Annotated in this window: 50 protein-coding genes and 1 pseudogene (1 of these 51 cut by a window edge); 17 read left to right on the forward strand and 34 right to left on the reverse strand. The window is 73.5% G+C overall.

All coding sequences use genetic code 11. The features are described from left to right. Window positions 1-91, forward strand: a pseudogene (locus ACH4PY_RS31805) (lytic transglycosylase); the annotation flags it as partial. Between the two features lie 70 nt (window positions 92-161). Here the strand turns inward: ACH4PY_RS31805 and ACH4PY_RS31810 are convergent. From ACH4PY_RS31810 to ACH4PY_RS31845, 8 genes are all read right to left on the reverse strand, one after another. Beyond that, window positions 162-2,003: a right-handed parallel beta-helix repeat-containing protein gene (locus tag ACH4PY_RS31810; RefSeq protein WP_398190925.1), complete on the reverse strand. Its 1,842-nt coding sequence runs from the start codon at window positions 2,001-2,003 to the stop codon at window positions 162-164. Between the two features lie 265 nt (window positions 2,004-2,268). Beyond that, window positions 2,269-2,586 (reverse strand): L-rhamnose mutarotase, encoded by a 318-nt coding sequence (rhaM, locus tag ACH4PY_RS31815; RefSeq protein WP_398190928.1) that lies wholly within the window; start codon window positions 2,584-2,586, stop codon window positions 2,269-2,271. Window positions 2,587-2,613: 27 nt separating this feature from the next. Beyond that, window positions 2,614-4,068 (reverse strand): arabinose isomerase, encoded by a 1,455-nt coding sequence (locus ACH4PY_RS31820; RefSeq protein WP_398190931.1) that lies wholly within the window; start codon window positions 4,066-4,068, stop codon window positions 2,614-2,616. 58 nt (window positions 4,069-4,126) lie between these two features. Next, on the reverse strand, window positions 4,127-5,299 hold the full coding sequence (gene rhaI / locus ACH4PY_RS31825) for an L-rhamnose isomerase (protein WP_398190933.1): 1,173 nt from the start codon (window positions 5,297-5,299) through the stop codon (window positions 4,127-4,129). Beyond that, window positions 5,296-6,513, reverse strand: a complete 1,218-nt coding sequence (locus ACH4PY_RS31830; RefSeq protein ID WP_398190937.1) for a glycoside hydrolase family 99-like domain-containing protein — start codon at window positions 6,511-6,513, stop codon at window positions 5,296-5,298. The genes rhaI and ACH4PY_RS31830 overlap by 4 nt, the downstream gene beginning before the upstream one ends. Further along, window positions 6,510-7,325, reverse strand: a complete 816-nt coding sequence (locus tag ACH4PY_RS31835) for an ATP-binding cassette domain-containing protein (RefSeq protein ID WP_398190940.1) — start codon at window positions 7,323-7,325, stop codon at window positions 6,510-6,512. Before ACH4PY_RS31835 ends, ACH4PY_RS31830 begins: the two co-directional genes overlap by 4 nt. Next, a complete protein-coding gene (locus ACH4PY_RS31840; protein ID WP_398190942.1) occupies window positions 7,322-8,410 on the reverse strand; it encodes an ABC transporter permease in 1,089 nt (362 codons plus the stop codon). The genes ACH4PY_RS31835 and ACH4PY_RS31840 overlap by 4 nt, the downstream gene beginning before the upstream one ends. A 145-nt stretch (window positions 8,411-8,555) precedes the next feature. After that, window positions 8,556-9,668 (reverse strand): sugar ABC transporter substrate-binding protein, encoded by a 1,113-nt coding sequence (locus tag ACH4PY_RS31845; RefSeq protein ID WP_398190946.1) that lies wholly within the window; start codon window positions 9,666-9,668, stop codon window positions 8,556-8,558. Between the two features lie 160 nt (window positions 9,669-9,828). Between ACH4PY_RS31845 and ACH4PY_RS31850 the strand changes: the two genes are divergently transcribed. The 7 genes from ACH4PY_RS31850 (at window position 9,829) to ACH4PY_RS31880 (ending at window position 19,503) form a co-directional block, all read left to right on the forward strand. Then, window positions 9,829-10,950, forward strand: coding sequence for a LacI family DNA-binding transcriptional regulator (locus tag ACH4PY_RS31850; RefSeq protein WP_398190949.1), 1,122 nt, complete (start codon window positions 9,829-9,831; stop codon window positions 10,948-10,950). A 225-nt stretch (window positions 10,951-11,175) separates the two neighbouring features. Then, window positions 11,176-12,753, forward strand: coding sequence for a hypothetical protein (locus ACH4PY_RS31855; protein WP_398190952.1), 1,578 nt, complete (start codon window positions 11,176-11,178; stop codon window positions 12,751-12,753). 202 nt (window positions 12,754-12,955) lie between these two features. Further along, window positions 12,956-15,070: a bifunctional aldolase/short-chain dehydrogenase gene (locus ACH4PY_RS31860; RefSeq protein ID WP_398190955.1), complete on the forward strand. Its 2,115-nt coding sequence runs from the start codon at window positions 12,956-12,958 to the stop codon at window positions 15,068-15,070. A 13-nt stretch (window positions 15,071-15,083) separates the two neighbouring features. Next, complete coding sequence (locus ACH4PY_RS31865; protein WP_398190957.1) at window positions 15,084-16,604, forward strand: rhamnulokinase family protein; 1,521 nt, start codon at window positions 15,084-15,086, stop codon at window positions 16,602-16,604. 48 nt (window positions 16,605-16,652) lie between these two features. After that, on the forward strand, window positions 16,653-17,414 hold the full coding sequence (locus ACH4PY_RS31870; RefSeq protein ID WP_398190960.1) for a (Fe-S)-binding protein: 762 nt from the start codon (window positions 16,653-16,655) through the stop codon (window positions 17,412-17,414). Further along, entirely contained in the window at window positions 17,411-18,853 is a 1,443-nt protein-coding gene (locus ACH4PY_RS31875; RefSeq protein ID WP_398190963.1) for a lactate utilization protein B, read from the forward strand. The genes ACH4PY_RS31870 and ACH4PY_RS31875 overlap by 4 nt, the downstream gene beginning before the upstream one ends. After that, complete coding sequence (locus tag ACH4PY_RS31880) at window positions 18,850-19,503, forward strand: lactate utilization protein C (protein ID WP_398190966.1); 654 nt, start codon at window positions 18,850-18,852, stop codon at window positions 19,501-19,503. The genes ACH4PY_RS31875 and ACH4PY_RS31880 overlap by 4 nt, the downstream gene beginning before the upstream one ends. Window positions 19,504-19,551: 48 nt before the next feature. Here the strand turns inward: ACH4PY_RS31880 and ACH4PY_RS31885 are convergent, their stop codons facing one another. Further along, a complete protein-coding gene (locus ACH4PY_RS31885; RefSeq protein WP_398190969.1) occupies window positions 19,552-19,872 on the reverse strand; it encodes a hypothetical protein in 321 nt (106 codons plus the stop codon). Window positions 19,873-20,347: 475 nt separating this feature from the next. Here ACH4PY_RS31885 and ACH4PY_RS31890 point away from each other — a divergent pair, with 475 nt between their 5' ends. Continuing rightward, window positions 20,348-20,743: a hypothetical protein gene (locus ACH4PY_RS31890; protein ID WP_398190971.1), complete on the forward strand. Its 396-nt coding sequence runs from the start codon at window positions 20,348-20,350 to the stop codon at window positions 20,741-20,743. Here the strand turns inward: ACH4PY_RS31890 and ACH4PY_RS31895 are convergent. Further along, a complete protein-coding gene (locus tag ACH4PY_RS31895; protein ID WP_398190974.1) occupies window positions 20,737-21,918 on the reverse strand; it encodes a hypothetical protein in 1,182 nt (393 codons plus the stop codon). The two genes, ACH4PY_RS31890 and ACH4PY_RS31895, sit on opposite strands and share 7 nt — an antisense overlap. A 47-nt stretch (window positions 21,919-21,965) precedes the next feature. Beyond that, window positions 21,966-22,142: a hypothetical protein gene (locus ACH4PY_RS31900; RefSeq protein WP_398190976.1), complete on the reverse strand. Its 177-nt coding sequence runs from the start codon at window positions 22,140-22,142 to the stop codon at window positions 21,966-21,968. 208 nt (window positions 22,143-22,350) lie between these two features. Here ACH4PY_RS31900 and ACH4PY_RS31905 point away from each other — a divergent pair, with 208 nt between their 5' ends. Then, complete coding sequence (locus tag ACH4PY_RS31905; protein WP_398190979.1) at window positions 22,351-22,674, forward strand: hypothetical protein; 324 nt, start codon at window positions 22,351-22,353, stop codon at window positions 22,672-22,674. A gap of 142 nt (window positions 22,675-22,816) precedes the next feature. On the opposite strand, the gene glnA is transcribed toward ACH4PY_RS31905, so the two are convergent. After that, window positions 22,817-24,226: a type I glutamate--ammonia ligase gene (glnA, locus tag ACH4PY_RS31910; protein WP_398190982.1), complete on the reverse strand. Its 1,410-nt coding sequence runs from the start codon at window positions 24,224-24,226 to the stop codon at window positions 22,817-22,819. Window positions 24,227-24,423: 197 nt separating this feature from the next. Between glnA and ACH4PY_RS31915 the strand changes: the two genes are divergently transcribed. Beyond that, the gene (locus tag ACH4PY_RS31915) at window positions 24,424-24,891 is read left to right on the forward strand and encodes an RDD family protein (protein ID WP_398190985.1); all 468 of its coding nucleotides are present in this window, start codon (window positions 24,424-24,426) and stop codon (window positions 24,889-24,891) included. A 101-nt stretch (window positions 24,892-24,992) separates the two neighbouring features. Here ACH4PY_RS31915 and ACH4PY_RS31920 read toward each other — a convergent pair whose 3' ends face one another. From ACH4PY_RS31920 to lipB, 4 genes are all read right to left on the reverse strand, one after another. Then, window positions 24,993-25,670, reverse strand: coding sequence for a DUF4191 domain-containing protein (locus ACH4PY_RS31920; RefSeq protein WP_398190988.1), 678 nt, complete (start codon window positions 25,668-25,670; stop codon window positions 24,993-24,995). A gap of 66 nt (window positions 25,671-25,736) precedes the next feature. Further along, window positions 25,737-26,015: a hypothetical protein gene (locus ACH4PY_RS31925; RefSeq protein ID WP_398190991.1), complete on the reverse strand. Its 279-nt coding sequence runs from the start codon at window positions 26,013-26,015 to the stop codon at window positions 25,737-25,739. A 250-nt stretch (window positions 26,016-26,265) separates the two neighbouring features. Further along, window positions 26,266-27,243 carry a lipoyl synthase gene (gene lipA, locus ACH4PY_RS31930; protein ID WP_398190994.1) on the reverse strand — a complete coding sequence of 326 codons (978 nt, stop codon included), beginning with the start codon at window positions 27,241-27,243 and terminating at the stop codon, window positions 26,266-26,268. Window positions 27,244-27,302: 59 nt separating this feature from the next. After that, entirely contained in the window at window positions 27,303-28,106 is an 804-nt protein-coding gene (lipB, locus tag ACH4PY_RS31935) for a lipoyl(octanoyl) transferase LipB (RefSeq protein WP_398190997.1), read from the reverse strand. 289 nt (window positions 28,107-28,395) lie between these two features. Between lipB and ACH4PY_RS31940 the strand changes: the two genes are divergently transcribed. Next, window positions 28,396-30,222, forward strand: a complete 1,827-nt coding sequence (locus ACH4PY_RS31940; protein ID WP_398191000.1) for a regulator — start codon at window positions 28,396-28,398, stop codon at window positions 30,220-30,222. Window positions 30,223-30,707: 485 nt separating this feature from the next. Here ACH4PY_RS31940 and ACH4PY_RS31945 read toward each other — a convergent pair whose 3' ends face one another. From ACH4PY_RS31945 to ACH4PY_RS32005, 13 genes are all read right to left on the reverse strand, one after another. Further along, on the reverse strand, window positions 30,708-31,976 hold the full coding sequence (locus ACH4PY_RS31945) for an NAD(P)/FAD-dependent oxidoreductase (protein WP_398191002.1): 1,269 nt from the start codon (window positions 31,974-31,976) through the stop codon (window positions 30,708-30,710). Window positions 31,977-32,142: 166 nt separating this feature from the next. Then, entirely contained in the window at window positions 32,143-33,039 is an 897-nt protein-coding gene (locus ACH4PY_RS31950; protein WP_398191005.1) for a TIGR01777 family oxidoreductase, read from the reverse strand. Between the two features lie 124 nt (window positions 33,040-33,163). Then, window positions 33,164-33,676, reverse strand: coding sequence for a DUF4240 domain-containing protein (locus ACH4PY_RS31955; protein ID WP_398191297.1), 513 nt, complete (start codon window positions 33,674-33,676; stop codon window positions 33,164-33,166). A gap of 186 nt (window positions 33,677-33,862) precedes the next feature. After that, window positions 33,863-34,861 carry a GNAT family N-acetyltransferase gene (locus tag ACH4PY_RS31960; protein WP_398191008.1) on the reverse strand — a complete coding sequence of 333 codons (999 nt, stop codon included), beginning with the start codon at window positions 34,859-34,861 and terminating at the stop codon, window positions 33,863-33,865. 166 nt (window positions 34,862-35,027) lie between these two features. Next, the gene (aceE, locus tag ACH4PY_RS31965; RefSeq protein WP_398191011.1) at window positions 35,028-37,727 is read right to left on the reverse strand and encodes a pyruvate dehydrogenase (acetyl-transferring), homodimeric type; all 2,700 of its coding nucleotides are present in this window, start codon (window positions 37,725-37,727) and stop codon (window positions 35,028-35,030) included. A gap of 244 nt (window positions 37,728-37,971) precedes the next feature. Beyond that, a complete protein-coding gene (locus tag ACH4PY_RS31970; RefSeq protein WP_398191014.1) occupies window positions 37,972-38,610 on the reverse strand; it encodes a GntR family transcriptional regulator in 639 nt (212 codons plus the stop codon). A gap of 149 nt (window positions 38,611-38,759) precedes the next feature. Then, complete coding sequence (sucB, locus tag ACH4PY_RS31975) at window positions 38,760-40,544, reverse strand: 2-oxoglutarate dehydrogenase, E2 component, dihydrolipoamide succinyltransferase (protein WP_398191017.1); 1,785 nt, start codon at window positions 40,542-40,544, stop codon at window positions 38,760-38,762. Window positions 40,545-40,596: 52 nt separating this feature from the next. After that, window positions 40,597-41,985: a dihydrolipoyl dehydrogenase gene (lpdA, locus tag ACH4PY_RS31980; RefSeq protein WP_398191019.1), complete on the reverse strand. Its 1,389-nt coding sequence runs from the start codon at window positions 41,983-41,985 to the stop codon at window positions 40,597-40,599. Window positions 41,986-42,273: 288 nt separating this feature from the next. Continuing rightward, complete coding sequence (locus tag ACH4PY_RS31985) at window positions 42,274-43,782, reverse strand: leucyl aminopeptidase (protein ID WP_398191022.1); 1,509 nt, start codon at window positions 43,780-43,782, stop codon at window positions 42,274-42,276. 384 nt (window positions 43,783-44,166) lie between these two features. Further along, entirely contained in the window at window positions 44,167-44,958 is a 792-nt protein-coding gene (locus tag ACH4PY_RS31990) for an adenosylcobinamide-GDP ribazoletransferase (RefSeq protein ID WP_398191025.1), read from the reverse strand. Continuing rightward, window positions 44,955-45,650, reverse strand: a complete 696-nt coding sequence (locus tag ACH4PY_RS31995; protein ID WP_398191028.1) for a hypothetical protein — start codon at window positions 45,648-45,650, stop codon at window positions 44,955-44,957. Before ACH4PY_RS31995 ends, ACH4PY_RS31990 begins: the two co-directional genes overlap by 4 nt. A 59-nt stretch (window positions 45,651-45,709) precedes the next feature. Further along, the gene (gene cobT / locus ACH4PY_RS32000) at window positions 45,710-46,813 is read right to left on the reverse strand and encodes a nicotinate-nucleotide--dimethylbenzimidazole phosphoribosyltransferase (RefSeq protein ID WP_398191030.1); all 1,104 of its coding nucleotides are present in this window, start codon (window positions 46,811-46,813) and stop codon (window positions 45,710-45,712) included. A gap of 488 nt (window positions 46,814-47,301) precedes the next feature. Further along, window positions 47,302-48,507 carry a bifunctional adenosylcobinamide kinase/adenosylcobinamide-phosphate guanylyltransferase gene (locus ACH4PY_RS32005; protein ID WP_398191032.1) on the reverse strand — a complete coding sequence of 402 codons (1,206 nt, stop codon included), beginning with the start codon at window positions 48,505-48,507 and terminating at the stop codon, window positions 47,302-47,304. A gap of 130 nt (window positions 48,508-48,637) precedes the next feature. Here ACH4PY_RS32005 and ACH4PY_RS32010 point away from each other — a divergent pair, with 130 nt between their 5' ends. Continuing rightward, entirely contained in the window at window positions 48,638-48,844 is a 207-nt protein-coding gene (locus ACH4PY_RS32010; RefSeq protein ID WP_031520807.1) for a hypothetical protein, read from the forward strand. A 41-nt stretch (window positions 48,845-48,885) separates the two neighbouring features. Here the strand turns inward: ACH4PY_RS32010 and ACH4PY_RS32015 are convergent, their stop codons facing one another. The 3 genes from ACH4PY_RS32015 to ACH4PY_RS32025 all read right to left on the reverse strand — a co-directional run bounded on the left by ACH4PY_RS32015 (window position 48,886) and on the right by ACH4PY_RS32025 (window position 51,575). Continuing rightward, window positions 48,886-49,977 (reverse strand): S1C family serine protease, encoded by a 1,092-nt coding sequence (locus tag ACH4PY_RS32015; RefSeq protein WP_398191037.1) that lies wholly within the window; start codon window positions 49,975-49,977, stop codon window positions 48,886-48,888. Window positions 49,978-50,151: 174 nt separating this feature from the next. Beyond that, entirely contained in the window at window positions 50,152-50,928 is a 777-nt protein-coding gene (locus tag ACH4PY_RS32020; protein ID WP_398191300.1) for a class I SAM-dependent methyltransferase, read from the reverse strand. Window positions 50,929-50,990: 62 nt separating this feature from the next. After that, complete coding sequence (locus tag ACH4PY_RS32025; protein ID WP_398191040.1) at window positions 50,991-51,575, reverse strand: DUF3043 domain-containing protein; 585 nt, start codon at window positions 51,573-51,575, stop codon at window positions 50,991-50,993. Between the two features lie 196 nt (window positions 51,576-51,771). Here ACH4PY_RS32025 and ACH4PY_RS32030 point away from each other — a divergent pair, with 196 nt between their 5' ends. The 3 genes from ACH4PY_RS32030 (at window position 51,772) to ACH4PY_RS32040 (ending at window position 54,037) form a co-directional block, all read left to right on the forward strand. After that, window positions 51,772-52,563: a PspA/IM30 family protein gene (locus ACH4PY_RS32030; protein ID WP_398191043.1), complete on the forward strand. Its 792-nt coding sequence runs from the start codon at window positions 51,772-51,774 to the stop codon at window positions 52,561-52,563. A gap of 207 nt (window positions 52,564-52,770) precedes the next feature. Continuing rightward, window positions 52,771-53,049 carry a hypothetical protein gene (locus tag ACH4PY_RS32035; protein WP_398191045.1) on the forward strand — a complete coding sequence of 93 codons (279 nt, stop codon included), beginning with the start codon at window positions 52,771-52,773 and terminating at the stop codon, window positions 53,047-53,049. A 13-nt stretch (window positions 53,050-53,062) separates the two neighbouring features. Beyond that, window positions 53,063-54,037 carry a sensor histidine kinase gene (locus ACH4PY_RS32040; RefSeq protein WP_398191048.1) on the forward strand — a complete coding sequence of 325 codons (975 nt, stop codon included), beginning with the start codon at window positions 53,063-53,065 and terminating at the stop codon, window positions 54,035-54,037. A 244-nt stretch (window positions 54,038-54,281) separates the two neighbouring features. Here ACH4PY_RS32040 and ACH4PY_RS32045 read toward each other — a convergent pair whose 3' ends face one another. After that, window positions 54,282-55,154, reverse strand: coding sequence for a GNAT family N-acetyltransferase (locus ACH4PY_RS32045; RefSeq protein WP_398191051.1), 873 nt, complete (start codon window positions 55,152-55,154; stop codon window positions 54,282-54,284). A gap of 38 nt (window positions 55,155-55,192) precedes the next feature. Next, on the reverse strand, window positions 55,193-56,365 hold the full coding sequence (nadA, locus tag ACH4PY_RS32050; protein WP_398191053.1) for a quinolinate synthase NadA: 1,173 nt from the start codon (window positions 56,363-56,365) through the stop codon (window positions 55,193-55,195). 246 nt (window positions 56,366-56,611) lie between these two features. On the opposite strand from nadA, the gene ACH4PY_RS32055 reads away from it, so the two are divergent. Continuing rightward, a protein-coding gene (locus tag ACH4PY_RS32055) for an iron-sulfur cluster assembly accessory protein (RefSeq protein ID WP_031520826.1) crosses the window boundary here: on the forward strand, window positions 56,612-56,746 show its 5' end (the start). 219 nt of this gene lie beyond the right edge of the window; only the first 135 of its 354 coding nucleotides appear in the window; it begins with the start codon at window positions 56,612-56,614; its stop codon lies off the right edge, out of view.

Consider the following 56,746-nt stretch of genomic DNA (forward strand, 5'->3'; position numbering starts at 1 on the left):
CATCTACGACCCGGTCGCCAACATCACCGCCGCCTGCAATTACGCGGCCGACCGTTACGGCACGATGGACAACGTGGACTCCGCGTACTGATCCGCCACCGTATGTGAAAGGGCGGCGGGGCCGATTCGGCCCCGCCGCCCTTTCGCGCTGCCCCGTGGGGTCAGGAGGTGTAGGAGACGCTCGGGCTCCAGCTCGTCGTGTCGCCCGTGCCGGAGAAGCCGGGGTCGGAGGTCAGGACGAAGCGGATCACGTCGCCGGCCGTCACCTGGAGGGTGACGTCGGTGGCGTAGCCGGAGCGGTCGGTGGGGGCGAGGGTGCGGTAGGTGACGTAGTCGGGGGCGGACGGCCAGACGGCGGTGCCGTTGTGCTCGATCAGGGCGTGCACACCGTCGGTGTCGGCGGCGTTGTCCGCGTCGTCCTTGAAGATCCGGCCGTGCACCGTGACCGTGCCGGTGGCCGGGGCGGTCCAGGTGCGGGCGACCCACGCGTCGGAGGTCTGCCCGCTGCCGGGGCGGAGCTGGAAGGCGTTGACGAAGGAGCCGCCGAGCCCGGACCAGGTGTTGGTGGCGGCGTCGTACGCGGTCAGGTTCTGCCAGCTGCTGAGGTCGTAGGCCTGCTGGGACCAGCCGCCCCGGCCCTGCTCGCCGTTGAAGGGGAGCGGGGCGACGTACTGCGCGGTGGTCACGGTGTTGCCGGACTGCGTGATGTTCGCCAGCTCCGGGGAGCCGTCCACGTCGTTGACCAGGCCCTGCGGGGTCGCGTCGTAGGCGTTGTCGTGGATCGAGGCGGCGGGCGGGGTGGTGCCGCCGTCGGCGTGCACGGCGATCTGGCCCTTCATGCTCTGCGCGCCCGCCGTGCCGTTGCCGGCGAAGGTGTTGTCGGATATCTCCGTGCCGGTGCTGTAGTCGCCTGAGCGGCCGCCGAGCTGGAGCATCTCGATCGCCGAACCCGCGTTGTTGCCGAAGTAGTTGTCGCGGATCGCGGCACCGTTGATCTTGTACTCCAGGTCGATCGCGGTCTCGTCGTGGCTGCCGGTGTCGGGCATGTTGACCAGGACGTTGTTCTGGATCGTCGGGTGGTCGCTCTTCGTCACGAAGAAGCAGGTGGTGCCCTGCGGGAACCACACCGAGCCCGAGCAGTCGATGTAGTTGCTGTCCACGTGGGCGGTGTCGGAGGTCTCCAGGGAGACCGACGGGCCGGTCATGTGGTGCAGGTAGTTGTGCACGACATCGACGCCCGTGAAGGTGGACGGCGCCGGGTCCGGGGTGCCGGTGACGCCCGGGTCGTCGTTGACGTGGATCGCGGCGACCGCGTCGCCCACCTCGTTGTCGCGGATCGACACCCCGTTCACGACCGTCTGGCCCGCGGCGGTCACGGGGGCGGACGAGGCGTCCACCAGGATGCCGGTCGAGTACTGCAGCTGCGGGAAGTCGCTCTGCACGGGGCTGCGGTTGACGATGCCGGCCAGGTCGTGGGCGTAGACGCCGTGGACGTCGAGGCCCTGGTGTCCGAGCGTGCTGTACATGACGAGCAGGCCCTCGCCCGCGTTCCTCAGCTCCAGGTCCTGCACGTGCCAGTGGTCGGGGTCGGTGAGCACGACCGTGCGGTCGGTCGCGTTGCCGCTCCCGGAGATGACAGGGCGGTTGCCCGACCCGTACGCGCCGAGCGTGATCCAGGCGGCGGCCGTACCCGAGCCGCTCAGACGCAGCGGCTGGGTCCAGGTGTCGCCGCGGGCCAGCAGCACCTGGGTGCCCGCGGTGAGCGAGGTGCCGTTGATCGGCGCGAAGTCGCACCAGGGCCGGGTGGGGCTGGTGCCGGGGCCGGTGTCGGAGCACTGCGAGGACGCGCTGTTGTCGATGTAGTACGTCGGGGCGCCCGCGGCCCCGGCGGTGTGCGCGCCGGCCAGCAGCGCCGCGGCCGGCAGCGCGGCCGTGAGCCCGTACGCCAGCCGCCGGACGGCGGTGCGCGCGGCTGCGGTGGAGCGTGAGCGTGCTTCTCCCATTGCGTGATCCCTTCCTTGGCGCCCTCCCGGACGGAGGGCACCGGCTCAGGACGTGCGTGAACAGGACGTGCGTGAACAGGACGTGCGTGCACAAGACGTGCGTGAACAGGACCTGCGTGAAGTGGGCATGCCAGAACAGCGCATGCGGGAAGCGGGGATGTGCGGGAAAAAGAGGGACGTGCGTCCGGCGGGTGGCACGGGAAAGGGCGCGCCGGACCGGGCGGTACCGCCCCCACAGCGGTACCGCCCTGCTCAGGGGGGCGGCTCAGGCCTGGTGGAACACCTCGAACAGCGGGGTGTCCAGCGGCGAGCCGTCCGGGTTGGTCGGCATCAGGTCGGCCATGTGCTGCCACCAGCGGTGGGTCAGCTCGCTGCCCGCGCCGGAGTTCCAGCGGTCCAGGTCGTCCACTTCGAGGTAGCCGAAGACCCGGTCGATCTCCGGGGCGGCGAAGATGGAGTAGTTGCGGCCGCCCTGCTCGCGAATCGCCTCCCGCAGCTCCGGCCACAGCGCGTCGTGGCGGCGCCGGTACTCGGCGGCGTTCTCACCCGGCAGGCCCAGGCTGAACGCGATCCGGTGCGTCATCGGCGGCTCCTCGTTCCGGGCACCGGCTCAGACCACCGTCAGGCCCAGGCCGAGCAACTCGGCGACGGCCTTCAGGTCGGGGACGCGGTGGCCGGTGCCGAGGGCCCAGTGGTGGCCGATACCGGTCGCGGACCAGGCGTCGGTCCAGTCGCCGGGGTCGATGCCGAAGTCCACCCGGCTGGTGGTGTTGCCGATCTGGAGCAGCGGGCCGTCCACGACCGTGCCTTCGCTGGCCACCAGGTGCAGGGTGCCGTCCCGCAGCTGGGCCAGGCCCAGCGCGGTCACCGGCCCGTGCGCCACGTCGAACTCGACGGAGACGCCCCAGCCGCGCTTGCCGTGGTAGGTGCCCAGGCCCCGCAGCAGCGGGCGGCCGTCGCTGATGGCCAGGTGCGCGGGACCGTCGTGGCCCATCTCGACATGGCCGCGGTCGAAGTCCAGCGCCTGCAGCTCGGTGAAGGAACCGCCCGCGCCGAGCCGGTCCATGACGAGCATGGCCAGGCTGGTGCGCAGCTCGTACTCGCCGGCCGCGGGGATGCCGCGGGCGGTGAGCAGCGACGAGCCGAGGATCATGCCCGCGCCCAGCCGCTCGTGCAGCTCGCCGGCCAGTCCGCGGTGGTAGTACGCCAGCGAGTCCAGGCCGAACTGCTCCACCAGCCGGTCCAGGCCCGCCGCGACGGACGCGCCCCACCGCAGGTCGCCGGGATCGACGGAGTCGTCGAGGTCGAAGACCTCCCGGGTCCGCTCCAGCACGGCCTCGACCTCGTCGTCCCCGGCGGCGTTCACACACTCGCGCAGGTCGTCGAACTCGATCACCTCGACGTGCCCGCCGAGCCGCGCGGGGATGAGGGTGAGGTCGGTGGAGACGTCGAGCATGCCCGGGTAGAGGTTGCCCATCAGGCCGAACCGCCCGGTGCGCAGCGCCCGCGCCACCCCGGCGGCCCGCACCCAGCGGCCGATCTTCGCCCAGGCCCGCTCGTCGCGGAGGTGCCCGGAGACCGAGCGGAAGGGGATGCCGGCCCGTACGAAGGTGTTGCCGATCTCCGGCAGCGGGCAGGCCCCGCAGTACGCCAGCCACTTGCCGGTGTCGAAACCGGCGTGGTCCATGCTCGCCGTCGGCTGGAGGTTCAGCACGAGCACGGGGGCACCGGCGCGCTGGGCGACGGGCAGCACCATCGAGGACGTGAGGTACGTCGGCACGAAGAACACCAGCAGGTCGCACCCGGCGGCCCGGAGCCGGTCCCCGGCGGGACCGGCCTGCGTGGCGTCGTCGATGAATCCGGCGTCCACGACCTCGGCGCCGAGCGCGGCGAGCCGGTCGGCCACCTCGCGGGTCGAGGCGAGCAGGCTCTCGCGCAGCCCCGGGTACTGCGGCCAGTACGCGGCGAGCCCGCCGCCGATCAGGCCCACCTTCGGCGGCCTGGCGGCGATCCGCTCGTGCCCGCTTCCGGCGCTGACGGCACGGTTGAGGACGTCGCTGCTCATACGGGGTTCTCCGTTCCGGGGTGCGGGTGCGGGTGCGGGTGCGGGGTCTGCGGGGCCGTCACGTCCACCCCATCTGGTTGCCGCCGACGCGCTCACGGCGGATCGCCTCGGTGTAGCCGCTGCGCCGGAAGGCGGCGATCGGGTCCGGGTCGAGGCCCGCGTCCTCGCGCATCTCGGCCAGCAGCGGGCGCACATCGGTGTTGTACGCGTCCATCAGCACCGCGTTCGCGGCCAGTACGTCACCCTCGCGCTGCGCGGTGGCGAGCGCGCCGGTGTCCACCAGCAGGGCCTTGGCGGTGGCCTCCTGCACGTTCATGACGCTGCGGATCTCGGCGGGGATCTTCTCCTCCAGGTTGTGGCACTGGTCGAGCATGAAGGCCACCCCCGCCCCGGCGTTGGCCGCCGCTTCCAGACCGCCGCCCCGGACGACCTCCAGCATGATCCGGAAGAGCTGGAACGGGTCGGCGGAGCCCACGATCAGGTCGTCGTCGGCGTAGAAGCGGCTGTTGAAGTGGAAGCCGCCGAGCCGGCCGGTGCGCAGCAGGTTCATCACGATGAACTCGATGTTGGTGCCCGGCGCGTGGTGCCCGGTGTCCACCAGGACCTGCGCCTTGTCGCCGAGCCGCAGGCAGTGCATCAGCGAGGTGCCCCAGTCGGGCACGTCGGTGGCGTAGAAGGCGGGCTCGAAGAACTTGTACTCCAGCAGCATCCGGGTGTCGTCCGGCAGCGCCTCGTACACCTCGGTGAGCGCCTCCTCGAAGCGCTCCTGGCGGCCGCGCAGGTCGTCCTGGCCCGGGTAGTTGGTGCCGTCGGCGAACCACAGCGACAGGATCGTCGAGCCGGTCTGCCGCATCACCGCCACGCAGTCCAGCAGGTGGCCGATCGCCTTGCGGCGCACGGCGGCGTCGGGGTTGGCGACGCTGCCGAGCCGGTACTCCTCCTCCTGGAAGGTGTTGGGGTTGATCGCGCCGATGCGCAGCCCCAGGTCGTCCGCGGCCTTCGCCAGGTGCCCGTAGTCGTCCACCCGGTCCCACGGGATGTGCAGCGCCACGCTCGGCGCCGCGCCCGTGAAGCGGTGCACCTGGGCGGCGTCGGCCAGCTTCTCGTACGGGTCGCGCGGGATGCCCTGCTGGCCGAAGACCTTGAACCGCGTGCCCGAGTTGCCGTACGCCCACGAGGGCGTCTCGATCTGCAACTGCCGGACGGACTGCTTGACCTCGTCGCGGTTCACGCCGCTCCCTCCACTGTGGTGTTCTTGTGTGCCCCGACCGCGTCCCGTACGGCTTCGAGGTAGCCGTTGCCGTACTCGTCCCCGGGTTCGAGGCAGCTTCCCTCGGTCCACTCGTTCCAGGCGTTGACCGTCACCACGGGCGGGCGTCCCGGCCCGGCCGCGAAGTCCAGCGCGTCGCAGAGGGCGCCGCCGACCTGCTCGGGGGTGTTGCCGGTGAGGATCGACGTGAAGGGGTAGCCCTCGTCCTCGCGCATGGCCCATTCGACCGTGCGCGGGCTGGGGTCCCAGCCGACGGTGACGTTCGGCAGGTAGTCGACCGGCAGCGTGTCGCCCATCCGCCGCCAGGTGTCCCTGGCCTCGGCGCGGGCGGCGTCGTAGCCGGTGGTCGGGAAGCTGCTGAAGGCGCTGCCGGGGTGGTGCCACCAGGTGTAGTGGGTGGCGCTGTCCAGGCCCAGTTCGCGGACCAGCAGTTCGGGCTGCGGCACGCCCGGGTTGATCGCCCCGTTGACGTGCAGCCCCGGCAGGCCGGCGGCGCGGGCGCGCTCGCGGAAGCCGTCGAGCAGCGCGGCCGTACGGGCCACCCCGCCCATGCCGCGGATGAGGCCCGGCAGGTCGTACACGGAGAAGTACGGGCCCTGCGGCATCCGCCAGTACGAGGGGTGGGTGAGGTAGTTCTCCAGCACGTGCTCGAAGGCGCAGGTCGCGTGGTAGCGGGTGTTGGGCGCCGGGAGCAGCGCGGTGAGCTGCGGGCCGCGCGCCGGGTAGAGGTCGTCCCATTCGTGGTTGGCCCACATGACGGCGAAGCGGAACTCGTCGAGGCGGTCGGCCTGGAGCAGGCCGCGGTCGAGGTAGCCGTTCAGGAAGGGCGCGTTGTCGAACCAGTACCAGTCGACGATGAAGCCGTCGACGCCGTGGTCGAGGGCGGCGGCGACCGCCCGGGAGGCGGCCCGCGGGTCGCTCTCGTCGTACTCGCCCCACACCGGGCGCTTGGGCTGCACATGGCCGGGGAAGCGCGGGGTGCCCGCGCGGAGCACGTCCCACTCGGTCCAGCCGGGGCCGAGCATCGCGTCGTTGCGCGGGTCGGCGTGCCACTGCGGGAAGTAGTACGCCATGACCTGCGCGCGAGCGTCCTGCGGCCAGTCGGGGCGCTGCCGCTGCGGGGCGGTGCCCTCGCGGGGCACGGCGACGGGTTCGAGACCGCTGGGCAGGGTCATGACGCCTCCTTGGCGAGCGGGTCGTGGGCGGGGGAGGGGGCCGGAGCGTCGGCGGGCCCGGTGGAGCCGCCGGTCTCTCCCGAGCCGTAGACGATGAGCTTCACGATCTCGTCCACCGTGCTGTCCTGGGTGCTGCGGATGCCCGCCACCCGGCCGAGGTGCATCACCATCACCCGGTCGGCGGTCTCCCACACCTGCTGGAGGTTGTGGCTGATGAGGATGACGGCCTTGCCCGCGTCGCGCAGGTCGCGCACCAGCGACAGCACCCGCGCGGACTCCTGCACGCCGAGCGCGGCGGTCGGCTCGTCCATGATCACGATCTCGGCGCCGCCCAGCAGCACCCGGGCGATCGCGACGGCCTGCCGCTGCCCGCCGGACAGCTGGTGGACGGGCACACGGACGCTCGGCAGCCGGATGGTCAGCCCCGCGAGCAGCTCCTCGGCCTCGCGGTAGATACGCCGCCGGTCCACGAAGGGCCCGCGGCGGTACTCCCGGCCGAGGAAGAGGTTGGACGCCACGTCCCGCTGGTCGACCAGCGCGAGGTCCTGGTAGACGGTGGCGATGCCGGCGGCGGACGCGTCGGCCGGTCCGGTGAAGGTCTGCGGCTTGCCGTGGACGAGGAGTTCGCCCTCGGAGGTGTCGTAGACACCGGACAGGATCTTGATGAGGGTGGACTTGCCCGCGCCGTTGTCGCCGAGGACGGCCAGCACCTCGCCCGGACGCACGTCGAAGGTGACGTCCTGCAGCGCGCGGACATGGCCGAAGACCTTGCCGACACCGCGGGCCTGGAGGATCGGTTCCGTGCTGCTCATCGGGCCCTCCGGCGTTCCGAGACGGCGCCCAGGATGACGGCGAGCACGAAGACCGCGCCGCGGGCGAGCTGCTGGTAGTAGGTGTCGACGGACAGCAGCGTCAGACCGTTGTTGAGGATGCCGATGACGAGCACGCCGGCCAGCGTCCGGGCGATCTTGCCGCTGCCGCCGTTGAGCCCGATGCCGCCGAGCAGCACCGCGGTCAGGACGTCGAACTCGGCGCCGTTGGCGTAATTGGGGCCGCCGCTGCCGGAGTTGCCCGCGGTGATGATGCCGCCGATCGCGGCCAGCACGCCCGTCGTGACGAACACCGCGGTGTAGACCCGGCGCACCTTGATGCCCGAGCGCAGGGCCGCGCTCGCGTTGCCGCCGACGCCGTAGATGTGCCAGCCGGAGCGGGTGAAGCCCATGACGACCCAGGCGGCGACGTAGACCAGCACCAGCACCCACACCGAGACCGGTACGCCGATGAAGCGCTCGGTCACCGCGTCCTGCAGGGCGGTGTTGGTGAGCGGCTTGACCTGGCCGTCGGTGAAGATCAGCGCCAGGCCGCGCAGGGCGATGGAGAACGCCAGGGTGGCGATGATGGAGTTGATGCCGAGCACCACCACCAGGGCGCTGTTGAGGAGCCCGATGAGCGCGCCGACGAGCAGCCCGCCGATGACGGCCACCGGGGTGGGCAGTCCGCTGGACTCGATGAGCAGCGCCACCACGACGCTGACGATGCCGACGTTCGCGCCCACCGTCAGGTCGAGCTGGCCGGCGATCAGCGCGATCGTCATACCGGCCGCGAGCACGCCGGTCACGGCGACCGCGGAGCCGACGTTCAGCAGGTTGCGCTGGGACAGGAAGTAGGGCGAGGCCACCGCGAAGTACACGAACAGCGCCACCAGCGCCGCGTAGACGCCGAGGTCGAGCAGCCGGTCCACGACCGTGTGCCGGCCCTCGCGTCCGGCGACCGACGCCGCCGGGGTGGACCGGCGCAGCCAGGTGCGCGGGTCGAGCACGCCGAGCGGGCTCGCGGGCGTCTCGGGGGCGGGGTCACCGCCAACCGGCGGCGCCTTTGCCGAGCTGGTTGTTGTCATCAGGAGCTTCCTCGGTTCGGTTCCGGTCGGGTCCAGGGGCGGGCCGACCGCGGCCCGCGTCAGGTCCGGGGCGGGGTCCCGGCGCCGGGGTCCGCCCGCCGGGTCAGGCGGCGGGCGGGCCGGGGCGCCGGGGCCCCGCCGGCCGTTACTTCTTGTCGTCCGGGTAGAAGGTGTCCACGTTGGCCGCGGTCAGGACCCGGCTGACGTCGTAGGCGTCGAAGCTCTTGCCCATCGCGGTGGCGATGGCGGCCTCGATGTAGTTCCACCCCTCGGCGTAGGGCTGGAAGTCGATCGAGCCGATGAGCATGTCCTTGTTGCTGGTGTCGCGCACCGCGGCGCGGGCCGCCTCGTCGCCGCCGGAGGTGACGGCCAGCAGGTCGCCGGTGCGGTTCGCCGCCTTCGCCGCGTTCAGCGCGCCGAGCACCGGCTCGTCGCCGTACGACATGACGATCACCGGGTCGTGCGGGTGGGCGGTCAGGAAGTCCGCGAAGGTGGACTGCGACGAGGTGGTCGGGTCCTGGCCCTGCGGGGTGAGCATCGTGGTCTGCGCGTCGCTGACCCCGAGGTCGGTCTTGGCCTGCGCGAAGGCGGCCTTGACACGGGCGTCGCAGGGGCCGCAGTTGGGCGCGGACATGCCGACGACCTGGAGCGTGCGGCCCTTCCAGGTGGTGTCCAGCTTCGCCTTCGCCGGGCCTTCGAGCTGCTTGATCGTGAGCTGGCCGACCGCGTCGTCCGGCACACCGAAGTGCGGCGCCTTCTCGTACGTGCCGTCGACCATGACGACCTTGGCGCCGTCCCGGGTGATGGCGTTGTAGACGGGGCCGTTCATGACCTGGGAGCCGACGACGTCGGGCTGCTTGACGGCGAGCTGCTGGTAGGCCGACAGCTCGTCCTCGTACTTGAAGTTGAGGTCGGCGTCCTGGAAGTCCACGCCGTAGAACTTCGCGGCGTCCTGCATGCCCTTGGACCAGGTGGCGAAGAAGGGCAGGCTCTTGCCCGGGCTGAGGAAGGTGATGCGGTACTTCTTCGGCAGCTTCTTCGGCACCGCGAAGAGCGGCTTCACCTTGTACGAGCCGGTGGCCGCGGCCACCTCCTCCGGGGTGAAGGTCGCGCCGGTCGCGGTGGTGTCACCGGAACCGCTGCCGGTGTCCGCACTGCTGTTGGAGGATGTTCCGGACGAGCAGGCGGCGGCGAGCAGCGCCGACGCCAGGACGACCGCGGCCACCCGGCCGCGGCGCAGGGCTATGGGGGTATCCACAGATGGCTCCCATGAGATTCATCGGGTTCGAGGTCCGGGGGGCGCGGTGTTGCGAGGCTGGACCCCGCCCGGTTAACGGCCTGTGAACTTGTACCGTTTCAATTGCTCGTAAGCTAGTCTCGCGTCCACACAGCAGTCAATAGGGTTGCCGGGAGATTTCATGGGCCAGCCGTCTCACCCGCGTAACGGGAAACAATCCCTGGTCAAGAGCGGTTCGCCGACGATCAGAGAGGTGGCCGCCGCCGCCGGGGTGAGCCTGGGAACGGTCAGCAACTACTTGAACCGTCCGCACTCCGTGGCCGCGCGCACCCAGGTGCGCATCCAGGCCGCGATAGACGAGCTGGGCTTCGTGCGCAACGCCGGAGCGGCCCTCATCCGCAGCGGCCGGGCCCGCACCATCGGGCTCGTGGTGCTCGACGTGTCCAACCCGTTCTTCACCGAACTGGCCCGCGGCGCCGAGGAGGCGGCGTGGGAGCACCAGCACCTGATCATCCTGTGCAACTCCGACGAGGACCCGGCCAAGGAGCAGCGCTACCTGGAGGTCCTGGAGGAGCAGCGTGTCCTCGGCATGCTGATCAGCGCGGTCGACGTGGAGGCCGCGGGCGTGGACTGGCTGCGCCAGCGCGGCACCGCCGTGGTCCTGGTGGAGGGCACCCGGCCCAACTTCTGCTCGGTGCGCGCCGACAACGCGTGCGGCGGTGAACTGGCCGCCGAGCACCTCATCGAGCTGGGCCACCGCGAGCTGATCTACGTCAGCGCCTCCCTGGCCATACGGCAGTACGCCGAGCGGCTCACCGGGGTGCGGCGCGCGATGGCGCGGCACGGGCTGCCCGAGGAGGCGCTGACCGTCATCGAGCGGGGCCTGAAGGGCAGCACCGCGGACGGCAGGGTGGCCGGCGAGGAGATCGTCGAGCGCAAGCTGTCCGGCACCGGCGTGGTGTGCGGCAACGACATGGTCGCCTTGGGTCTGACCACCGCGCTGACCAGGGCGGGAGTGCGGGTGCCGCGCGACATGTCGGTCATCGGGTACGACGACGTGGAGCTGGCCCAGCAGGGCCCGCTGGCGCTCACCACGGTCCGTCAGCCCAAGCAGAGCATGGGCCGTACCGCCACGCAGCTGCTCATCGAGGAGGCCGAGCAGGCCAAGCACGCCCACCAGCAGGTGGTCTTCCAGCCCGAGCTGGTGGTGCGCGAGTCCACCGGGCGGGCCCCGGGGGCCCGCCGTTCGGCGCGCTCCGGGAAGGCGCCGCGCAAGCCGGCGGCCGGTGCGCCGCTGAGCTGAGCCGGGGCGGGTCCCGGCGGGGGCCTGCCGTGCGCGGGGCCGGCGGGGGGCGGTGGAGTGGACCGTGCACGCCTCTTGTCGGCCTCGGAGCGGCTCGCTACACTCCCGACTTGAAACATTTCAAGTTCCGGGCCGCGCTTTCCCCGCGCCGCCCGACGCTTCCCAGATCCCGCGCCGTCGCGCGCACCGGGCAGGACGAGCCCACTTCCTTCACGGGAGCCTGAAATGAACCTTCGCAACAGAGCGGTGTCCGCCGCCGGGGCGAGCCTCGTCGCCGTCTCGGCGCTGACCCTCTCCGCCGCACCGCCGGCCGCCGCCGGCAACCCGCAGCACGTCGCGGTCGGCGCCATCCGCTGGGACGGCCAGGTCGGCGACTCCGCCGTGGGCGAGCTGGCAGGTGTCGGCCCCGACGAGGAGCGGGCGCTCGGCCCGGCCAAGTGGCGCAGCCACGCCCCGTACTACGCGGTCGACACCGGTACCGACTCGATCAGCATGAACGGCGCCACCCAGCAAGTGGTGGACCAGGAGATCGAGATGGCCAAGGATGCCGGGATCGACTACTGGGCCTTCGACTGGTATGGCGACGAGACCGGCCTGCAGACCGCCCGCAAGCTCTACCTGCAGAGCGCGCACCGCAACGACGTCAACTGGAGCGCGATCCTCTTCACCCACCCGCTGTCCGCGCCCGACCTCGACACGCTGGTCACGCAGTTCCAGGCGCAGAACTACCAGAAGGTCGACGGCGGGCGCCCGCTGCTGTACGCCTTCGACTACCCCGACCTGGTGAACACGGCGCAGATCAGCGAGCTGCGCACCAAGACCCAGCAGGCGATGGGCGTGACCCCCTACGTCGTCGGCCTCGACACCACCGTGGCCGAGCAGATCGGCGCCGACGCGGTGAGCAGCTACGTCACCGGCGGCAGCGGCCACCAGGCGTACGCCCCGCACGCAGCCGCCGAGCAGGCCGCGTGGAACAGCGCCAAGGCGAGCGGCCGCGACGTCATCCCCTGGGTGACCTCCGGCTGGGACCCGCAGCCGCGCGTCCAGCTCTCGCCGCCCTACCCGTGGGCGTCGTACCCGGGCAACGAGGGCATCACCCAGGCCACCCCGGGCGAGCTGGCCCAGCACCTGCAAGGTGCGATCGACTGGAACGCCGCCAACGCCTCCTCGGCGCCCGCGCAGTCGGTGCTGATGTACGCCTGGAACGAGTTCAGCGAGGGCGGCTCCATCGAGCCGGTGCGGTCGGGCCCCGGCTCGTCCTGGGACCTGCTGGACGCGGTCGCCACCGTGACGAAGGGCGGTTCGGCCGACAACGGCGCGAGCAGCGGCACCCCGCTGGTCACCTCGGACACGCCGGGGACGCTGCGCAACGACTACAGCGACTTCGTCGGGATGAGCTTCACCACCGGCGCCTCGCCCGTCACCGTCACCGAGCTGGGCCGCAAGTACGTGCCGGGCAACTCGCAGGTGCACGTCGTCAAGCTCATGAAGGCCGACGGGTCCGAACTGGTCAGCGTCCACCTGGACATGGCGGCCGGGTCGCCGGACGCCGCCGGGTACACGTACACCCCGGTGCCCGAGCAGATGACGCTCGCCCCGCACACCACGTACTACGTGCTGTCGTCCGAGCTGTCGGGCGGCGACCGGTGGTACGACGCCGACTCGGCGGTCACCACGAGCGGCGCCGCCACGGTCGGCGGCGGTGTCTACCGCCAGCTCGACGCGGACAACAACCCGGTCTACCACCCGTACGGCACGGCGGGCCACGGCTACGGCCCGGTCAACCTGCGGTACACCAACTAGCGCCCACCCGGCCTCCGGTGGGGGCCGGCGCGGTCCCCACCGGAGGCGTCACCGCTTTCACCGCTTCACCACTCTCATCGTTTCTCATCGTTTTCACCGCGCTCATCAGTGAAATGATTCAACACCAGTCGCACGCACGCGGCCGGTACGGACGGACGGACGACAGGCCCGCGGCAGGCGGGCCGGCTAGGGGCAGGACATCATGACGGCACAGGACGCCCACGGCGGGCAGCAGCGCCGCGACAGCCACGACGGCGCGACCGGCGGCAGCGGCAGCGGCGACGGCGGCGAGACGGTCGCGGCCCTGCTGGCGCGCTCCCGCCGGCTCGGCGCCGACCCGCGCAACACCAACTACGCGGGCGGCAACACCTCCGCCAAGGGCACCGGCACCGACCCGGTCACCGGCAAGGACGTCGAGCTGCTGTGGGTCAAGGGCTCCGGCGGCGACCTCGGCACCCTCACCGCCGCGGGCCTCGCCGCGCTGCGGCTCGACCGGCTGCGCGCCCTCACCGAGGTCTACCCCGGTGTGGAGCGCGAGGACGAGATGGTCGCCGCCTTCGACTACTGCCTGCACGGCCGCGGCGGCGCCGCCCCCTCCATCGACACCGCCATGCACGGCCTGGTCGGGGCCGCGCACGTGGACCACCTGCACCCGGACTCCGGCATCGCGCTGGCCACCGCCGCCGACGGCGAGCGGCTGACCCGCGAGTGCTTCGGCGACCGCGTGGTGTGGGTGCCGTGGCGCCGCCCCGGCTTCCAGCTGGGCCTGGACATCGCCGCGATCCGCCGGGACAACCCGCAGGCCGTCGGCTGCGTCCTCGGCGGGCACGGCATCACCGCGTGGGGCGACACCAGCGAGGAGGCCGAGGCGAACTCGCTGCACATCATCCGCACCGCCGAGGCCTTCCTCGCCGAGCACGGCAGGCCCGAGCCCTTCGGCCCGGTCCTGGACGGCCACGCGCCGCTGCCCGAGGCCGAGCGCCGCGAGCGGGCCGCCGCACTGGCCCCGCTGATCCGCGGCCTGGCCTCCACCGACGCCCCCCAGGTCGGCCACTTCACCGACTCCGAGGCGGTCCTCGACTTCCTGGCGCGGAGCGAGCACCCGCGGCTGGCGGCGCTCGGCACCTCGTGCCCCGACCACTTCCTGCGCACCAAGGTCCGCCCGCTGGTCCTCGACCTGCCGCCCGCCGCCCCGCTGGAGGAGGCCGAGGCCCGGCTGCGCGAGCTGCACGCCGCCTACCGCGCCGACTACGCCGCCTACTACCAGCGGCACGCCGTGCCCGAGTCGCCCGCGATGCGCGGCGCCGACCCGGCGATCGTGCTCGTGCCGGGCGTCGGCATGTTCTCGTTCGGCAAGGACAAGCAGACCGCGCGCGTCGCCGGGGAGTTCTACGTCAACGCGATCAACGTCATGCGCGGCGCCGAGGCGGTGTCCTCGTACGCGCCCATCGAGGAGTCGGAGAAGTTCCGCATCGAGTACTGGGCGCTGGAGGAGGCCAAGCTCCGGCGGATGCCGCAGCCCAAGCCGCTGGCGACCCGGGTGGCGCTGGTGACCGGGGCGGGCTCCGGCATCGGCAAGGCCATCGCGCACCGGCTGGTGGCCGAGGGCGCGTGCGTCGTCGTCGCCGACCTGGACGCGGGAAGCGCGGCCGCCGTGGCGGACGAGCTCGGCGGGCCCGACCGCGCGGTGCCGGTCACCGTGGACGTCACCGACGAGGCGCAGATCGCCGCGGCCTTCCGCGCCGCGGCCCTCGCCTTCGGCGGCGTGGACCTGGTGGTCAACAACGCCGGGATCTCGATCTCCAAGCCGCTGCTGGAGACCACCGCCCGGGACTGGGACCTCCAGCACGACATCATGGCCCGCGGCTCCTTCCTGGTCTCCCGCGAGGCCGCCCGCGTCATGCTGGCGCAGGGGCTGGGCGGCGACATCGTCTACATCGCCTCCAAGAACGCCGTCTTCGCCGGGCCCAACAACGTCGCCTACTCCGCCACCAAGGCCGACCAGGCCCACCAGGTGCGGCTGCTGGCCGCCGAGCTGGGCGAGCACGGCATCCGGGTCAACGGCGTCAACCCCGACGGCGTGGTCCGCGGCTCCGGCATCTTCGCCAAGGGCTGGGGCGCGCAGCGGGCGGCGACCTACGGGATCGACGAGAGCGAACTTGGCGCCTTCTACGCCCAGCGCACCCTGCTCAAGCGGGAGGTGCTGCCCGAGCACGTGGCCAACGCCGTCTTCGCCCTGACCGGCGGGGAGCTGAGCCACACCACCGGCCTGCACATCCCGGTGGACGCGGGTGTCGCCGCGGCCTTCCTGCGCTGAGAGGTCCGTACCCGTGCCCTCCCCTTCCCCCGCGGCTTCCCCCGCGGCTTCCCCCGCGGCTTCCCCCGCGGCCTTCGCCGCCGCCGACCTCGGCGCCACCAGCGGCCGGGTCGTCGTCGGCCGCGTCACCCGCGACAGCCTCGCGTACGAGGTCGTGCACCGCTTCCCGAACACCCCCGTCCGGCTCCCCGACGGACTGCACTGGGACGTGCTCGGCCTGCACCGCGAGGTCGTCGCCGGCCTCGGCAAGGCGCTGCGGCAGACCCCGCTCGCCTCCGTCGGCATCGACTCCTGGGCCGTCGACTACGGGCTGCTCGACGCCGACGGCGCCCTGGCCGGCGCCCCCTTCCACTACCGCGACCGGCGTACGGAGGGCGCGCCGGAGCGGGTGTGGGAGGCGCTGGACGCGGCCGAGCTGTACCGCGTGACGGGTTTGCAGCACCTGCCGTTCAACACCGTCTTCCAGCTCGCCGCCGCCCGCGGCACCTCCGCCCTGTCCAGGGCCCGGCACCTGCTGCTGCTCCCGGACCTGCTCACCCACTGGCTCACCGGCAGTATCGGGGCGGAGGCCACCAACGCCTCCACCACCGGCCTGTACGACGCGCGGGCCGCCGACTGGTCGCCGCCGGTCCTGGCCGCGCTCGGCCTCGACCCCGCGCTGCTGCCGCCGCTGCGCGACCCCGGGGACCCGGCGGGGGTGCTGCTGCCGCACGTCGCCGAGGAGGTGGGGGCGGCGGGGCCGCTGCCGGTCACCGCGGTGGCCTCGCACGACACCGCCTCGGCCGTCGCGGCGGTGCCCGCGCAAGGGGACGGCGCGGTCGCGTACGTCTCCTGCGGCACCTGGTCGCTCGCCGGGCTGGAGCTGGAGCGGCCCATCCTCACCGAGGCCGCGCGCGGCGCCAACTTCACCAACGAGCGCGGCATCGACGGCACCGTGCGCTTTCTGCGCAACATCATGGGCATGTGGCTGCTGGAGGAGTCCCGCCGCACCTGGGCGCTCCAGGACGGTACGGCCCCGGGCCACGAGGAACTCGTCGCGCGGGCCGCCGCCGCGCCTGCCTTCGCCGCCGTCATCGACCCGGACGACCCGGACTTCGCCGCGCCCGGCGACATGCCCGCCCGCATCGACGCGTACTGCCGCCGCACCGGCCAGCGCCCGCCCGCCGACCGCGGCTCGCTCGTCCGCACGGTGCTGGAGGCACTGGCCCTGGCCCACGCCCGCACCCTGCGGGCCGCCGCCCGGCTCGCCGGGCAGGAGATCCGCACCGTCCACCTCGTCGGCGGCGGCGCCCGCAACGACCTGCTGTGCCGGCTCACCGCCGACGCGACGGGCCTGCCCGTGGTGGCGGGCCCCGTCGAGGCCACCGCGCTGGGCAACCTCCTGGTCCAGGCCCGCGCCCGCGGCCTCGTCCACGACCGCCACGACCTGCGCCGCCTGGTCGCGGCCACCCAGCCGCTGCGCCGCTACGAACCCTCGGGCCCGCGCGGCCCGTGGGACGCGGCGGCCGCCCGGCTCGGCCTCGGCCTCGACTGACCCGGACCGCCCGCACCACCGCGACCACCCCCGGAAGGACAACCCCCTGTGCGCGTCGCCCTGTTCGCCACCTGCGTCAACGACGCCGTGCTGCCGCGTGCCGCCGTCGCGACCGTCCGGCTGCTGGAACGGCTCGGCGTGACGGTGGACTTCCCCGCCGCCCAGTCGTGCTGCGGCCAGCCGCAGTTCAACACCGGCTACCGGCGGATGACCGAGCCCCTGGTGCTGCGGATGGCGCGGGCCTTCGAGGGCTACGACCACGTCGTCACCCCCTCCGGGTCCTGCGCGGCCATGGTCCGCGAGAACTACCCGCGGATCGGCGCCCGCGCGGAAGGCGAGGGCCGCGGCCCAGAACTCGCCGCCGCGGCGGGGGAGATCGTGCCCCGGGTACGGGAACTGACCGAATTCCTGGTCGACGTGCTGGGCGTCACCGACGTCGGCGCGTACTTCCCGCACCAGGTCGCCTACCACCCCTCCTGTCACGGCCTGCGCACCCTCGGCCTCGGCACCCGGCCGCTCGCCCTGCTCGGTGCCGTACGCGGCCTGGAACTGGCCGAGCTGACCGGCGCCGAGGAGTGCTGCGGCTTCGGCGGCACCTTCGCCGTCAAGAACCCGGACGTCTCCGCGGCCATGGGCGCCGACAAGGTGCGCAGCGCCCTGGACAGCGGCGCCGACGTGCTGTGCGGCGCCGACAGCTCCTGCCTGCTGCACCTCGAAGGCCTGCTGCACCGGCAGGGCGCCGCCCTTTCGGCCGTGCACCTCGCGGAGATCCTCGCCGCCACCGAAACCGACCCCTGGAGCCCCGCATGAGCGGTACGTACCTGGGCATGCCGGCCTTCCCGAAGGCCGCGAAGACCGCCACCAAGGACGCCGGGCTGCGCGCGAACCTGCGGCACGCCACCCACACCATCCGCGACAAGCGGGCCCGCGCCGTGGGCGAACTCGACGACTGGGAGGAGCTGCGGCAGGCCGGCCGCCGGATCAAGGACCACACCCTGCGCCACCTCGGCACCTACCTCACGCAGCTGGAGTCCGCGGTCACCGCCGCCGGCGGCACCGTGCACTGGGCCGCCGACGCGGACGAGGCCAACCGGATCGTGGCCGGCCTGGTGCGGGCGACCGGCGAGACCGAGGTCGTCAAGGTCAAGTCGATGGCCACACAGGAGATCGGCCTCAACGCGGCCCTCGCCGAGCAGGGCATCACCGCCTACGAGACGGACCTCGCCGAGCTGATCGTCCAGCTCGGCGACGACCTGCCCTCGCACATCCTGGTGCCCGCGATCCACCGCAACCGCACCGAGATCCGCGACATCTTCGCCACGAAGATGGCCGAGTGGGGCCGCCCCGCCCCCGAGGGCCTGACCGACCGGCCCGCCGAACTCGCCGAAGCCGCCCGGCTGCACCTGCGGGAGAAGTTCCTGCGGGCCAAGGTCGCGGTGTCCGGCGCCAACTTCATGATCGCCGAGACCGGCACCCTGGTGGTCGTCGAGTCCGAGGGCAACGGGCGGATGTGCCTGACGCTGCCCGAGACCCTGATCTCCGTCGTCGGCATCGAGAAGGTGCTGCCGCGCTGGGAGGACCTGAACGTCTTCCTCCAGCTGCTGCCGCGCTCGTCCACCGCCGAACGGATGAACCCGTACACCACCATGTGGACCGGCACCACGCCGGGCGACGGCCCGCGCGACTTCCACCTCGTGCTGCTCGACAACGGCCGCACCGCCACTCTCGCCGACGACGTGGGCCGCCAGGTGCTGCGCTGCATCCGCTGCTCGGCCTGCCTCAACGTCTGCCCCGTCTACGAGCGGGCCGGCGGCCACGCCTACGGCTCCGCCTACCCCGGCCCGATCGGCGCCGTCCTCACCCCCCAACTGCGGGGCACCGAGAGCGAGGTGGACGCCTCACTGCCCTTCGCCTCGTCACTGTGCGGGGCCTGCTACGAGGTGTGCCCGGTGGCCATCGACATCCCGGAGGTGCTGGTGCACCTGCGCGAGCGGGTCGCCGAACAGCCCGGCCACCGCGCCGAGCGCGCCGCGATGCGCGCCGCCACGTGGCTGCTCGACCACCCCGCCGCCCTGGCCGCCGCCGAACGCGCGGCCTCCGCGACCCGTGGCCTGCACCCGCGCTCCCTCCCGCTGCCCGGCCCGGCGGGCGCCTGGTCCGCCGAACGCGACCTGCCCCGGATGCCGGCCCGGCCCTTCCGCGCGTGGTGGCGGGACCACGCCGCGTCCCGTGAGGAGCAGACCCCGTGACCAGCAGCCGTGACGCCGTCCTGGCCCGTATCCGCGAGGCGACGCGCAACGCCCCCGACCCCGCGATGCCGCCGACGGCGGGCGGGGCGCCCGCCGCTCCGCCGCCGGCGTCCCCGGAGAGCCACCGCGCCCTCGTCGCCGTGCTCGCCGAGAACCTCGCCGACTACCGCGCCCACGTCCACCACGCCGCCGAGGCCGAGGTGCCCGCGGTGGTGGCACGGCTGCTCGCCGCCCGCGCGGCGCGCAGCGTCGCCGTGCCACCCGGGCTGCCCGCGGGCTGGCTCGCGGCCGCGGACGGCGTCGAGGTCCGGCAGGACACCCCCGAGCGGCCGCTCACGGCCCTGGAACTGGACGGTGTGGACAGCGTGCTGACCGGCTGCCGGGTGGCCGTCGCCGTGACCGGCACGATCGTGCTGGACGCCGGCCCCGACCAGGGCCGCCGGGTGCTGACGCTCGCCCCCGACCACCACATCTGCGTCGTCCGCACGGCCACCCAGACCGTCGCCACGCTCGCCGAGGCCCTCCCGCGCCTGACCCCCACCCGCCCCCTCACCTGGATCTCCGGCCCCTCCGCCACGAGCGACATCGAACTCGACCGCGTCGAGGGCGTCCACGGCCCCCGCACCCTGGACGTCATCCTGACCGACTGACCCCCCGCGGTGACGGCACCGGCCGGGCGGCACCTGCGCCGCGCACCCTCAGCTCCCGTCCGGCTCTCCCTCCGCCTGCTCCCGGTCGGGCGGCCCGGCAGCCGAAGGGCCGTGGCCGCTGTGGCTGCCGTGGCGCAGCTCGTCCCGCACCCGCCGCCAGGCCCGGATGGCGGACTGCCGGTCCAGCGCGGCGAGACGCTCCAGCGCGGCATCCACGACGCCGGGCCAGCCGGGCATGCCGAAGTGGTGCGAGGCCCTGAAGACGGCGGTGAACGCCCGGTGCAGCAGGGCGTCACGCCACCCCTGGCCGCGCATCAGGTTCTCGGTGATCCAAACCTGCTCCCCGACGTTCCGGACGAAGTCGGCCACCGGTCCGCCCGCGGCCCGCAGCGTGAAACGGGAGCCGCCCGCCCACGGGAGGTCCGGATCCGAGGCGACGACCGTGAACGCGCCCAGCCGGTCCGGCCCGCCGTCACGGGCGGCGGCGAGCGCCTTGCGGGCCCGGCGGTACAGGTCGGCGCCCTGCGCGAGGACGTCACCGGCTCCGCGGGCTGCGCCTCGTTGACCAGGTGATGGGCGAGCCTGTCGGCCACGGCGCCGCGGGCGGTGATCATGGCGCCGCTCAGCAGCATCTCCGCGTGCGCCAGCGGACGGTCCGCACGGTCGACCGAGGGCGGAGGCTCCGGGGCCTCGGGGATCCAGGTGTGGGCCGACTCCAGCGATATCGACAGCCACGCGGTCCGCGACGTACGCGCTGAGGATCCTGCTGCACACGCTGAAGGGCGACTACATCGGAGCCACCGAGGGCACGCCGTTCGGCTACCAGGACCTGGACCGTGAGGCGATGGACGCGTACGCGGCCTTCCAGCACGGCTGCCGGGAAGCGCGCCGCCGCCTGCGGGCGGAACCCAACCTCCTCGCGGAGTCCATCCGCGCGATGCGGGCCGACGAGACGACGGACCGCGACGACCGGGCGCAGATGCTGGAGAACGAATCGGATCTGAGCCTGATGCGAGTGATCATGATCGTGACCCCCGACCCCTGGGACGACGTCTCCGAGGAGGCCCACCGCACGGTCCTCGGCCACCTGATCCAGCAGACAGGCCCACCCGGCCCCCTCAGCCTGCCCGACGCGGACCGCTTCCCCATCCTCCGGCGCGTCCCCGAACCCTCCCCGCCGCCCGGCGCCGCCGCCCCGGGCGACGGGACGGCGGGCACCGGACCGTCTCCGGCTCAGTAGCGCAGGACGGCCGCGACGCCGCCCGCGGCGAGCAGGGTGTCGTCGGGGACGAAGAGCACCTCGGACTCGGCCTCCACCGCGTTCTCCACGAGCTGCTCGACGATGTCGGTGGCCAGGCCCTCGGTGTCGGCGGGGGCCTGCGCATCGCGCCGCGGGTCGGGGAGCGTGACGGGCTCCGGGTAGGGCTCGACGGCCAGTTCGCGGCCGTCGTCGGTGATGTGGCCCGCCACCGCGAGGCTGTCCTCGACCACCAGCAGCTTGACGCGGTTGTCGGCGGCCGCGGTCCATACCTCCTGGGGGCCGCCCGCGTACTTCTGCTGCGCGCCCGCCGTGCCCAGGTCCTCCAGGACGTCTGCCACCTGCCGGTCGTGGAAGTCCCGAAGCAGCGGCTCGACCCGCTCGGCCAGGACGGACGCCGGGTCGTTGTCCATGCCGGTCAGCGGGAGGGTGCCGGCGATGCGGCCGCGGTGGGAGGTGAGGCCGGTGAAGACCGACAGCGCCTTCTCGCTGCCGACGACGAACAGCGGCGCACCGTGGTGCTCGTCCAGCACCGGCGTCAGCCGGGCGTCCACCGTGCGCAGATACTGCTTGACCCGCTCGCCGTGGCTCTCGTACGGGGCCGCGTGCGGGATCGGCCCGGGGAGGGCGTCCTCCGGTGACGGGATCTGCGGGGCTTCGGGGAAGCCGTGCCGCGTCACCTCGACCAGCTCGCGTACCGAACCCTGGTAGAGACGGCACGTGCCCTGGTCGAGGACGAGCACGAGGTACGGCCGGGCGCGCTGCTCGGCCGCCACCGCGTACCGCGTCAGAAAGGCCGTCGCGAACTCCACCCGCGGCACGACCGCGGGCGAGGTCAGCTGCCACAACTGCACCGGCTCGCCTGCCGCAACGTGTACGACGAGCGCGCCCGCGGGGTGGAAGGGCGCGCCCGCCTCCTCGATCGCCTCCGGGTCCAGGATCCGGTCGCGCAGCTCCAGCCGTGCGTCGCGGGGGACCTCGGGGTCGTCCGCCAGCTGCCTTCTGGCCTGCACGACGAGGTCGCGCAGGAGGATGCGGTCCTTCTCGCCGAACGGGCGGTCGGGATCGGTCGGCATCGCCAGCGTGATCGCGGGATAGGGCCGCGGCCTGCGCAGGCCGTCCAGGGTCTCGGGAGTCAGGTCGGACGTGTGCACCATGCCACCTTCACTGGTTTACGGCGACTTTTCGGGCAGCTGGGCGGGCTCTACGGGGCCCAGTGGCCGTTCGGTCCGCGGCGCTCGCGCGGCTGCTGCCGCTTGGCCTGGACAGGGTCCGTGGGCTGCCGCTCCGCATGCGGGATCTGCGTGTGGAAGTAGAGCTGCTTCCCCTGCCCCCGCGCTCCCAGACCGTGATGGCCCTTGACCGGAGAGTTCTTGCGCATGGCCCTCAGCTCCTCAACAGGCTTCCTCGCGTACGGGGAGCCGAGCTGACGGGCACCCCGTCTCTTCCCTTCACGCTACGCCGCAGCCGCGGGTGGTGCGACATGGCCGCGGGTCGTCATGGCACCTAAAATGATGATGTACAGGGGCAATTCGCTTGCGCCTACCCTGCCCCTACGGATGACGCGCTGGTGAGCGAGGGGAGCAGCCATGGCACACCACCACAAGTCCAACCGCGCGGTCGAGGGCGACCCCGACACGGGTCACAGCCGCGGCCTGCCGGAACGCCCTGACGCGGACCGCCTGCAGACGCATACCGAAGCAGACCGCCGCGCCGTGGCCGACGCGGAACCTCCCTCCGCCGAACAGGCCGCCGCGGACGGCGACATCGCCGCCTGGACCCGCCGACTCCGCAGCGAGGCCCCTGCCCTGCCGCCCGAGCAGGCGCAGAATTTCGTCCACGACCTCTACTTCGGCGCCCAGCGCGCCCTCGACCGAAAGGTCTGGGAGGCCGACTTCGAACGCGACGAGTAAGGGCTGTGCCCTCCGATGCTCCCCCTCGCACGTGAGGCGTGAGGGCGTGGACGGACGCGCAACGACAAGAGCCTCTGAGCCGCGGTTTCGCAGCTCAGAGGCTCTGTAGTGGCCCCTCGCACAGAGGGGCCGAGGTCCCGGTTTAGAGGTCGAAGTAGAGCTCGAACTCGTGCGGGTGCGGGCGGAGCTGGATCGGGGCGATCTCGTGGGTGCGCTTGAAGTCGATCCAGGTCTCGATCAGGTCGGCGGTGAAGACGCCGCCGGCCTGGAGGTACTCGTTGTCCTCCTCCAGGGCGGTGAGGACCGCGGGGAGGGAGGTCGGGACCTGGGGGACGCCGGCGTGCTCCTCGGGGGCCAGCTCGTAGAGGTCCTTGTCGATCGGCTCGGCGGGCTCGATCTTGTTCTTGACGCCGTCCAGGCCGGCCAGGAGGAGGGCGGAGAAGGCCAGGTACGGGTTGGAGGACGGGTCGGGGGCGCGGAACTCGACGCGCTTGGCCTTGGGGTTCGAGCCGGTGATCGGGATACGCATCGCGGCCGAGCGGTTGCGCTGCGAGTAGACCAGGTTGACCGGGGCCTCGAAGCCGGGGACCAGGCGGTGGTAGGAGTTCACCGTCGGGTTGGTGAAGGCCAGCAGCGACGGGGCGTGCTTGAGGATGCCGCCGATGTAGAAGCGGGCGGTGTCGGACAGGCCCGCGTAGCCCTGCTCGTCGTAGAAGAGCGGGTTGCCGCCCGACCACAGGGACTGGTGGACGTGCATGCCGGAGCCGTTGTCGCCGAAGATCGGCTTGGGCATGAAGGTCGCGGTCTTGCCGTTGCGCCAGGCGACGTTCTTCACGATGTACTTGAAGAGCATCAGGTCGTCGGCGGCGGCCAGCAGCGTGTTGAACTTGTAGTTGATCTCGGCCTGGCCCGCGGTGCCGACCTCGTGGTGCTGGCGCTCGACCTGGAGGCCGGACTTCTCCAGCTCCAGGCTGATCTCGGCGCGCAGGTCGGCGAAGTGGTCGACCGGCGGGGTCGGGAAGTAGCCGCCCTTGTAGCGGACCTTGTAGCCGCGGTTGTTCTCCAGGGCGCCGGTGTTCCAGGCGCCGGCCTCGGAGTCGATGTGGTAGAAGGACTCGTTCGACGACGTCTGGAAGCGGACGCTGTCGAAGACGTAGAACTCCGCCTCCGGGCCGAAGTACGCGGTGTCGGCGATGCCGGTCGACGCGAGGTAGGCCTCGGCCTTCTTCGCGACGTTGCGCGGGTCGCGGCTGTACTGCTCACCCGTGATCGGGTCGTGGATGAAGAAGTTGATGTTCAGCGTCTTGTCGCGGCGGAAGGGGTCCACGCGCGCCGTGGACAGGTCGGCGCGCAGCGCCATGTCCGACTCGTGGATCGCCTGGAAGCCCCGGATGGACGAGCCGTCGAAGGCGAGTTCCTCGCTCGGGTCGAACGCCGATGCCGGGACCGTGAAGTGCTGCATGACACCGGGCAGGTCACAGAACCGGACGTCGACGAACTTGACGCCCTCGTCCGAGATGAACTTGTTGACGTCGTCGGCGTTCTGGAACATCCCACTCCTCCTAGGCCCGGCCGACCGGCCGGGGCTGGCGATCGAGGTGCGGCCACTGGGCGCGCCCACACTGCCATGACCTTAAGGACCTGGCATTTCTCAAGCATGACCCATTTGTTTCGTAGGTGTTAACCGGGTGGTGGCGCACCGGGTCCCCGGGGCGCGGCGCTGGGCCGTCCGGGGGTTACCGTGGTCGGGTGGACAACAGGGAAGTCATCGGATCGTGGCTCTCGGGGCCCCGTGCGGCAGCCGAGAAGATGGGCGTGGAATTCGGGTACCGCGGTGAGCGCCTCGGGCTCCCGGAGAACGGGCCCGGCTCCATCGCCTCCGTCGGCCGGCGTATCGCCGCGCTGTTCATCGACTGGTTCCTCAGCGTACTGATCGCATACGGTCTGCTCGCGCACCGTCACGCCCATCTGGCGAACAACTGGGCGCTGTTGGTGTTCGGCGCGGTGAGCATGATCGGTCTCGCGCTCGTCGGCGCGACGCCCGGCAAGCTCATCATGCGGACCCGGGTCGTGCAGATCGACGGCAAGCGCCTCACCCCGCTGGGCGCGGTCCTGCGCACCGTGCTGGTGCTGCTGGTCGTCCCGGCCGTCGTCTTCGACCGCGACACCCGCGGCCTGCACGACAGGGCCGTCAAGACCGTCCAGATCCGCGTCTAGCCCGCCGGCCGGTCCGGCCCGGCCCACCCGCGGCAGGGCCCGGACGCCGGAAAGGGCGCCCCCGTGACGGGAGCGCCCTTCCGGGTCAGGTGAGGGAGAGGTCAGCGGCCCTTGGGCATCCGCATGCCCTTGGGGAGCGGGCCCTTCGGGATGGGCAGCTTGGACATCGGGTCGCCCAGCGCGCGCAGCCGGTCGTTGACCTGGGTGGTCTGCGGGCCGGTCAGGGTGCGGGGGAGACGCAGCAGGGTCGTCCGCAGCTTCTTGAGGGACAGCTCGCCCTCGCCCGTGCCCACGATGTAGTCGTGCACCGGCACGTCGTAGACGATCCGGGCGACCTTCTTCTTCTCGTTGGCCAGCAGGCTCTTGACGCGGTTCGGGTTGCCCTCGCCGATCAGCACCACGCCGGCCTTGCCGACCGCCCGGTGCACCACGTCCTGGCTCTTGTTCATGGCCACCGCCGGTGTCACGGTCCAGCCGCGGCCCACGTTCTGGAGCACTGCCGCGGCCGCGCCGGGCTTGCCCTCCAGCTGCCCGAAGGCGGCCTTCTCGGCGCGGCGGCCGAAGATCACCGCCATCGCGAGGAAGGCCAGCAGGAAGCCCAGGATCCCGGCCCAGATCGGATGATCGATCAGGAATCCGAGTGCGAGGATGACACCGAAGGTGACGATTCCCACAGCCGCCACGATCAGCCCGACCTTGGGGTCGGCCTGCCGGGTCATCTTGTACGTCTGAGCGATCTGTGCCAGTCGCCCAGGGTTCTCGGATGTCTTCCTCGCCATGGGGCAAAGGATACGTGGCCGCGAGCTCGCCCGTCACGGCGACCACCTGCTGTGCCGGGGTCCGGCTCAGTCGCGTACGGCGTCCTCGCGTGCGGCCGTGGCCAGGGCCGCCGCCGGGTCCGGGACGGCGCCGGTCGTCAGGGCCGCCATCTCGTGCTCGGCCTCCCGGCGGTCCCGGGCGCGCTGCCGGTCGGCGACGACGGACGCCCAGGCGTTGCGCCGGGCGGTCTGCTGGCCACCACGCAGCAGAAACGATTCGACAGCTCGCAGCGCGCCGGCCACCGGCGTGTGCGTGGGCAGGTGCAGATGCAGGTGCGGACGGGCGTGGACCGACTCGGACGGCATGGCGTCCCCCTCAGAGGCAACGAGACGAACCGGAGTGCGCGGTGCTGTGTCGTACGTGGCGCGGACGGGGTGGGCGGACTCCCGTACCGGCCGTGAGAACCAGGCTCGCGACAACGTGTTACCAGCCGGTGACCACCCGGTCAATCTCACATGAAAGCCCCACCCCCGCCCGCACCCCGCCCCGCCAGGTCACTCTTCCGGCAGCCCGGCAGGGCCAGGTGAGGGGACTCACACCCGAGCCCCCGGCGGCTCAGCCCGCGTGCACCGCGCCGGGCACCGCGCCCAGCCGCGCGCGGCGGTCGACGGCCTGCTGGAACAGGCGCCCGGCGCGGTAGGACGAGCGGACCAGCGGGCCCGACATGACACCGGCGAAGCCGATCTCCTCGGCCTCCTCCTTCAGCTCCACGAACTCCGCGGGCTTGACCCAGCGCTCCACCGGGTGGTGCCGCACGGAGGGACGCAGGTACTGCGTGATGGTGATGAGCTCGCAGCCCGCGTCGTGCAGGTCCTGCAGCGCCTGGCTGATCTCGGCGCGCTCCTCGCCCATGCCCAGGATCAGGTTCGACTTGGTCACCAGGCCCGCCTCGCGGGCCCGCGTGATCACTTCCAGGGAGCGCTCGTAGCGGAAGCCGGGGCGGATCCGGCGGAAGATCCGCGGCACCGTCTCGACGTTGTGCGCCAGCACCTCCGGGTGCGCCCCGAAGACCTCGGCGAGCTGCTCGGGCACCGCGTTGAAGTCCGGGATGAGCAGCTCGACCTTGGTCCGTCCGGCGGCCCGGTCGGCGGTCATCGCGTGGATCTGCCGCACCGTCTCGGCGTACAGCCAGGCGCCGCCGTCCGCCAGGTCGTCGCGGGCGACACCGGTGATCGTGGCGTAGTTCAGGTCCATCGTGACGACGGACTCGCCGACGCGGCGCGGCTCGTCCCGGTCCAGCGCCTGCGGCTTGCCGGTGTCGATCTGGCAGAAGTCGCAGCGCCGGGTGCACTGGTCGCCACCGATCAGGAACGTCGCCTCGCGGTCCTCCCAGCATTCGTAGATGTTGGGACAGCCGGCCTCCTGGCACACCGTGTGCAGGCCCTCGCGCTTCACGAGCGACTGCATCTGGGTGTACTCGGGGCCCATCTTCGCCCGGGTCTTGATCCACTCGGGCTTGCGCTCGATGGGGGTCTCGCTGTTGCGGACCTCCAGGCGCAGCATCTTGCGTCCGTCGGGTGAGACTGCGGACACGACCGGCTCCCTAAAGCTGAGATTGTGCCTGAGGCTTTGATTCTTCGGTGAACGCCAGCTTACGCCGCGGAATTCCTGGACGGCTCGTCGATGACCCGGGGCAGCGGGACGGCCGTGGTCAGGACGTCCGCGAGGTGCTTCTCGACGACCGGCAGCACCTCGGCGACGGTGACGTCCCGGCCCAGCTCCTCCGCGAGCGAGGTGACACCGGCGTCCCGGATGCCGCACGGCACGATGCGGTCGTACCAGGTGGTGTCGGGGTCGCAGTTGAGGGCGAAGCCGTGCATGGTCACGCCCTTGGCGACGCGGATGCCGATCGCCGCGAGCTTGCGGTCCTCGCGCCGCTGGCCGGCGTTGGAGGGCGCGTACTCCGGGCCGTTGAGCCGCGGGTCGAACTCGTCGTCGGTCAGCCGCGGGTCGAAGTCCAGCGTCAGCCCGCTCGGCCGCTTCTCGACCGGGTCGCCCAGCACCCACACCCCGCTGCGCCCCTCCACCCGGGAGGTCTCGACGCCGAAATCGGCGGCCACCCGGATCAGGGCCTCCTCGATCCGGCGGACGTGCGCCACGACGTCCACCGGGCGCGGCAGCTTCAGGATCGGGTAGCCCACGAGCTGGCCGGGGCCGTGCCAGGTGATCTTGCCGCCGCGGTCGACGTCCACCACCGGGGTGCCGTCCAGCGGGCGCTCGCTGTCCGCGGTACGCCGCCCCGCGGTGTAGACCGGCGGGTGCTCCAGCATCAGGACGGTGTCCGGGATCTCGTCGGCGAACCGCGCCGCGTGCACCGTGCGCTGCTGCTGCCACGCCTCCTGGTACTCCACGGCGTCGGGCCCGAAACCCAGGTGAACGAACTTCAGCTCACTCACGGCGACTCCTTCGCGGTGCGGCGGCGCGGCCGACGCGGGTTGTCGTGAGGCGCCCCGTCAACTGTACGGCGGACGCGCGGAGCAACCCTGCGCGGGGCGGGCCCGCCGGGCGTGCGACGGCGTGACCCATACCACGGTGACCACCACCGGCGCGGGTTGCTTACCCGGCAATGCGGACCGTTGTCGCTCAATCGGACGAATACGGGGCTCTTGTGGCGAGCCGGACGGCCCCGGCCGTTACATTCGCGCCGATCCGACGTTGCCGCATGGGAAGAGGGCCGTACCGCCGATGGCCGACAGTGTCACGCCGCGCACCCCGAACGCGCCCTCCGCAGTCCCGGCCCCCGGGCCCGGACGCCCCACCGCCACCGGCCACCACCCGCCGCCCGCGCAGTCCGCACCGGACACGGCGGACGCGGCGGAGGAGACGGCCCTGGACACCGACCCCGAAACCGGCCAGGACCCGCGGACCGGCCCCGCCGAACCCGGCGGGCCCGCCGGTACCGGCCGCGGCGAACGCACCCAGCACCGCAACGCCCGGCTCGCCGCGCTCATCGCCGAAGCGGGCTTCTCGCACGCCGGCCTCGCCCGCCGGGTCGACCGCCTCGGCCAGGAACACGGGCTCGACCTGCGCTACGACAAGACCTCCGTGACCCGCTGGCTGCGCGGCCAGCAGCCGCGCGGCACCACACCCGCGCTCATCGCCGAGGTCTTCACCCAGCGCCTCGGCCGCCGGCTGTCCGCCCAGGACCTCGGGCTCGACGCGTGCGCGCCCGTCTACGCCGGACTCGAATACGCCGCCGGCGCCGCCGAGGCCATCGACATCGTGAGCGGCCTGTGGCGCAAGGACACCGGCAACCAGGCCGAACTGCGCAAGATCGCCTTCTCCCCGGCGGGTCTTGTCGTCCCCAGCCGCGACTGGCTCATCGGCGCCGCCGACGACTCCGTGAGCCGCCTGTCCACCCCCGTCCCGCAGTCCCGCACCACCGCCGTCCCGCGCACCCCGCCGCCCGGCACCGCCACCGCCGCACGCCCCCCGGGCCTTCTGCCCGGAGGAACGTACGGCGGCCCCGCGCGCGGACCCGTCGCCGCGTACGGCCCGGCCCGTCCGGGAGCCGACGGCGGGGCGCGGGTGCCCGCGCAGAGCCGCGGCCCGCAGCGCGGCGCCGGACCGGACGGCCGCGCCCTCCCGCCCGCCGCCGTGGGCCGCGTCGGCGCCGGGGACATCGCGGCGCTGCGCGCCGTCGGCGACCTCTTCCGCACCCTCGACCACGCCTACGGCGGCGGCCACGCCCGCCAGGCCCTCGTCCGCTACCTCGAACACGAGGCCGAACCCATGCTGCGCGGCAGCTACGGCGAGACCCAGGGCCGTCGGCTCTTCGCCGCCGTCGCCGACCTCACCCGGCTCGCCGGGTGGACCTCCTACGACATCGGGGCGCACGGCCTCGCCCAGCGCTACTTCGTCCAGGCGCTGCGCCTCACCCAGGCCGCGGGCGACCGCGTCCACGGCGGGTACGTCCTCGTCACGATGAGCCGCCAGGCGGTCTACCTCGGACACGGACGCGAAGCCGTGCAGCTCGCCCGGGTCGCCCAGCAGGGCGTCGGCACGTCGGCGCCGCCCGCGGTGCGGGCACTGCTGCACGCCGCCGAGGCACGCGGACACGGCGTCCTCGGTGAGACCCGCGCCTGCACCGCCGCACTCGCCCGCGCCGAACGCGCCTACGCCGCAGCCCGCCCCGGTGACGAACTGCCCCCCTGGGCGCGCTTCTTCGACGAGGCCCAGCTCGCCGACGAGTTCGGCCACTGCCACCGCGACCTCGGCCAGTACCGGGCCGCGGTCGCGCAGGCCGAACGCTCCCTCCAGCTGCGCGCCGCCGGATACGCCCGCAGCCGGCTCTTCTGCCGCGCCGTCCTCGCCTCCGCGCGGCTCGCCCTCGGCGAGGTGGACGCGGCGTGCGCCCTCGGGGCGGAGGTCGTCCGCGGGGCCGCCGACATGCGGTCCGCTCGCGCGGCGGATTACGCGCGGGACTTCGCGCGGCGTCTCGACCCCTACCGCGACACCTCCGCCGCCCGCGCCTTCTTCACCCGCACATCCCCCGCGGGCCTCCCCCTCTGACCCCGCGCCTGCGTTGCCGCGCGGGCCGGTGGGACGGTTCGGTTTCGCTCCGGACCACCGGCCGGTGGTGGGCTGCTCGCTCCGTTCTCCCCCAGAGCTTCGCCTGGGGGTACCCCCACGCGCCCCTGCGGGGCGCTGCTTCTGCTCGGCGGGGCACCCGTTTTTTAGGGGCGCGGGGAACTGCGCGCTCAGCCACCAACGTGGCGCGGGTCGTCACCGGCCCGAAGGGGCAGTTCGGTCCGCTCCGGACCACCGGCCGGTGGTGGGTTGCTCGCTCCGTTCTCCCCCAGCGCCTTCGCCTGGGGGTACCCCCACGCGCCCCGGGTGGTGCCCGGCGGGGCATCGCAAAGCTCCCGCGCTCCGGGTGGTGCCCGGCGTGGTAGCGCAAAGCCCCCGCGCCTCTGGTGGTGTCCGGCGTGGCAGCGCAAGGCTCCCGCGCCCCGAGGGGCTGCCCCGCGCGGCAGCGCAAGCCCCCCCGGGTGGGGTCAGGCCGCGGCCTGGTGGGGGGAGGGGGAGGGGAGGGCGTCACGGGCCACCGTGGAAGCGGCGCGGCGCGCGGAGATCAGCGCGCCCTGCACCGTGCTGGAGGTGCGGTGCGAGCCGCAGACGTAGAGGCCGTCGAGGAGCCGCACGGGCCGGTGCAGGTCGTGCGGCGCGGGCATCGCGGCGACCGCCTCGGGGTCGGTGCGGACCCCGAGCAGCTCCCACTCGTCCGTCGGCGTGTCGTACAGCTCCGCGAGATGCGCCCGTACGGTCTTGTCGGAGTCGCCGTCCGGCGGCGGGCCGAGGACGACCGAGGTGATCAGGGGGCGTCCGGCGGGCGCGCGGGTCGGGTCGATCGCCGAGGCGGGCAGCGAGTGGGAGACGGGCCCGAGCCGGTCCGCGTCCAGGACGAGCACCGGTTCCCGCAGCGGCGCGGTCGGCGCGGTGTGGTGGTAGACCGTCACCTGGTGGAAGCCCGGCACCCGGAGCCCCGGCAGCAGTTCCGCCGCGGCCCGCGCGCCCGTGGCCACGAGCACCGCCCGGCAGGGCAGTTCCGTGCCGTCCGCGGTGCGCACGCTGTGCACCGCGACCCGCTCCGCGCGCGTACCCAGCCGTACCGTGCCCGGCGGCAGCGCGGCCGCGAGGCGTTCGGGCAGGCTCGCCGCGCCCCCGGCCGGTACGCAGGTGCGGCCCCGGGCGAAGCCGCGCAGCACCAGGTCGGCGACCCGGCTGGACGTTTGGAGCTCGGGGTCGCACAGCAGCGCGGCCAGCAGCGGCCGCAGGAAGCCCTCGACGCTGCGCGGCGCGAAGCCGCGCCGGGCCAGGGCCTGCGCGGCGGTCGTCTCGGGACGCGCGGCGAGCCGCCCGTCGGGTGCGCCGGCGAGCCGTCCGAGGGTCGCGGCGAGCCGGGCGCGGTCCAGCGCGGAGCCGAGGCCCGCGGCCCGTATGCCGCGCGGGTCGCCGACCCGGTAGCCGCGTCCCCCGGCGCGGACGAGCGCGCCGGGCGCGAGCGCGGCGAGCGGCAGTCCGCGCAGGCCGGGCACCCGGTGGAATTCCGGGTAGGAGGTGTTGAGCAGTTGCGGCCTGCGGTCGAGCCGGAAGCCGTCGACGGTGTCGGTGGCCATCCGGCCGCCGACCCGTTCCGTGGCCTCCAGCACGCCGACCGTCAGGCCCGCGTCCAGCAGATGGTGCGCTGCGGCCAGGCCCGCGAGGCCCGCTCCGATCACGATGACGTCCACAGGTGCTGTGGTCTTGCCGCGTGCTGACAGCACGATGTCCCTCCCCGAGGTTCGGGTCGACTCCCCGCTCGTAAGGCGCCCGCGCGGGGCGCGCGACCGGTGCGGCTCGGTCGGTGGGGCGCGCGCGGCGCGGAACGCTGGTAAGGGTCATGCCCTCATCAAAGGTCCTTGATGCGGGCGCAACCGGCCTGATCCGGCCTTATCCGGTACGCAACGCCGCCCGGATCGCGTCGTCGATGCCGGGGTGCGCGAAGGTGAAGCCGGACTCCAGCAGCCGCGCGGGCAGCACCCGCTGGCTGCCCAGCACGTCCCCGGCGAACTCGCCGAGCGCCGCCCGCAGCACCGGTGCCGGTACGGCCGCGAGCGTCGGCCGGTGCAGGACGCGGCCCATCGCCGCGGTGACCTCACGGTTCGTCAGCGGCTCGGGCGCGGTCAGGTTGACCGGGCCGGTGAGGGCGGCCGTGTCGAGGATGTGCCGCAGCGCCGCGAGCTCGTCCCGCAGCGAGATGAAGCTCCAGAACTGCCGCCCGTTGCCGAGCCGGCCGCCCAGGCCCGCCGTGAAGATGGGGAAGAGCCGCCCCCACGCGCCGCCCTCGCGCGCCACGACCAGGCCCGTACGGGCGAACGCGGTACGGATCCCCGCCGCCGCGGCCGGCTGCGCGGCGGCCTCCCAGTCGCGGACCAGCTCCGCGAGGAAGCCGTGCCCGGCGGGGGCGGACTCGTCGACGGGCCGGTCGCCCGTGTCGCCGTAGTAGCCGATCGCGGAGCCGCACACCAGGACGCGCGGGGGGACGTCCATCGCGGCGAGCGCTTCGGCCAGCGTCCGGGTGCCGACGACCCGGCTGTCGTACAGCACCTTCTTGCGAGCCGCGGTCCAGCGCCGGTCGCCGACGCCGGCGCCCGCGAGGTGGACGACGGCCTCGACGCCGGTGAGGTCCCGCGGGTCGAGCCGGCCCGCCGCCGGATCCCACCGCACCTCGTCCGGGCCCGCCGGCTCGCGCCGGACCAGCCGTACGACCTCGTGCCCGTCGCGCTCCAACCCCGCGCGCAGCGCACCCCCGATGAGTCCCGACGCACCTGTGACGGCAATCCGCATGCCCTCATCCTCTCCCGGAGCGCTCGCCCCCGCCGCCGGGCGCGCGGTTCTGCTGCGTCGTTCCGTTCCGTCGTCCGCTCCGGACGGGCCCGCGCCGCCACGCGGGGCGCCCGCCGGGGGAAGCTCAGGCGTACGCGTCCCACAGACGCGGCAGCCTCGCCGCCATCGCCGTGGAGTCGTCGAAGTCGAGGGCCTCGCCCTCGGGGTCCTCCTGGGGCGGCAGCCCCAGGTCGGGCAGCGGGAGCGCGGTGAGCCGCTCGTACGCCTCGTCGGCGGCGTAGCCGACGTCCTCCGCGTCGCCGTCCGTGTCGGGGTCGAAGCCGGGGACCAGCTCGGCGAGGTCGTCGGGCGCGGCGAGGGCGCCCTCGAAGACGTGCCGGCCCTGGGAGATGAGCCAGCAGCGGAAGTAGTCGAAGGACTCCTCGTCGGCGCCGCCGAGCATGATGTCGGCGGCGGCCCACAGGTCCCAGTGGAAGGCCCGCAGGAAGCGGGTCTCGAAGTGCCGTGCGAAGTCGAGCACGGCCTCCGGGTCGAGCCGGGTGAGGCGCTCGACGAGCAGGTCCGCGTGCTCGTCCGGATCGCCGCCCGCCGCTTCGCGCGTGCTGTCGACGATCTCCCAGAACTCCGTCTCGTCCATCACCGGTCCAGCTTCCCGGTTGCCGCGGGCGCATGCACGCGATCTCCGCCGGACGCGTCCGTGTCGTTACGCACACCGGTGCGCGGCACGGCGCGCGGTCCCGGCCCCGCGCCCGGCCGGCACGCCCGAAAGGCCCGCCCACGGGGCGTACGCCCGAAAGGTGCGTGCGCCTGTGGGGTGTGCGGCTCAGCGACCGCGCAGCCGGTGGCGGTAGCGGACGGTGCGGCGCAGCGGACGGAAGCCCAGCGTCGCGTTGACGGTGAGCAGGTGGCGGTTGTCGTCGGGAACGGCGGTGTACAGCTCGGTCAGGCCCGGCTGCGCGGCGGCGGTGCGGCGCAGCAGCTCGGCCGTCATCCACAGGGCGAGGCCGTGGCCGCGGTGGTCGGGGACGACCGCGGCGTCGTACTGGCGGGCGCGGCGCGCGCCGTCGCCGGGGAGCAGCACGGTGGCGTAGCCGACGAGGTCGCCGGTGTCGTGCAGCGCGGCGACGGTGAGCAGCCGGTCGCCGCGGCGGGCGGCCAGCTCGGCGGTCTCGTGGACGCACGAGGGGTCCCAGCGGGTCGCGCCCGGGGCGAGTCCGGCCTCCGGGGGGAGCGGCGGGAGAGTGCGCAGGGCGGCGGTGAAGCCGTCGGCGAGGGTGTCGGGGGCCGCGCCCTCCCAGGCGGTGAGCCGGTAGCCGGGGTGCGGTACGTCGGGGAGCTTGGCGACGGCGGCGGGCAGGTCGTCCAGCGGCAGCCGCTGCCAGGTGCGGCGCAGGACGGGGACGAAGCCGCGGGTGGCGAGGAAACCCTCGCCGGAGGTGCCGGACGTGACCTCGCCGACGAGGCTGCCGCAGCCCTCCGCGGCCGCCGCCTCGGTGACGGTCGCGAGCAGCCGTGAGCCCGTGCCGAGCCGGCGGTGCGCCGGGTGCACGGTCATCCGGATCTCGCCGACGGCCGCGGTGCCGTCGGTGTCCGCCGGGAGGCGGAGGGACGCGGTGGCCACCGGGTCGGAGGCCGCGCCGCGCAGCAGCCACAGCACCTGCCGGCGGCCGCTGCCGGTCGTGGTCAGCCGCGCCCGGACCGCGGCGTGCGAGGGCACCGGCTCACCGGGCCGGTCGTGCGCGAACGCGGCCGACTGCACGCGGTACCAGGCGTGCAGGTCCTCCGCCGTGGGGGCGGCCAGCGGGGTGGGGTTGGCAGGCATCCGGGGCAAGCTAGCGGGTACGTGTAACACCCCGCAATCCCTTTCGGGCCAACAATGCTGCCCAATTCCCCCAAGCGTCAGGGCACTTGGGCCAGGACGGGCCGCGGCCCGCCGAACGGCGCGGCGCGGGTACGGGGCCACGCGCCCCGTACCCGCGCCACGGGGCTCAGAGGCCGTAGCGCTGCGCCGCTTCCTTGACCTTCGACGGCTCGATGTCGCCGCGGCGGGCGAGTGCCGCGAGGGCCTGGACGGTCAGGGACTGCGGGTCGACGCCGAAGTGGCGGCGGGCGGCGTCGCGGGTGTCGGACAGGCCGAAGCCGTCCGTGCCGACCGACGTCCAGTCCTGCTCGACCCACGGGGCGATCTGGTCGGGCACCGCCCGCATCCAGTCGCTGACCGCGACGACCGGGCCCGGCGCGCCCTCCAGCGCCCGCGTCACGTACGGGGTGCGCTCCTCGCCGCGCAGCCGCGCCGCGTCGCACTCCATGGCCTCGCGCCGCAGCTCGGTCCAGGACGGCGCGGACCACACGTCGGCAGCCACGCCCCAGTCCTCGGCGAGCAGCCGCTGCGCGTCGAGCGCCCAGTGGATCGCGGTGCCGGAGGCGAGCAGCTGGAGCCGCGGGGCGCCGGTCGCGGCGCCGGCGGCCTCCTGGTAGCGGTAGAGGCCCTTGAGGATGCCCTCCTCGGCGCCCGCGGGCATCGCGGGCTGCACCTTCGGCTCGTTGTAGACCGTCAGGTAGTAGAAGACGTCCTCGGCGTCGGGCCCGTACATGCGCCGCAGGCCCTCGCGGACGATCACCCCGACCTCGTACGCGAACGCGGGGTCGTAGGAGAGCGCCGCCGGGTTGGTGGAGGCGAGCAGGTGGGAGTGGCCGTCGGCGTGCTGGAGGCCCTCGCCGGTCATCGTGGTGCGGCCGGCGGTCGCGCCGATCACGAAGCCGCGGCCCAGCTGGTCGGCGAGCGCCCAGAACTGGTCGGCGGTGCGCTGGAACCCGAACATCGAGTAGAAGATGTAGAACGGGATCATCGGCTCGCCGTGCGTGGCGTACGACGTGGCCGCCGCGGTGAAGTCGGCGAGCGAACCGGCCTCGGTGATCCCCTCGTTGAGGATCTGGCCGTCCTTCGCCTCCTTGTAGTACAGCAGCTGGTCGCGGTCGACCGGGTCGTACGTCTGGCCCTTGGGCGAGTACAGGCCCGCGGACGGGAAGAGCGACTCCATGCCGAAGGTGCGCGCCTCGTCGGGGACGACCGGCACCCAGCGGCGGCCGGTCTCCTTCTCCCGCATCAGGTCCTTGACCAGCCGGACGAAAGCCATCGTGGTGGCGATCTCCTGCGTGCCCGAGCCCTGCTCCAGCGCCTTGTACGCCTTGTTGTCCGCGGCCGGCAGCGGCAGCGGCCGCGCGGTGACCCGGCGGGCCGGGGCCGGACCGCCGAGCGCGGCGCGCCGCTCGCGCAGGTAGCGCATCTCGGCGGAGTCCTCGCCCGGGTGCCAGTACGGGACGGTGTCCCCGGCCAGCGCGCTGTCCGGGATCGGCAGCTCCAGCAGGTCGCGCATGGTGCGGAACTGCGTGAGCGTGAGCTTCTTCATCTGGTGGTTGGCGTTGCGCGACTCGAAGCCCGCGCCGAGGGTGTGGCCCTTGACGGTCTGGGCCAGGATCACCGTCGGGGCGCCCTTGTGCTCGACGGCCGCGCGGTAGGCCGCGTAGACCTTGCGCGGCTCGTGCCCGGCGCGCGAGGTCTGGAACAGTTCCAGCAGCTTGGCGTCGGCGAGCGTGCCGCCGAGCGCGCGCAGCGCCGGGTCGGCGCCGAAGAAGTGCTCGCGGATGTAGGCCGCGTCGCGCGTGGCGTACGTCTGGAACTGCGCGTCCGGCACCTCGCGCAGCCGCCGCAGCAGCGCGCCCTCGGTGTCCTGCGCGATGACCGCGTCCCACGCCGAGCCCCACAGGGCCTTCACGACGTTCCAGCCGGCGGCGCGGAACTGCGCCTCCAGCTCCTGCACGATCTTGAAGTTGGGGCGGACCGGGCCGTCGAGGCGCTGCAGGTTGCAGTTGACGACGAAGGTCAGGTTGTCCAGGCCCTCGCGCCCGGCGAGCGCCAGGGCGGCGGTCGACTCGGGCTCGTCCATCTCGCCGTCGCCGAGGAAGGCCCACACGCGCGAGTCGGAGGTGTCCTTGATGCCGCGGTGCTCCAGGTAGCGGTTGAAGCGCGCCTGGTAGATCGCGGACAGCGGGCCGAGGCCCATCGAGACGGTGGGGAACTCCCACAGCCACGGCAGCCGCCGCGGGTGCGGGTACGAGGGCAGGCCGTCGCCGCCGGCCTCCTGCCGGAAGCGGTCGAGCTGCGCCTCGGAGAGCCGGCCGTCGAGGAAGGCGCGGGCGTAGATGCCGGGGGAGGCGTGGCCCTGGATGTAGAGCTGGTCGCCGGAGCCCCCGCCCTCCTTCCCGCGGAAGAAGTGCTGGAAGCCCGTCTCGTACAGCCAGGCCGCCGACGCGAAGGTGGCGATGTGGCCGCCGAGGCCGAGCTTGCTGCCGCGGGTGACCATGGCTGCGGCGTTCCACCTGTTCCAGGCGGTGATCCGGGCCTCCAGCGCCTCGTCGCCCGGGTAGGCGGGCTCGGCGGCGGTGGGGATGGTGTTGACGTACTCCGTCTCCAGGAGGGCGGGCAGCGCCGGGCCGCCGCCGGGGCCGGAGGTGTCGCCGGCCGAGGCGTGGTCGAGGACGCGCCGCATCAGGTACGCGGCCCGGTGCGGGCCGGCGGCCTGGGTGACCGCGTCGTACGACGCGAGCCATTCCGCGGTCTCTTCCGGGTCCCGATCGGGGATCTGATCGAGCTGACCTGGCCGGGTACGGCCTACGGCGTCAGGCATGGGGTGCCGCCTTCCGGACGGAGGGAGGTGATGAGGAGCGAAGGGGATTCGTCGGCAGACAGGGCTCGCCCTCTGGCATCGACGATACCTCCGCGATCGATGATCGATCAATGCTGGTCAGGGGGTGAATCCAAAGTCGGCACGGGGTGCCAGCCTTCAAGGCACGCCGTGCCGTCACGGCTCCGCCTTCGAATCGTGCCGGACCCTCCGCGGACCTCGGACGATTATGCGGCCGACGGCATGCCTATACCTGCGGAGCGCAGCTCATCACATGCGATTTGATGAGCGCGCAGATCTCCGGGTCGCGCCGCGTGAACGCGTCCACGATCTCCTGGTGCTCGGCGGCGTACGCCCGCGGCGCGGGGCTCAGCCAGCGGATCGACAGCGTCGTCCACACCTCGATGCCCAGCGCCTCCCACGCGTGCAGCAGCACCTTGTTGTGGGTCGCCCGGACGATCTCGTGGTGGAAGGCCACCGTGTGCCGGGCCTGCGCCTCGCCGTCCAGCTCGGCGTCCGCCACCCGCAGCGCCTCGACCTCCCGCTCCAGCGCCGACGGGTCCGCCGCCAGCCGCGGGGCCGCCAGCTCGGCCGCCACCTGCTCCAGGCCCGCCCGCACCGGATAGCTCTCCCGCAGCTCGGCCGCCGTCAGCCGGCGCACCCGCACGCCCTTGTTCGGCGCCGACTCGATGAGCCGCAGCGTCTCCAGCTCGCGCAGCGCCTCGCGCACCGGCGTCTGGCTGACCTGCAGCTCGGTCGCGATCCGGCGCTCCACGATGCGCTCGCCCGGCTTCCAGCGGCCGCTGACGATCCCCTCCAGGATGTGCTCGCGGATCTGGTCGCGGAGGCTGTGCACGACCAGGTGGGGGACTGCGGCATGGGTCATGGGGCGCGCTCCTTCACGGGTGGCGTGCCTTAGACGATACGACGCGGAAGCAACCCTGCCTCTCACCGGACCGCATGTCAGACGGCTGCGCCCCCGCCCCGGAAACCGGGACGGGGGCGCAGCCGTGTGCTGTCGGCCGTGCGGGGCCCTTACAGGCCCAGCTCGACCTCGAACTCGCCGGCCTCCAGGATCTCCTTGACCGCCGTCAGGTAGCGGGCCGCGTCGGCACCGTCCACCAGCCGGTGGTCGTAGGACAGCGACAGGTACGTCATGTCGCGGACGCCGATCGTCGTGCCGTCCACCGTCTCCAGGACCACCGGGCGCTTGACGGTGGCGCCGATGCCGAGGATCGCGGCCTGGTTCGGCGGCACGATCACGGTGTCGAAGAGCGCACCGCGCGAACCGGTGTTGCTGATCGTGAAGGTCGCGCCCGCCAGGTCGTCCGGGGTGATCTTGCTGGCCCGGACGTTGGCCGCGAGCTCCGCGGTCTTCTTGGCGATCCCCGCGATGTTGAGGTCGCCCGCACCCTTGATGACCGGGGTCATCAGGCCTTTCTCGGAGTCCACGGCGATGCCGATGTTCTCGCTGTCGAAGTAGGTGATCGTGCCCTCGTCCTCGTTGATCCGGGCGTTGATCACCGGGTGCGCCTTGAGCGCCTGCGCGGCGGCCTTGACGTAGAACGGCATCGGCGAGAGCTTGACGCCCTCGCGCTGCGCGAACGCCTCCTTGGCCTGTCCGCGCAGCCGCATCAGCCGCGTGACGTCCACCTCGACGACACTGGTCAGCTGCGCCTGCGAGTGCAGGGCCTTCATCATGTTGTCGCCGATGACCTTGCGCATCCGGGTCATCTTGACCGTCTGACCGCGCAGCGGGGAGACCGCCGGGGCGGCCTTCGGCGCGGCGGCGGGCGCGGCCGGGGCGGCAGCGGCGCTCGCGGCGGCCTTGGCGGCCTCCGCGGCGGCGATGACGTCCTGCTTGCGGATCCGGCCGCCGACGCCCGTGCCGCGCACCGAGCCCAGGCTCACACCGTTCTCGGCGGCGAGCTTGCGCACCAGCGGGGTCACGTACGCGCCCTCGTCCACCGGGGAGGTGGCCGCGGGAGCGGCGGGAGCGGCCTGCGGCTGGACGGGAGCCGGCGCGGGGGCCGGAGCCGGAGCCGCGGGGGCCGGAGCGGGCGCGGCGGCAGCCGGGGCCGGCGCGGGGGCCGGGGCGGCGGGAGCCGGAGCCGGGGCGGCCGGGGCGGGCGCGGGAGCAGCCGGGGCCGGTGCGGGCGCGGCAGGCGCGGGGGCGGCGGCGGGCGCGGCGCCGGCAGCGCCGACCACCGCGAGCCGGGCGCCGACCTCGGCCGTCTCGTCCTCCTGGACCAGGATCTCCAGCACCGTGCCGGACACCGGCGACGGGATCTCGGTGTCGACCTTGTCCGTCGACACCTCCAGCAGCGGCTCGTCGGCCTCGACCGACTCGCCGACGGCCTTCAGCCAGCGGGTCACGGTGCCCTCGGTGACGGACTCGCCGAGCGCGGGCAGCACCACGTCGGTGCCGGACGCGCCGGACGCGCCCTCGGTGGCCTGCGCCGTCGGTGCCGGAGCCGGGGCGGCGGCCTCGGTGGACGGCGCGGCCTGGGCGGGCTGCTCGGGCTGCGCGGGGGCCGGGGCGGGCTCGGCGGCCGGGGCGGGGGCGGCCGCGGGCGCGCCGCTGCCGTCGTCGATCACTGCCAGCTCGGCGCCGACCTCGACCGTCTCGTCCTCGGCGACCTTGATGGACGCCAGGACGCCGGACACGGGCGACGGGATCTCGGTGTCGACCTTGTCCGTCGACACCTCCAGCAGCGGCTCGTCGGCCTCGACGCGCTCACCTTCGGCCTTGAGCCAGCGGGTGACGGTGCCCTCGGTCACGCTCTCGCCGAGCGCCGGCAGGGTTACGGAAACCGCCATGGTTGCGGTTACTCCTCTGCAATCTGTGCGGATGGGTGGCGTGTTGTGAGGGTCAGTCGTGCGAGTGCAGCGGCTTGCCCGCGAGCGCCAGGTGGGCCTCGCCCATGGCCTCGTTCTGCGTCGGGTGCGCGTGGATGAGCTGCGCGACCTCGGCCGGCAGCGCCTCCCAGTTGTAGATCAGCTGGGCCTCGCCGACCTGCTCGCCCATCCGGTCGCCCACCATGTGGACGCCCACGACGGCACCGTCGCGGACCTGGACGAGCTTGATCTCGCCCGAGGTCTTGAGGATCTTGCTCTTGCCGTTGCCCGCCAGGTTGTACTTCAGCGACACGACCTTGTCCGCGCCGTAGATCTCCTTGGCCTTCGCCTCGGTGATGCCGACGGAGGCGACCTCGGGGTGGCAGTACGTCACGCGCGGCACACCGTCGTAGTCGATCGGCACGGCCTTCAGGCCCGCCAGCCGCTCGGCCACCAGGATGCCCTCGGCGAAGCCGACGTGCGCGAGCTGGAGCGTGGGCACCAGGTCGCCGACCGCCGAGATCGTCGGGACGTTCGTCCGCATGTACTCGTCGACCAGGACGTAGCCGCGGTCCATCGCGACGCCCTGCTCCTCGTAGCCCAGGTTCTGCGAGACCGGGCCGCGGCCGATGGCCACCAGCAGGATCTCGGCCTCGAAGGTCTTGCCGTCGGCCAGCGTCACCTTCACACCGTCCGCGGTGTACTCGGCGCTCTGGAAGAAGGTGCCCAGGTTGAACTTGATGCCGCGCTTGCGGAAGGCCCGCTCCAGCAGCTTCGAGCTGTTCTCGTCCTCGACCGGGACCAGGTGCGGCAGGCCCTCGACGATCGTCACGTCGGTGCCGAAGGACTTCCACGCCGAGGCGAACTCGACGCCGATCACACCGCCGCCCAGCACGATCGCCGACTTCGGCACGCGGTCCAGGGTCAGCGCGTGGTCGGACGAGATGATCCGGTTGCCGTCGATCGTCAGCCCCGGCAGCGAACGCGGTACGGAACCGGTCGCCAGCACCACGTGCCGGCCCTGGATCCGCTGCCCGTTCACATCCACCGAGGTCGGCGACGACAGCCGGCCCTCGCCCTCGATGTAGGTCACCTTGCGCGAGGCGACCAGGCCCTGCAGGCCCTTGTACAGGCCCGAGATCACGTCGTCCTTGTACTTGTGGACGGCCGCGATGTCGATGCCCTCGAAGGTGGCCTTCACACCGAACTGCTCGCTCTCGCGAGCCTGGTCCGCGATCTCACCGGCGTGCAGCAGCGCCTTGGTGGGAATGCAGCCGTTGTGCAGACAGGTGCCCCCGAGCTTGTTCTTCTCGATCAGGGCGACGTCCAGTCCCAGCTGCGCGGCACGCAGAGCGGCCGCGTAGCCGCCACTGCCGCCGCCGAGGATCACTAGGTCGTAAACAGTGCTGGCGTCGTTCGCCACGTCACGTCCTCCATGCATGGGTTCGCCGGAGCCGGTCCACCATGACCGGACGGCGGCTTTGGTTCGGCCGCTTTGTCTCAAAGGGGGGCCCTGTCGTGCCGAGACAACATCTTCGCACTTCTCGCGCCCTCGCGGGGCACCGGCCCTGCCCGACGGAACACGCGGTACGGCCCCCGACATGCCGTCGGGGGCCGTACGCGTGACACATCTCACCCGCTGCCCGCTTTTGTCAGAACCCGCCCCCGCGGCGCCCTGCGCGGGCTGTACGGGGGAGGTGACGGGCCGCGCTCAGAGCAGCTCGCCCTCCGCGGTCCGCCGGGCCAGCGCGACCAGGGTCCGTACCGCCGAACCGGTGCCGCCCTTCGGGGTGTAACCGGACGGTCCGCTCTCGTTGAAGGCCGGGCCCGCGATGTCCAGGTGCGCCCAGGTGATGCCCTCGCCGACGAACTCGCGCAGGAACAGCCCCGCGACCAGGCCGCCGCCCATCCGGACGCCCATGTTGGCGATGTCCGCGGTGGGGGAGTCGAAGGTCTTGCGCAGCGCCTGCGGCAGCGGCATCGGCCACGAGTCCTCGCCCTCGGCGAGCGCGACACCGTGCACGGCGGTACGGAAGTCGTCGTCGTTGGCCATGATCCCGAACCGGCCGTCGCCCAGCGCCAGCACCATCGCGCCGGTCAGCGTCGCCACGTCCACGATCGCGTCCGGCGACTCCTCCGAGGCCCGCACCAGCGCGTCCGCCAGCACCAGACGGCCCTCGGCGTCGGTGTTCAGCACCTCGACCGTCTTGCCGCCGTACATCCGCAGCACGTCACCGGGACGCGTCGCGCCGCCGCCCGGCATGTTCTCGGCCAGCGCCAGCCAGCCGGTCACATTGACCTCCAGGCCGAGCTTCGCGCTCGCCAGGACCGCGGCGAAGACCGCGGCCGCGCCGCTCATGTCGCACTTCATCGTCTCGTTGTGGCCCGGCGGCTTCAGCGAGATGCCGCCCGAGTCGTACGTGATGCCCTTGCCGACGAAGGCCAGCGACCGGTTCGCCTTCGGGTGCGTGTACGCCACCCGCACCAGCCGCGGCGGCGTCGCCGAACCCTGGCCGACGCCCATGATGCCGCCGTAACCGCCCTTGAGCAGCGCCTTCTCGTCCAGCACCTCGACCTTCAGGCCGAACTCCTTGGCCGCGGCCTGCACCTCGGCGGCGAACGCCTTCGGGGTCAGGTCGTTCGGCGGGGTGTTCACCAGGTCACGCGCCCGGTTCACCTCCGCCGCCACCGCGACCGCGCGCTCCACCGCCGCCTTGAACGCCTTGTCCCGCGGCTTCGCCCCCACCACGGCGACCTCGCCCAGCGGGGCCTTGCCGGCGTCCGCCTGGTAGGCGGTGAACTTGTACGCGCCCAGCAGCGCGCCGATCCCCACCGCCTCCACCTGCGCCGGCTCGTCCGCCGGCAGCGCGTACGCGGCCTTCTTCGCACCGGCCAGCGCACGGGCCGCCGTACCGGCGGCCTTGCGCAGCGCCTCGGGGTCGAAGCCCTCGCCTGCGGCGGGCGGCTCGCCCAGCCCCACCGCGACCACGACCGGAGCCTTCACGCCGTCCGGCGCGGGGAGCTTGGTCAGCTCACCCTCCGCGCCGCTCGCGCCGAGCGTCTCCAGGGTCGCGCCGAGCTTGCCGCCGAAGGCGGCGTCCACCGACTCCGCGCCCGGCGCGAGCACGGGGCCGCCCTTGGCGGCCTTGCTCACCCCCACGACGACGGCGTCCGCACGCAACGCTGCGGCGGCGGAGGTACTGAGTGTCAGAGCTGTCACGGTCGGTAGGGTCCTATTCGGTCGAGGTCCGCATCGATGGCCGGTGGGTGGCCCGGCCGGGCCGTCTCCGCATCGTATTCCGCCGCACCATCGGGGCATTTAGCGGGCGACCTGCCGAGCGTACGCCGCTCCGCGGCGGGTGACGGTTCCGCTCCGTGGTGCGGTGACCGTTTTTCCGCCGCCCGGCGCCGAGTGAGCTTGCGCTGCCGGGCGGGGCAACCGCCAGGGGCGCGGGCAACTGCGCGGCCCGCCCCCACCGGCCGGTGGTCCGGATCGGACCGAAGAGACCCTTCGGGTCGGTATCCGACCCGCGCCCCGGTGGTGGGTTGCTCGCGCAGTTCCCCGCGCCCCTGAAAACGGGTGCCCCGCGGCGCAGGCGGGGGCTCAGCGGAGGGCGAGGGGGAGGAGGGTCACCGTCAGCGCGGATTCGGCGAGGGCGCCGAAGACATCACCGGTCACGCCGCCGAAGCGGCGCACGCAGCGCCGCAGGAGCGCCTCCGCCGCGGTGAGGGCGAGGACGACCGCGAGGGCGGCCCGCAGCGGGGTGAGACCCCCGAAGGGAGCGTACGCGGCGGCGGCGAGGGCCGCGCAGGCCGCGGGTACGGCGAGGGCCGCGGGTACGGGCACCGTCCCGGCGACCGCCGCGCCGAGGCCCTCCGGGCGAGCCGGCGGGACGCCGGCCCGGCAGGCGAGGGTGAGCGCCACCCGCGCGGTGACCGCCGCGGTCACCGCGGCCCCGCACCCGTACCGCCACCCGTGCCCGTAGCACTGCGCGACCGCCGCGACCTGCGCGAGCAGCACGAGGACGAGCACGACGACGCCGAACGGCCCCACGTCGGACTGCTTCATGATGCGCAGGGCGTCCTCCGCGGGCTTGCCGGAGCCGAGCCCGTCCGCGGTGTCGGCGAGCCCGTCGAGGTGCAGCCCCCGGGTGAGGACGGCGGGCGCGGCCACCGTGCCCACCGCCGCGAGCAGCGGCCCCGCGCCGAGCGCCCACAGCAGGCCGCCGCAGCCGGCGGCGGCGAGCCCCACGACGGCGCCCGCGAGCGGCGCGGCCAGCATGCCGCCGCGGGCCGCGCCCCGGTCCCACCGGCGGACCCGCACGGGCAGCACGGTGAGGGTGCCGAAGGCGAACCGCAGGGCGTCCGAGGTGCTGGGCCGGGAGTCGTCGTTCACCGCGCGAGGCTATCCGCCCCGCCTCCCCGTCCTGCCGCGCGGGCCGCGGTGAGCACCAGGACGAGGCCGATACCGGCCAGGTGCTCGTAGCCGGCGAGGTTCGGAATCGACACGACCTCCAGCACCATCGCGGCGACGATCGCGCCCGCCGTCCACCACGCGCGGTGGCGCAGCGCGACGTACACCCCGAGCGCGACGACCGCGGCGGACGGCCCGGTGTCGCGTACCAGCAGGTCCGCGTGCGGCAGGGCGAGCGGCCAGCGCGGGGACGCCCACAGGCTGTAGCGGGCGAAGCCGGTGCCGGCGAGGGTGGCCAGCAGCGCGACGGTGAGCGTACGGCCGGGGCCGACCGTCGCCTCCGCGACGCCGAAGACCACGACGACCTGGAGGACCAGGCCCCACACCGGCAGTTGGGGGTCCGGCAGGAAGAGCGACACGGGCGTGCGCAGCAGGGCCTGCCACCACGGCAGGCTCGCGTAGACCCCGCCGGCGCGCTCCACCCAGCCCGCCGTGGCCTGCCGGTGCTGGAGGATCTGGAGGACGAGGATGCCCGCGCACGCGGTGAGCGTGACCGGGACCCCGCGCAGGCCGCCCGCGCGGAGCCGTTCCCACACGTCGGGGAAGAGCTGCCGCGCCTCCGCGACGGGCCCGCGGTGCCGTGTGTCCGCCGGCTGCGCGCTGCCCGTTCCCATGGCTGGGAAGCATAAGGCGTAATGTCCTATTTATTGCATTACGCCGTGGTGCGGCGCGCCTACGCGGTCGCGTCCTCCTCCAGCGGCTCCGGCTCGGGGTCCCCGGCGGCCTCCGGAGCCTCCTCCCGGGGGAGTTCGGCGGAGAGCGCCGCCGCGGACCGCACCAGGGGGAGGGCGAGGAGGGAGCCGACGCCACCGCCCAGGTGGAGGCCGTGGTCGAACAGCGGGTCGAGCGAGACCCGGTCCAGCGCCTTCGCCTGCCCCGGCTCGCCCGTCGTGTGCGCGGCCAGCCACCAGTCGGGCGCCCGGAAGGCGACCCGCTGGCCCACCAGCGCGCAGGCCGCGCTGACGACACCGTCCAGCACCACCGGCATCCGGCGCACCGCCGCCTGCAGCAGGAAGCCCGTCATCGCCGCGTAGTCGGCGCCGCCTACCGCCGCGAGCAGCGCGATCTGGTCACCCAGCACGGGGCGCGCCCGGCGCAGCGCGTCACGGATCGCGGCGCACTTGCGCATCCACCCGAGGTCGTCGATACCGGAGCCGCGGCCGGTCACCACGGAGGCGTCCGTGCCGCACAGCGCGGCGATCAGCACACCGGCCGCCGTCGTACCGCCCACGCTCAGATCGCCGAGCAGGACGAGATCCGTACCGGCGTCGGCATGCCGGTCGGCCAGGGCCATGCCGTGCCGGAAGGCCTCCTCGGCCTCCTCACGCGTGAGGGCGTCCTCGACGTCGATACGGCCCGAGCCGCGCCGCACCCGATGCGCCGTCACCTCAGCGGGCAGCTCCGCCGGATCGCAGTCCAGCGCCATGTCGACGACCTCGACGGGCACGTCGCCCATCTGACGGGCGATCACGCTCACCGGGGCCGTGCCGTCGAGCACGGCCCGGACCAGCTCGGTCGCGGTCCCCGCGGGCCGCGTCGACACGTCCAGGGCGGCGACACCGTGGTCCGCGGCGAAGAGCACCACGCGCGGCGAGGTGATCGGCCGCGCGGGGACCACGCCCTGCACGGCGGCCAGCCAGTCCGCGATCTCCGCGGCCTTCCCCAGCCCCGTCGCGGGCCGCACGAGCGAGGTCCAGCGCTCCTGGGAGTCGCGCCGGGTCCGGGCGTCGGGTCGCTCCACGAGGGAGCCGAAGTCGTCGAGTTCAATCCCACTCACCCGCCGAACGTTACCGCCCCCGTCCGGCGGGACGACCTTCCCCCTGCGCGGGGGCGCTGCGGCTGCCCTGCCGGGCACGCGTTTTCGGGGGCGCGGGGAACGGCGCGGCCAGCCACGACGGTGGCGCGGGTAGCGATCCGGCCCGGAGGGGCAGTTGCTGTCGTTTCCGGACCACCGGCCGGTGGTGGGATGCTCGCGCTCGCCCTGCCAGGCGAGAGCTGGGCTCCTGCGGAGGGCGGTACCCACCAGGGGCGCGGGGAACTGCGCGTTCGGCCCCCACCGGGGTGCGGGTAGTGATCCGGCCCGAGGGGGCAGTTGCTGTCGTTTCCGGATCACCGGCCGGTGGTGGGTTGCTCGCGCAGTTCCCCGCGCCCCTGAAAACGCCTGCCCGGCAACGCAGCCGTGCCCCAAAACGCGCGTCCCCCGCGGGGCAGGGCGCGGCCCTGAAAACGCGTGCTCCGCGGCGGGGGGTGACCCCCGGCAGGGGGTCAGCGGAGGGGGAAGGGGAGTCCGGAGACCGTCAGGAGGACATGTTCGGACTCCGAGGCGATCGCCGCGTTCAGGATGCCGAGCTCGTCGCGGAAGCGGCGGCCCGACGCCGTCGCGGGGACGACCCCCGCGCCCACCTCGTTGGTGACGGCCACGGCGGTCCGCCGGGTCGCCCGCCACGCCGTGACCAGCTCGTCCACCCGCGCCCGGACCCGGCGCGCAGCGCCCCCGCGCCAGGTCGCGTCGTCCCACGCCCCCTCCTCGTCGAGGACGTGCGTGAGCCACAGGGCGAGGCAGTCGACGAGGAGGGGCGGGCCGGCGGCGTCCGCGAGGAGGGGGACGAGGTCGCGGGTCTCCAGCGTGCGCCAGCCCGCCGGGCGGCGTTCGCGGTGGCGGGCGACGCGGTCGGCCCATTCCGCGTCGCCCTCGCGGGTGCCGCCCGTGGCGACGTACACGACCTCGGGGAAGGCGGCGAGCCGCCGCTCCGCCTCGGCGGACTTGCCGGAGCGGGCGCCACCGGTCACCAGAGTGCGGCGCGGTACGTCCGGCACCTCGTGGTAGTCCCCGGCGGTGAGCGTCGTCCCGTCGGGTACGGCCCGCGCCCCGTACGCGGCGAGCCGGCGGCCGAGTTCGGGCTGCGGGGGCGCGTCGTGGCCGATGTGGAGGGCGACGACGTCGGTCGTGCCGGTGACCGCCCCGGCCGCCCGCAGCCGGGCGAGCGCGTCCGGCCGCCCGACCGCGTCGAGCAGCACCAGGTCGTACGGCGGCTCGCCCGAGCCCTCCGTGAGGCCCGCGGGTGCGCAGCCGGGCGGCAGGTACAGCAGGCGCAGGCCCGACGGGGACTCGACGCCGTAGCCGGTGCCGGGCGCGTCCATGGCCAGCGCCCGCACCTTGTGGCCTGTGATGAGGGTGAGCCGCTGCCCGTCGGGCACCCGGGCGGGCGCGGGCAGGCCCGCGGGGATCTCCACGGCGGGCCCGTCGTGCGGGTGCGAGAGCAGCACGAGCCGCAGCCCCGCGAGGCTGTGCCCGGCCCGCGCGGCGGCCAGCGCCACCCCGGGGGTGAGGTCGAGCAGCACCACGTCGTCGACGAGTACGGCGCTGGGCGCGCGTCCCCCGTCGCCCGTCGCGAGGGCGCACGCCGCGCAGGGGCAGTCGGGGACGGGCAGGCCCGCGGGCCCCGCGGTGCCGAGCAGAGTCGCTTCCACGGACACGATCGTCTCGCGTCCGGCCGCCCCGGGCGCGCGGGGTCCGCCATGTGGCGACCGTCCCCACCCGCGCGTCCTGCGGCTACGCTGCCAGGGCAGGCCCCGTCAGCAGACGTACGAGGAGACCTACATGGCGTGGACGTGGCGGTTCGAGACGGCCGACGGCACCGCGGTGGAGCCCGCGGTGCAGCCCGAGGAGTTCACCACACAGGGGGACGCCGAGTCATGGCTCGGCCTGTACTGGAAGGAACTGCTGGAGGGCGGCGCGGAGCAGGTCGTCCTCAGCGACGGCGACACGAAGATCTACGGCCCGATGAGCCTGCACGCCGAGGTCTGAGCGCCTGAGCGCCTGAGCGCGTGGCCGCCCGGGCCCGCCCGCTAGTCGAGCGAGGACAGCGTCACCTCCGCGGTCTTCGTCGAACCGTCCCGGTCGTAGGTGACCTTCACCTTCTGGCCCGGCTTCAGTTCGGCGAGGGCCGCGGTCAGCGACTGGACGGTCGTGACCGTCGTCCCGCCCAGCTTCGTGATGACGTCCCCGGACTCCAGCCCCGCCTTCGCGGCCGCGCCGCCCTTGGTGACGGCCACCACCGCGACCCCGGCGGGCTGCTGGTCCGGGCCCACCACCCCGCGGACCGTCACGCCGAGCGCCGCCCGGCCGGAGTTTGTCACCTTGCCGTTCTTGATGATCTGGTCGGCGATCCGCTTGACCGCCGACGCCGGGATCGCGAAGCCGATACCGGGCGCCGCCCCGCTGCCCAGCTGCGGGTCGGTCGCCGCGAGCGTCGGGATACCGATGACCTGGTTGTCCAGGTTGACCAGCGCGCCGCCGCTGTTGCCCGGGTTGATCGCCGCGGACGTCTGCACCATGTCCGGGATCGTCGCGCCCGTCCCGCCGCCCGACGCGCTCTCGCTCACGGTGCGGTCGGTCGCCGACACGATGCCCTGCGTGACGCTGCTGGACAGGCCCAGCGGATTGCCCATCGCCAGCACGATCTGGCCCACCGCGACCTTCGACGAATCCCCGAACCGCGCGGGCTTCAGCCCGTCCGGCGGCGAGTCCAGCCGGATGACGGCGAGATCGTTCGCCGGGAAGGACGACACGAGCTTCGCGGCGAGCGGGCTGCCGCCCGTGGCGAGCGACACCTGGAAGGTGGTGGCGTTGCCGATGACGTGGGCGTTCGTGACGATGTCGCCCTTGTCGTCGTAGACCACCCCGGAGCCCAGCTCCTGGTCGGTGGTGATCTGCACGACCGAGGGCAGCACCTCCTTGACGGTGCTCTCGTAGGCCGACTGCAGCTCGCCGCCGCCCCCGGAGGCCGCGACCGCCGCGGCACCCGCGGCGGGGGCCGCGCTCGTCGGGTCCTCGGCGCCGCCGCTCCCTGAGCCCCCCGAGCAGGACGTCGCCGTGCCGACGAGGACCGCTGCGCAGGCTGCGCCGGCCAGGACGCGGGGGCTCCGGAGTGCGCTCATACCCCGAGCCTCGCCCGTCCCGCGCCCCCGCACCCGCCCGCGACGTCCATCCGGGTCCCGCGCCCCTCAAAACGCTCACCCTGCGTGCCGGACGCGGAGAACTGCGCGCGCAACCACCCACCGGAGTAAGGTCGCGCGGCCCACCGCAAGGGGCAGCGGTCCCGAGGGGCCGGGCTACGCCCGGATGCCGCAGACGTGCAGGAGCGCGGCGACCGCGCGATAGGGGTCGGTCCGCCCGGCGGTCTCCTCCGCGTCGAGGAGGGCGGCCAGAGCACCCGGCGCCGAGGGCGCCATCGCGTGGTCGGGCGCGGCGTCGGTGAAGACCCGCACGCCGTACCACGTGTGCAGCGGCACGTTGATGCCGGTGAGCGTCGCGGTGAGCGGACCGAGCCGGTCCGCCCTGGTCGCGAGCCCGAGCCGGTTGACGTACCCCTCGGAGGTGAACGCGTGCAGCGCGGAGGGGAAGTCGCCGAGCAGTCCGGGCCGCATGGCGAGCGCGTCCCCGTTGCGGACGAGCAGCGACAGCAGCCCGCCGGGTGCGAGGACCCGCGCGAGCGCGGCGAGCAGCGGCTCGGGATCGGCCACGTACATGAGCACGCCGTGGCACAGGACGACGTCGAAGCAGGCGGGCCCGAAGTGCCGGCCGGTCTCGCGGCCGTCGCCCTGGAGGACGACGACGCGCGCCTGCACCTCCGCGGGCTCGGCCATGACCGCCGAGCGCAGCACGCCGATCATCGCCGGGTCGGGTTCGAGGCCGGTGACGAGGTGCCCGGCGCGGGCGAGGCGTATCGCCTGGGTGCCCTGCCCAGGGCCGACGTCGAGCACGCGCAGCCGGCGGCGCGCGGCGTGCGCACCGCCGGGGGGCGGGTAGTGCAGCGCGAGCTGCTCGTCCAGCTGCCGGGAGACCAGCTCCTGGCGGACGGTGTTCCGCAGTCCGCCGAGGTTGCCCAGCCAGGTGTCGGCGCCGCCGTGGAAGCCGCTGGGGCCGGGGGGCCCGGCGTCCAGTCCGGCGTTCAGAGCTTGGCGCCGCGCGCGACCTGCGGCTTCGGCAGCCGCATCCGGCGCATCTGGAGCGTGCGCATCAGGCCGTAGCTGACCGCGCGCTTGGTGTTCTGGTCGGGGAAGCGCTCGGCGAGCCGGCGGCGCAGCGAGATCGCGGTGATCACCGAGTCGATCACGATGAGCACGATGACCAGCAGCCACAGGATGAGCGAGATGTTCTGGAGCGCGGGCAGCAGGCTGCCGATGAGGATGAGGATCGCCATCGGGAGGAAGAACTCGGCGACGCGGTAGCGCGAGTCGACGAAGTCGCGGGTGAACTTGCGCACGGGCCCCTGGTGAGCGGCCGGGAGATTGCGCTCGTCGCCGTTGGCCAACGCTTCGCGGCGCTTCGCGAGGTCCTCGCGGCGCGCCTCGCGCGCGGCCTTGACCTGCGACTTGCGGTCGGTCGGCATGTTGAGCGCCTTGCGGCGGCCGCTCTGGGCCTCGCTGCGCTTGGGCGTGGGGCGACCCTTGGGAGCCTGCGGGTCGCGGGTCTGGTCCTCAAGCACGGTGGCTACTGCTTGGGCCTGCTCATCTGGGGTACGACGTCGGAACACATCTCCAAGGTTACGTGGTTCCGCCGCGCTACCCCAGCCCCTCACCTACTCCTCGGGGCGGGGGACACCGAACCGTGATCGTCCTTGGGGAGGAGCGCATCCGGTCCCGAACAGTGCGGTAATGGAACCAGGGCCCGTAGGCTGGGGTCTGTAGAGGTGCTGGAGCAGTTGCCGGAGAAGGGGGCGCGCGAGGCCCATGAGCGGTGTCATGAAGCGGATGGGACTGATCTTCCGCGCGAAGGCCAACAAGGCCCTGGACAGGGCCGAGGACCCGCGCGAGACGCTTGACTACTCGTACCAGAAGCAGCTGGAGCTGCTGCAGAAGGTGCGCCGGGGCGTGGCGGACGTCGCCACCTCCCGCAAGCGGCTGGAACTGCAGCTCACCGAACTGCAGAAGAAGTCGGCGACCTACGAGGACCAGGGCCGCAAGGCGCTGGCGCTGGGCCGTGAGGACCTGGCGCGCGAGGCCCTGTCGCGCCGCGCCGCCCTCCAGCAGCAGGTCACCGACCTGGAGACGCAGCACACCCAGCTCCAGGGCGAGGAGGAGAAGCTCACGCTCGCCTCCCAGCGCCTCCAGGCCAAGGTGGACGCCTTCCGTACGAAGAAGGAGACCATCAAGGCCACCTACACCGCCGCCCAGGCGCAGACCCAGATCGGCGAGGCCTTCTCGGGCATCTCCGAGGAGATGGGCGACGTCGGCATGGCGATCCAGCGTGCCGAGGACAAGACGGAGCAGCTGCGGGCCCGGGCCGGCGCCCTGGACGAGCTGATCGCCTCCGGCGCCCTCGACGACCCGTCGGGCCTGGCCAAGGACGACATCCAGGCCGAGCTGGACCGGCTGTCCGGCGGCAGCGACGTCGAGCTGGAGCTCCAGCGCATGAAGGCGGAGCTGGCCGGCGGCACGAGCACCCCGGCGATCGAGGGCGGTCAGCAGGGGCGGGACGCCCAGGGCCGGCCGCAGGACACCCCGAGGTTCGACAAGCAGTGACGACGGGCGGTGGACCGCGCACCGGGTACGCCCGGCGGCGGACACCGCACCGGCGTGGCCGGCCCGTCCCGCGCCCGTACGCCCCAGGCTCCGGTATCTCTCGACCCGCCCGGTCCCCGTACGCCCGGAGGGGCGCGCCGCCGTTCCCGCACTTCCGCAGCCGTACCGCCCTTTAGCCGCAATGGAGCCGCAACGGAGGAGGCCGTCATGATCGCGCGGATCATGGGGGAGGGCCAGGTGAGGTTGGCGGACGCCGACGTCACCGAGCTCAACAAGCTGGACGACGAGCTGCTCGCCGCCGTCGAGGCCGGCGACGAGGAGGGCTTCCGCCGCACCCTGGGCGCCCTGCTCGACGCGGTCCGCCGCCTCGGCGAACCACTGCCCGACGACGCGCTGGAACCCTCCCAGCTGATCCTCCCCGCCCCCGACGCCACACTCGACCAGGTCCGGGACATGCTGCACAACGACGGGCTGATCCCTGGCTAGGACCTCCCGGCGGGTGGGGCCGTCCGCGCGGCTCTCGCGCCGGGCGCTGTGGACGGGGCTGCTGCTGTGCTGCGCCCTGTCCGTCCTGCTCGCCCTGCTCGGGGTCGTCGACGGCTGGATCATGGCCCTCGTGGCCTGGGGCGGCACCGCCGTCGCGTTCGGCGACGCCCTGCGCAGCCGCCGCGCCTACGCCGCCTCCGCCGCCGAGCGGGAACGCCGCGAGGCGCTCGCCCGCGACGAGGAGGCCCGCCGCCGGGTCGCCGAGGAGCGGCTGCGCATAGCCCGCGAGCTGCACGACGTGGTGGCCCACCAGATCGCGCTGGCCAACGTGCAGGCCTCCGTCGCCGCGCACGTCATGGACCGCCGCCCCGACCAGGCCCGGCAGGCCCTCACCCACGCCCGCGAGGCCAGCCGCTCCGCCCTCGACGAGCTGCGCGCCACCGTCGGGCTGCTGCGGCTGCGCGGCGAGCCCGACGTCCCCATGGAGCCCGCCCCCGGCCTGGGCCTGCTCGACCAGCTGCTCGACGGCTTCCGCAGGGAGGGCCTCCAGGTCACGGTGGAGTGCCTGTCGTCGCAGGCCGGTGGGCCCGCGCCGGAGCAGCGCCCGCCGCTGCCGGTCAGCGTGGACCTCACCGCCTACCGGGTGATCCAGGAGTCCCTGACCAACGTCCGCAAGCACGCGGGGCCCGGCGCCGGGGCGGTGGTCCGGATCCGGCGCGAGTCCGGTGCGCTGGAGGTCGTCGTGGACGACGACGGCACCTCCGCCGTGCCGGCGGCCTCGGGGGTGCCGGCCCAGAAGCGCGCCGCGGCGACCGCCGCCGGGGGGGCCGCCGGGGGCGGGCACGGGTTGCTGGGGATGTACGAGCGGGCCAACGCGCTCGGCGGCGTCTGCCGGGCGGGCGCCCGCCCGGGCGGGGGGTTCCGCGTGTGGGTGCGGCTGCCCCTGGCGGGGCGGCCGTACGTCGGTGCCCCTGCGGAGGGGGCGTAGCCGTTTCCCCACGGGGTGGGGGTGCCTGTTTCGACGGGACCGTCCGCCGGTGGTGGGCTGGTCGCGCAGTTCCCCGCGCCCCCGGTCTGCTGGGCTCTTCCGTGCAGGGCACTCGTTTTTCAGGGGCGCGTGGGGGTACCTCCCAGGCGAAGCGCTGGGGGAGAACTGCGCGACCAGCCACGACGTGCGGAAGATCGCGCAAAGCGCCCCCGGGGGCAGCCCGAGGCGCACAAGGGGGGTCGGCTCACGCGAAGAGGCGGGACGGGATGAACGGGTTCGGCGGGCGCATGCCCCTGAGGCAGAGATACCCCGCGGTGGACACCGCGAGGCCGGCCGCGAGGCCGACGTCCACCGCCCACTCCTGCTCGGCCGTGAGTTCGGTGACGCGCACCGTCCGCCCCTCGGGCATCGTCAGCAGCGCAGCGGTCAGCAGCCGCGTGGCGAGGCGGCGCGAGGTCGCCGCGAGGGCGTGGACGCCGCGGTCGTCGGCGTAGCAGTACCCGCTGCCCGCGAGGTCGTCGACGACGAGCAGGCGGAAGTGGCGGAGGAGCTGCTCGTGGTCGGGGCCGCGGGCCCCACCGCGGGAGCGGCGGTCGACGGAGTCCATGAGGTCGCGGTGCCGCTCGGTGCCCTCGTGCACCGCGCCGTCCGGCGGCGGCAGCCGGGACGGGTCGACCACGCCGGTCAGCCGCATCGCGGGGTGCAGCGTGAAGCCCGCCCTGCGGTACGTACGGGCCGCGACGGGGTTGCGGGAGCAGCAGATGACGCCGCGCAGGCACGCCCGGCCGTGCACGAGGGCCCGTGCCATGAGCGCCTTGCCGACGCCCTTGCCCTGCGCGCCCGGTGTCACCACGAGCAGCGACAGCCCCCAGGTGCCTTCCCGGCGGGAGGAGAGCACCGCGCCGACCGGGCCCGCCGTCTCGTCCTCGGCGATCCAGCAGCCGCCGGGGTCGGTACGGGCCAGGTGCCGGGTGCGGTCGTGTTCGCGGGCGTCGGCCGGGCGGGGCGGGGCGGCGGGCCCGGCCGGGAGGGCGTGCGGGGCGGCGAAGGCCGCGGCGGTGATCTCCCGTACGAGCCCGGCGTCCGCGTCGTCGTCGCGTACCGGTCGAAGGATCACCGCCCCATCATCGCGCCCCGCCGCCGCGTACGGCAGGGTTACGGCAGCGCGAGCATCTGCTCCAGGGCGAGCTTGGCGTAGTGCTCGGTCTCGGCGTCGACCTGGATGCGGTTGACCGGCTTGCCGTCGGCCAGCGACTCCAGCGCCCACACCAGGTGGGGGAGGTCGATGCGGTTCATGGTCGAGCAGAAGCACACCGTCTTGTCGAGGAAGACGATCTGCTTGTCCGGGTGCGCCTTGGCGAGCCGCCGGACGAGGTTCAGCTCGGTGCCGATCGCCCACGCCGATCCGGCGGGGGCCGCGTCCAGCATGGTGATGATGTGCTCGGTGGAGCCCACGTGGTCGGCGGCCATGACGACCTCGTGCCGGCACTCGGGGTGCACCAGCACGTTGACACCGGGGATACGCGCGCGGACGTCCTCGACCGACTCCAGCGAGAAGCGGCCGTGCACCGAGCAGTGGCCGCGCCACAGGATCATCTTCGCGGCCCGCAACTGCTCGGCGGTCAGCCCGCCGCCCGGCTTGTGCGGGTTGTAGACGACGCAGTCGTCGAGCGAGAGGCCCATGTCGCGGACGGCGGTGTTGCGGCCCAGGTGCTGGTCGGGCAGGAAGAGCACCTTCTCGCCCTGCGCGAAGGCCCACTCCAGGGCCCGCCGGGCGTTGGACGACGTGCAGATGGTGCCGCCGTGCCGCCCGGTGAAGGCCTTGATGTCCGCCGAGGAGTTCATGTACGAGACGGGTACGGTCACGCCGTCCACCCCGGCGTCGGCCAGCACGTCCCAGCACTCGGCGACCTGCTCGGCGGTGGCCATGTCGGCCATCGAGCAGCCCGCGGCCAGGTCCGGCAGGATCACCTGCTGGCGGTCGGAGGTCAGGATGTCGGCGGACTCCGCCATGAAGTGGACGCCGCAGAAGACGATGTACTCCGCCTCGGGCCGCGCGGCCGCGTCCCGCGCGAGCTTGAACGAGTCGCCCGTGACGTCGGCGAACTCGATGACCTCGTCGCGCTGGTAGTGGTGCCCCAGGACGAAGACCTTCTCGCCGAGGCGGGCCTTCGCGACCCGGGCGCGCTCCACCAGATTCGGGTCGGACGGCGCCGGAAGGTCGCCCGGACACTCCACACCGCGCTCGCTGCGTGGGTCGGACTCGCGGCCGAGCAGCAGCAGCGCGAGTGGCGTGGGCTGTACGTCCAGAGTTTCGGTGGTGGTCACGGGCCGGACGCCCTTTCTTCGACAGCGCAGACCTTTTCGTCTACTTGACGCTATCTATCATAGCCCGTTCGCGTCACATTGACGATGCCCGGACGCGTCAATGTGACGCATTCGATTCGCGGCCACCTGTGCGAGCATGGGGGGACGAACACGCCGCGGCCCCCGCCGCGGGCGCCGGAATGAATCCGGAAGGGCGCCGGTTAGCAGTCGGTAAGCCAGTAGTCCGTACAACCCGGGAGTGAGCAGATGACGGTTCAGGACGAGACCACCACCACGGACGGCATCATCCTGTCCGAGGCCGCGGCCTCCAAGGTCAAGAGCCTGCTGGAGCAGGAGGGCCGGGAAGACCTCGCGCTGCGGGTCGCCGTCCAGCCCGGCGGC

The organism is Streptomyces sp. NPDC021224 (assembly GCF_044332905.1).
GTDB lineage: Bacteria > Actinomycetota > Actinomycetes > Streptomycetales > Streptomycetaceae > Actinacidiphila.

Coding starts and splice junctions, on each gene's coding strand:
- ACH4PY_RS31810 (WP_398190925.1), bottom strand. CDS start 2,003: ATGGGAGAAGCACGCTCACGCTCCACCGCAGCCGCGCGCACCGCCGTC.
- rhaM (WP_398190928.1), bottom strand. CDS start 2,586: ATGACGCACCGGATCGCGTTCAGCCTGGGCCTGCCGGGTGAGAACGCC.
- ACH4PY_RS31820 (WP_398190931.1), bottom strand. CDS start 4,068: ATGAGCAGCGACGTCCTCAACCGTGCCGTCAGCGCCGGAAGCGGGCAC.
- ACH4PY_RS31830 (WP_398190937.1), bottom strand. CDS start 6,513: ATGACCCTGCCCAGCGGTCTCGAACCCGTCGCCGTGCCCCGCGAGGGC.
- ACH4PY_RS31835 (WP_398190940.1), bottom strand. CDS start 7,325: ATGAGCAGCACGGAACCGATCCTCCAGGCCCGCGGTGTCGGCAAGGTC.
- ACH4PY_RS31840 (WP_398190942.1), bottom strand. CDS start 8,410: ATGACAACAACCAGCTCGGCAAAGGCGCCGCCGGTTGGCGGTGACCCC.
- ACH4PY_RS31850 (WP_398190949.1), top strand. CDS start 9,829: ATGGGCCAGCCGTCTCACCCGCGTAACGGGAAACAATCCCTGGTCAAG.
- ACH4PY_RS31855 (WP_398190952.1), top strand. CDS start 11,176: ATGAACCTTCGCAACAGAGCGGTGTCCGCCGCCGGGGCGAGCCTCGTC.
- ACH4PY_RS31860 (WP_398190955.1), top strand. CDS start 12,956: ATGACGGCACAGGACGCCCACGGCGGGCAGCAGCGCCGCGACAGCCAC.
- ACH4PY_RS31875 (WP_398190963.1), top strand. CDS start 17,411: ATGAGCGGTACGTACCTGGGCATGCCGGCCTTCCCGAAGGCCGCGAAG.
- ACH4PY_RS31890 (WP_398190971.1), top strand. CDS start 20,348: ATGGACGCGTACGCGGCCTTCCAGCACGGCTGCCGGGAAGCGCGCCGC.
- ACH4PY_RS31895 (WP_398190974.1), bottom strand. CDS start 21,918: ATGGTGCACACGTCCGACCTGACTCCCGAGACCCTGGACGGCCTGCGC.
- ACH4PY_RS31900 (WP_398190976.1), bottom strand. CDS start 22,142: ATGCGCAAGAACTCTCCGGTCAAGGGCCATCACGGTCTGGGAGCGCGG.
- ACH4PY_RS31905 (WP_398190979.1), top strand. CDS start 22,351: ATGGCACACCACCACAAGTCCAACCGCGCGGTCGAGGGCGACCCCGAC.
- glnA (WP_398190982.1), bottom strand. CDS start 24,226: ATGTTCCAGAACGCCGACGACGTCAACAAGTTCATCTCGGACGAGGGC.
- ACH4PY_RS31920 (WP_398190988.1), bottom strand. CDS start 25,670: ATGGCGAGGAAGACATCCGAGAACCCTGGGCGACTGGCACAGATCGCT.
- ACH4PY_RS31925 (WP_398190991.1), bottom strand. CDS start 26,015: ATGCCGTCCGAGTCGGTCCACGCCCGTCCGCACCTGCATCTGCACCTG.
- ACH4PY_RS31940 (WP_398191000.1), top strand. CDS start 28,396: ATGGCCGACAGTGTCACGCCGCGCACCCCGAACGCGCCCTCCGCAGTC.
- ACH4PY_RS31950 (WP_398191005.1), bottom strand. CDS start 33,039: ATGCGGATTGCCGTCACAGGTGCGTCGGGACTCATCGGGGGTGCGCTG.
- ACH4PY_RS31955 (WP_398191297.1), bottom strand. CDS start 33,676: ATGGACGAGACGGAGTTCTGGGAGATCGTCGACAGCACGCGCGAAGCG.
- ACH4PY_RS31960 (WP_398191008.1), bottom strand. CDS start 34,861: ATGCCTGCCAACCCCACCCCGCTGGCCGCCCCCACGGCGGAGGACCTG.
- aceE (WP_398191011.1), bottom strand. CDS start 37,727: ATGCCTGACGCCGTAGGCCGTACCCGGCCAGGTCAGCTCGATCAGATC.
- ACH4PY_RS31970 (WP_398191014.1), bottom strand. CDS start 38,610: ATGACCCATGCCGCAGTCCCCCACCTGGTCGTGCACAGCCTCCGCGAC.
- sucB (WP_398191017.1), bottom strand. CDS start 40,544: ATGGCGGTTTCCGTAACCCTGCCGGCGCTCGGCGAGAGCGTGACCGAG.
- ACH4PY_RS31995 (WP_398191028.1), bottom strand. CDS start 45,650: ATGGGAACGGGCAGCGCGCAGCCGGCGGACACACGGCACCGCGGGCCC.
- ACH4PY_RS32010 (WP_031520807.1), top strand. CDS start 48,638: ATGGCGTGGACGTGGCGGTTCGAGACGGCCGACGGCACCGCGGTGGAG.
- ACH4PY_RS32015 (WP_398191037.1), bottom strand. CDS start 49,977: ATGAGCGCACTCCGGAGCCCCCGCGTCCTGGCCGGCGCAGCCTGCGCA.
- ACH4PY_RS32030 (WP_398191043.1), top strand. CDS start 51,772: ATGAGCGGTGTCATGAAGCGGATGGGACTGATCTTCCGCGCGAAGGCC.
- ACH4PY_RS32035 (WP_398191045.1), top strand. CDS start 52,771: ATGATCGCGCGGATCATGGGGGAGGGCCAGGTGAGGTTGGCGGACGCC.